Origin of the sequence: Humibacter albus DSM 18994, assembly GCF_000421825.1 — a bacterium.
In the GTDB taxonomy this organism is placed as follows: domain Bacteria; phylum Actinomycetota; class Actinomycetes; order Actinomycetales; family Microbacteriaceae; genus Humibacter; species Humibacter albus.
Genome location: NZ_ATXT01000017.1, coordinates 1 through 57,671 on the forward strand (window position 1 = coordinate 1; position 57,671 = coordinate 57,671).

At 67.9% G+C, this 57,671-nt stretch carries 45 protein-coding genes, 2 tRNA genes and 1 riboswitch; of the genes, 24 read left to right on the forward strand and 23 right to left on the reverse strand.

Going from position 1 to position 57,671, the window contains the following annotated elements; translation table 11 throughout:
- Positions 1-136 precede the first annotated feature (136 nt).
- From H623_RS0113500 to H623_RS19990, 5 genes are all read right to left on the reverse strand, one after another.
- Positions 137-210, reverse strand: a tRNA-Pro gene (locus tag H623_RS0113500).
- Between the two features lie 195 nt (positions 211-405).
- On the reverse strand, positions 406-2,748 hold the full coding sequence (locus H623_RS0113505; protein ID WP_026940334.1) for a transglycosylase domain-containing protein: 2,343 nt from the start codon (positions 2,746-2,748) through the stop codon (positions 406-408).
- Between the two features lie 119 nt (positions 2,749-2,867).
- Entirely contained in the window at positions 2,868-5,336 is a 2,469-nt protein-coding gene (locus tag H623_RS19985) for a transglycosylase domain-containing protein (RefSeq protein WP_022901469.1), read from the reverse strand.
- A gap of 162 nt (positions 5,337-5,498) precedes the next feature.
- Positions 5,499-6,494 (reverse strand): metallophosphoesterase, encoded by a 996-nt coding sequence (locus tag H623_RS0113515; RefSeq protein WP_022901470.1) that lies wholly within the window; start codon positions 6,492-6,494, stop codon positions 5,499-5,501.
- On the reverse strand, positions 6,491-9,151 hold the full coding sequence (locus H623_RS19990; protein ID WP_245558995.1) for a transglycosylase domain-containing protein: 2,661 nt from the start codon (positions 9,149-9,151) through the stop codon (positions 6,491-6,493). Before H623_RS19990 ends, H623_RS0113515 begins: the two co-directional genes overlap by 4 nt.
- A 288-nt stretch (positions 9,152-9,439) precedes the next feature.
- Here H623_RS19990 and sp36 point away from each other — a divergent pair, with 288 nt between their 5' ends.
- Both sp36 and H623_RS0113530 read left to right on the forward strand, forming a co-directional pair.
- Complete coding sequence (sp36, locus tag H623_RS21970; protein ID WP_022901472.1) at positions 9,440-9,598, forward strand: Sp36 family protein; 159 nt, start codon at positions 9,440-9,442, stop codon at positions 9,596-9,598.
- Complete coding sequence (locus H623_RS0113530) at positions 9,598-10,068, forward strand: RidA family protein (RefSeq protein WP_022901473.1); 471 nt, start codon at positions 9,598-9,600, stop codon at positions 10,066-10,068. Before sp36 ends, H623_RS0113530 begins: the two co-directional genes overlap by 1 nt.
- A gap of 104 nt (positions 10,069-10,172) precedes the next feature.
- Here the strand turns inward: H623_RS0113530 and acs are convergent, their stop codons facing one another.
- The gene (acs, locus tag H623_RS0113535; protein ID WP_022901474.1) at positions 10,173-12,146 is read right to left on the reverse strand and encodes an acetate--CoA ligase; all 1,974 of its coding nucleotides are present in this window, start codon (positions 12,144-12,146) and stop codon (positions 10,173-10,175) included.
- 567 nt (positions 12,147-12,713) lie between these two features.
- Here acs and H623_RS20000 point away from each other — a divergent pair.
- The 5 genes from H623_RS20000 (at position 12,714) to H623_RS0113560 (ending at position 16,041) form a co-directional block, all read left to right on the forward strand.
- Positions 12,714-13,850, forward strand: coding sequence for a TadA family conjugal transfer-associated ATPase (locus tag H623_RS20000; RefSeq protein ID WP_051143251.1), 1,137 nt, complete (start codon positions 12,714-12,716; stop codon positions 13,848-13,850).
- The gene (locus H623_RS0113545) at positions 13,847-14,935 is read left to right on the forward strand and encodes a type II secretion system F family protein (protein ID WP_022901477.1); all 1,089 of its coding nucleotides are present in this window, start codon (positions 13,847-13,849) and stop codon (positions 14,933-14,935) included. Before H623_RS20000 ends, H623_RS0113545 begins: the two co-directional genes overlap by 4 nt.
- Positions 14,936-15,153: 218 nt before the next feature.
- Positions 15,154-15,312: a DUF4244 domain-containing protein gene (locus H623_RS21535; RefSeq protein WP_084486056.1), complete on the forward strand. Its 159-nt coding sequence runs from the start codon at positions 15,154-15,156 to the stop codon at positions 15,310-15,312.
- 37 nt (positions 15,313-15,349) lie between these two features.
- Entirely contained in the window at positions 15,350-15,682 is a 333-nt protein-coding gene (locus H623_RS20010; RefSeq protein ID WP_169514926.1) for a TadE family type IV pilus minor pilin, read from the forward strand.
- A complete protein-coding gene (locus H623_RS0113560) occupies positions 15,679-16,041 on the forward strand; it encodes an Rv3654c family TadE-like protein (RefSeq protein ID WP_022901480.1) in 363 nt (120 codons plus the stop codon). Before H623_RS20010 ends, H623_RS0113560 begins: the two co-directional genes overlap by 4 nt.
- Here the strand turns inward: H623_RS0113560 and H623_RS0113565 are convergent.
- A complete protein-coding gene (locus tag H623_RS0113565) occupies positions 16,011-16,256 on the reverse strand; it encodes a hypothetical protein (protein ID WP_022901481.1) in 246 nt (81 codons plus the stop codon). The two genes, H623_RS0113560 and H623_RS0113565, sit on opposite strands and share 31 nt — an antisense overlap.
- Before the next feature lie 404 nt (positions 16,257-16,660).
- Between H623_RS0113565 and topA the strand changes: the two genes are divergently transcribed.
- The 10 genes from topA to H623_RS0113615 all read left to right on the forward strand — a co-directional run bounded on the left by topA (position 16,661) and on the right by H623_RS0113615 (position 30,656).
- The gene (gene topA / locus H623_RS20015; protein WP_022901482.1) at positions 16,661-19,633 is read left to right on the forward strand and encodes a type I DNA topoisomerase; all 2,973 of its coding nucleotides are present in this window, start codon (positions 16,661-16,663) and stop codon (positions 19,631-19,633) included.
- A complete protein-coding gene (gene tmk, locus H623_RS0113575; RefSeq protein ID WP_022901483.1) occupies positions 19,630-20,289 on the forward strand; it encodes a dTMP kinase in 660 nt (219 codons plus the stop codon). The genes topA and tmk overlap by 4 nt, the downstream gene beginning before the upstream one ends.
- 25 nt (positions 20,290-20,314) lie before the next feature.
- On the forward strand, positions 20,315-21,502 hold the full coding sequence (locus tag H623_RS20020) for a DNA polymerase III subunit delta' (RefSeq protein ID WP_022901484.1): 1,188 nt from the start codon (positions 20,315-20,317) through the stop codon (positions 21,500-21,502).
- The gene (locus H623_RS0113585; protein WP_022901485.1) at positions 21,499-23,028 is read left to right on the forward strand and encodes an alpha/beta hydrolase; all 1,530 of its coding nucleotides are present in this window, start codon (positions 21,499-21,501) and stop codon (positions 23,026-23,028) included. Before H623_RS20020 ends, H623_RS0113585 begins: the two co-directional genes overlap by 4 nt.
- Positions 23,029-23,078: 50 nt before the next feature.
- A complete protein-coding gene (locus H623_RS0113590) occupies positions 23,079-23,738 on the forward strand; it encodes a TetR family transcriptional regulator (protein ID WP_022901486.1) in 660 nt (219 codons plus the stop codon).
- 85 nt (positions 23,739-23,823) lie between these two features.
- Positions 23,824-23,896: transfer RNA gene (locus H623_RS0113595), tRNA-Thr, on the forward strand.
- Positions 23,897-24,179: 283 nt separating this feature from the next.
- Complete coding sequence (locus H623_RS0113600; protein WP_022901487.1) at positions 24,180-25,163, forward strand: Gfo/Idh/MocA family protein; 984 nt, start codon at positions 24,180-24,182, stop codon at positions 25,161-25,163.
- Between the two features lie 187 nt (positions 25,164-25,350).
- A complete protein-coding gene (locus tag H623_RS22290) occupies positions 25,351-28,512 on the forward strand; it encodes a D-alanyl-D-alanine carboxypeptidase (protein ID WP_022901488.1) in 3,162 nt (1,053 codons plus the stop codon).
- A gap of 122 nt (positions 28,513-28,634) precedes the next feature.
- Positions 28,635-29,837 carry a thiolase family protein gene (locus H623_RS0113610; protein ID WP_022901489.1) on the forward strand — a complete coding sequence of 401 codons (1,203 nt, stop codon included), beginning with the start codon at positions 28,635-28,637 and terminating at the stop codon, positions 29,835-29,837.
- A 33-nt stretch (positions 29,838-29,870) separates the two neighbouring features.
- Positions 29,871-30,656, forward strand: coding sequence for a 3-hydroxyacyl-CoA dehydrogenase (locus tag H623_RS0113615; protein ID WP_022901490.1), 786 nt, complete (start codon positions 29,871-29,873; stop codon positions 30,654-30,656).
- Positions 30,657-30,879: 223 nt separating this feature from the next.
- Here H623_RS0113615 and H623_RS0113620 read toward each other — a convergent pair whose 3' ends face one another.
- Positions 30,880-32,331, reverse strand: coding sequence for a helix-turn-helix domain-containing protein (locus H623_RS0113620; protein ID WP_022901491.1), 1,452 nt, complete (start codon positions 32,329-32,331; stop codon positions 30,880-30,882).
- Positions 32,332-32,511: 180 nt separating this feature from the next.
- Here H623_RS0113620 and H623_RS0113625 point away from each other — a divergent pair, with 180 nt between their 5' ends.
- Entirely contained in the window at positions 32,512-34,503 is a 1,992-nt protein-coding gene (locus tag H623_RS0113625; RefSeq protein ID WP_425402097.1) for a phosphoenolpyruvate carboxykinase (GTP), read from the forward strand.
- Between the two features lie 140 nt (positions 34,504-34,643).
- Here the strand turns inward: H623_RS0113625 and H623_RS0113630 are convergent, their stop codons facing one another.
- A complete protein-coding gene (locus H623_RS0113630) occupies positions 34,644-36,707 on the reverse strand; it encodes an ABC transporter ATP-binding protein (RefSeq protein WP_022901493.1) in 2,064 nt (687 codons plus the stop codon).
- 235 nt (positions 36,708-36,942) lie between these two features.
- On the opposite strand from H623_RS0113630, the gene H623_RS0113635 reads away from it, so the two are divergent.
- From H623_RS0113635 to H623_RS0113650, 4 genes are all read left to right on the forward strand, one after another.
- Entirely contained in the window at positions 36,943-37,899 is a 957-nt protein-coding gene (locus H623_RS0113635; RefSeq protein WP_022901494.1) for an ABC transporter ATP-binding protein, read from the forward strand.
- Positions 37,896-38,720, forward strand: a complete 825-nt coding sequence (locus tag H623_RS0113640; protein ID WP_026940341.1) for an ABC transporter permease — start codon at positions 37,896-37,898, stop codon at positions 38,718-38,720. The genes H623_RS0113635 and H623_RS0113640 overlap by 4 nt, the downstream gene beginning before the upstream one ends.
- Complete coding sequence (locus tag H623_RS0113645) at positions 38,717-39,550, forward strand: ABC transporter permease (RefSeq protein WP_026940342.1); 834 nt, start codon at positions 38,717-38,719, stop codon at positions 39,548-39,550. Before H623_RS0113640 ends, H623_RS0113645 begins: the two co-directional genes overlap by 4 nt.
- 314 nt (positions 39,551-39,864) lie before the next feature.
- Positions 39,865-40,347: a DUF2269 family protein gene (locus tag H623_RS0113650; RefSeq protein ID WP_022901495.1), complete on the forward strand. Its 483-nt coding sequence runs from the start codon at positions 39,865-39,867 to the stop codon at positions 40,345-40,347.
- A 6-nt stretch (positions 40,348-40,353) separates the two neighbouring features.
- Here the strand turns inward: H623_RS0113650 and ribH are convergent, their stop codons facing one another.
- The 9 genes from ribH to H623_RS20045 all read right to left on the reverse strand — a co-directional run bounded on the left by ribH (position 40,354) and on the right by H623_RS20045 (position 49,158).
- The gene (ribH, locus tag H623_RS0113655) at positions 40,354-40,827 is read right to left on the reverse strand and encodes a 6,7-dimethyl-8-ribityllumazine synthase (RefSeq protein ID WP_022901496.1); all 474 of its coding nucleotides are present in this window, start codon (positions 40,825-40,827) and stop codon (positions 40,354-40,356) included.
- Positions 40,824-42,236 (reverse strand): bifunctional 3,4-dihydroxy-2-butanone-4-phosphate synthase/GTP cyclohydrolase II, encoded by a 1,413-nt coding sequence (locus tag H623_RS20030; RefSeq protein ID WP_022901497.1) that lies wholly within the window; start codon positions 42,234-42,236, stop codon positions 40,824-40,826. Before H623_RS20030 ends, ribH begins: the two co-directional genes overlap by 4 nt.
- A complete protein-coding gene (locus tag H623_RS0113665; protein ID WP_026940344.1) occupies positions 42,233-42,898 on the reverse strand; it encodes a riboflavin synthase in 666 nt (221 codons plus the stop codon). Before H623_RS0113665 ends, H623_RS20030 begins: the two co-directional genes overlap by 4 nt.
- A 2-nt stretch (positions 42,899-42,900) precedes the next feature.
- Positions 42,901-44,046, reverse strand: coding sequence for a bifunctional diaminohydroxyphosphoribosylaminopyrimidine deaminase/5-amino-6-(5-phosphoribosylamino)uracil reductase RibD (ribD, locus tag H623_RS20035; RefSeq protein ID WP_022901499.1), 1,146 nt, complete (start codon positions 44,044-44,046; stop codon positions 42,901-42,903).
- Positions 44,047-44,146: 100 nt separating this feature from the next.
- Positions 44,147-44,327, reverse strand: a riboswitch (FMN riboswitch).
- 41 nt (positions 44,328-44,368) lie between these two features.
- A complete protein-coding gene (locus tag H623_RS0113675; RefSeq protein ID WP_022901500.1) occupies positions 44,369-45,103 on the reverse strand; it encodes an HAD family hydrolase in 735 nt (244 codons plus the stop codon).
- Between the two features lie 79 nt (positions 45,104-45,182).
- Entirely contained in the window at positions 45,183-45,767 is a 585-nt protein-coding gene (locus H623_RS20040; protein WP_022901501.1) for a GNAT family N-acetyltransferase, read from the reverse strand.
- Between the two features lie 7 nt (positions 45,768-45,774).
- Positions 45,775-46,785 carry a tryptophan--tRNA ligase gene (gene trpS, locus H623_RS0113685; RefSeq protein WP_022901502.1) on the reverse strand — a complete coding sequence of 337 codons (1,011 nt, stop codon included), beginning with the start codon at positions 46,783-46,785 and terminating at the stop codon, positions 45,775-45,777.
- Positions 46,786-46,878: 93 nt separating this feature from the next.
- Positions 46,879-47,718: an exodeoxyribonuclease III gene (locus tag H623_RS0113690; RefSeq protein WP_022901503.1), complete on the reverse strand. Its 840-nt coding sequence runs from the start codon at positions 47,716-47,718 to the stop codon at positions 46,879-46,881.
- 9 nt (positions 47,719-47,727) lie between these two features.
- Positions 47,728-49,158 (reverse strand): YihY/virulence factor BrkB family protein, encoded by a 1,431-nt coding sequence (locus H623_RS20045; protein WP_051143253.1) that lies wholly within the window; start codon positions 49,156-49,158, stop codon positions 47,728-47,730.
- A gap of 115 nt (positions 49,159-49,273) precedes the next feature.
- Between H623_RS20045 and ptsP the strand changes: the two genes are divergently transcribed.
- The gene (gene ptsP, locus H623_RS0113700) at positions 49,274-50,926 is read left to right on the forward strand and encodes a phosphoenolpyruvate--protein phosphotransferase (protein ID WP_026940346.1); all 1,653 of its coding nucleotides are present in this window, start codon (positions 49,274-49,276) and stop codon (positions 50,924-50,926) included.
- Positions 50,927-51,150: 224 nt separating this feature from the next.
- The gene (locus H623_RS0113705; RefSeq protein WP_022901505.1) at positions 51,151-52,452 is read left to right on the forward strand and encodes a GNAT family N-acetyltransferase; all 1,302 of its coding nucleotides are present in this window, start codon (positions 51,151-51,153) and stop codon (positions 52,450-52,452) included.
- A 144-nt stretch (positions 52,453-52,596) separates the two neighbouring features.
- Here H623_RS0113705 and H623_RS0113710 read toward each other — a convergent pair whose 3' ends face one another.
- The 5 genes from H623_RS0113710 to corA all read right to left on the reverse strand — a co-directional run bounded on the left by H623_RS0113710 (position 52,597) and on the right by corA (position 57,643).
- Positions 52,597-53,373 carry a succinate dehydrogenase iron-sulfur subunit gene (locus tag H623_RS0113710; RefSeq protein ID WP_022901506.1) on the reverse strand — a complete coding sequence of 259 codons (777 nt, stop codon included), beginning with the start codon at positions 53,371-53,373 and terminating at the stop codon, positions 52,597-52,599.
- Positions 53,373-55,190 carry a succinate dehydrogenase flavoprotein subunit gene (sdhA, locus tag H623_RS0113715; RefSeq protein WP_022901507.1) on the reverse strand — a complete coding sequence of 606 codons (1,818 nt, stop codon included), beginning with the start codon at positions 55,188-55,190 and terminating at the stop codon, positions 53,373-53,375. The genes H623_RS0113710 and sdhA overlap by 1 nt, the downstream gene beginning before the upstream one ends.
- A 45-nt stretch (positions 55,191-55,235) precedes the next feature.
- On the reverse strand, positions 55,236-55,688 hold the full coding sequence (locus H623_RS0113720; RefSeq protein ID WP_022901508.1) for a succinate dehydrogenase hydrophobic membrane anchor subunit: 453 nt from the start codon (positions 55,686-55,688) through the stop codon (positions 55,236-55,238).
- The gene (gene sdhC, locus H623_RS0113725; RefSeq protein ID WP_022901509.1) at positions 55,685-56,113 is read right to left on the reverse strand and encodes a succinate dehydrogenase, cytochrome b556 subunit; all 429 of its coding nucleotides are present in this window, start codon (positions 56,111-56,113) and stop codon (positions 55,685-55,687) included. The genes H623_RS0113720 and sdhC overlap by 4 nt, the downstream gene beginning before the upstream one ends.
- 405 nt (positions 56,114-56,518) lie before the next feature.
- Positions 56,519-57,643: a magnesium/cobalt transporter CorA gene (gene corA / locus H623_RS0113730; protein ID WP_022901510.1), complete on the reverse strand. Its 1,125-nt coding sequence runs from the start codon at positions 57,641-57,643 to the stop codon at positions 56,519-56,521.
- Between the last annotated feature and the right edge of the window lie 28 nt (positions 57,644-57,671).

The window sequence follows — 57,671 nt, forward strand, 5'->3', positions numbered from 1 at the left end:
TCAACGCCACCACCGGAGAACTCCTACGCGAACTGACCATCAACCTCGAACGCGACTACCAACCCCGCACAAAGCAATAGCCCGAACCCACACAACGTGGGTTCGGGCTATTCCGATGTCCTGAGACATCACAACGTCGGGGTGACAGGATTTGAACCTGCGGCCTCTTCGTCCCGAACGAAGCGCGCTACCAAGCTGCGCCACACCCCGATGGCCTCGAAAGGCCTCCATCAGAATACACGGTGCCAAGGGGTCCGGATGACCACGCGGGATGCCGGCCCAGAGCATCCGAAAGCCGTTCGCTCGGCCGCTGCTGCGGAGACTTGGCCTCAGCCGCCGGTCCCGTCTCCCGCTCCGCCACCGCCGCTACCCCCGGTGTCACCGGGCGTCTGAGCACCGCCGTCGTCATCGTCCGCCGGGGTTGCCGCCGTTGCCCGGCGCGCCGCCGTTGCCCGGGGCGCCGCCGTTGCCCGGGGCGCCGCCATTGCCCGGCGCGTTGTTCGCGGGAGGACTCGAGTTGCCCGTGCCCGGCGCGGGGCCGCCTGTGGAGGGAGTTGTCGTCGAGGGACGACTGCCGTACACCAGTTTGTTGTCCGGATCCGGCAGCGGGCCGGCGGGATACACCTGATCCAACGCGGTCTGGATCTGTTTCACGATCGAGAACTTGACGTTGTTGCCCTGCTGACCCTGGAAGTACACGTAGTGCATGTCGGTCGCACCGGAGATGAGCCCGACCCAAGTCGCCTGCGCTACCCGGGACGTGGACGTGACGAGCCAATTCTCGTGCGCGTAGTCGGTGGTGCCCGTCTTGCCCATGATCTGGGTGCCGTCACCCGGGTTCGCACCCGTGGCGGTGCCTGCCGTCATCACGTGCTGCAGCGCCCACGCGACAGTATCGGCCACGTTCTTCGGGATCGCCTGCTTGCACTGGGTCTTCGGCACCGGCAGCGACTTGCCCTCCGAGTTCACCACCTTGTCGATGGCGACCGGCGTGCACATGACGCCGCCGTTGGCGATGCCGGCGTACGCCTGCGCCATCGAGAGTGGTGCGATGTAGTTCGTGCCGATCACCATCGGCGGATTGATGACCCAGGGGTTCACCGACGGCGACGCGGAATGGATGCCCAGCGCCTCTGCTGCATTAGAGATGTCGCACAGGTTCAGCTTCGTCGCCATCATCGCGAACGCCGTGTTGACGGATGCCTCGGTCGCCTCGAGCACGGACATGTACCCGCCCTCCGACGACTCGTCATTCGCGACCGGCCAGACCACGTTGCCGAACCCGTCGCCGCACGTGGCGAAGTCCGACTCCGGGAACGAGTGCACGTTCGCGTTCACCGTCTCGTACAGCGTGTGACCCGCCTCGAGCCAGGCGATCAGATCGAACGCCTTGAACGACGAACCGGTCTGGAATCCGTTCGAGCCGCCATGAGCGTAGTCGGCAGCGTAGTTGATCGCCGTCGTGCCATCCGGTGCGGTCGCCCCGTCGTTGTACTGCTTGTTCTCGGTCATCGTCACGACGCGGCCGGTTCCCACCTCCATCGACACGTTCGCCGCGCCGAGGTCGAGGCCGGGATAGGACGGCGGAATGTACCCTCCGATCGCCGCCCGCGAGACGCCCTGCAGATCGAGGTTCAACGTGGTGTACACGTTCAGACCGCCCTGCTGGAACAGCTGCTGCCTCTTCTCCGCGGTCTTGCCGAAGGCCGTGTCCTGCTGCATGATGCGCTCGACGTAGTCGCAGAAGAAGCCAGCCTGGTACTTGACGGCGCTGGTGCACCCGGATTCCTTCGGGGTGATGTGCGGCTCGATCTTCGTGGCGACCGCGTCTTCGTACTGGTCCTGCGTGATCGTGTGTGCCTTGAGCATCCGTCTCAGCACATAGTCGCGGCGCTCCTTCGCTGCCGCGTAACCGCTCTTCGCCGTGTTGTCGAGGGAGTGTTTGTCGGGCTTGATCGACTCGTCGTCGATGCGCAGGTAGTTCGGGTTGTTCAGGATCGCGATCAGCGTGGCCGACTGCGCCAGCGTGAGGTTCTTCGCATCGACGCCGAAGTAGTACTGGGCCGCCGCCTGGATGCCGTACACCCGACCGCCGAACCCGACGATGTTCAGGTAGCTGAGCAAGATCTCGTTCTTGCTGTAGCGCTTGTCCAGCCCGATCGCGTACCGGATCTCCTGCAGCTTGCGCTGCACGGTGACCCCCGTCGCGTCTTCATAGCACTGCTCGAACTTCTCCTGCTGCTTCTCCTGCACGTCGGCGGCGGCGCTCGGATCGACGGCCTCGTCCTGCTCGCATCGTTGCACCAGGATGTTCTTCACATACTGCTGCGTGATGGATGACCCGCCCTGCACATCCTTGCCGGTTGCGGTGGACAGCGCTCCGCGCATGGTGCCGAAGACGTCGATCCCGCCCTCGGAGTAGAAGCGCGGATCCTCCGTCGAGACGGCCGCGTCCTTGACGGACTGGGCGATGGCATCCCACGCGACGTCTTCTCGGTTCTGAGCGTAGAACGTCGCGATCGGCACCTCCTTGCCACCCTGAGACGCGTAGAAGGTGGTCGTCTGGTCCAGGGGCTGGGGCTGCAGATAGTCCGGCAGGCCGTCGAAGACACCGGTCGCGTCGCTCACCGCGAGCGACGTCACCGCCGCCGCCGGCGTGATCGCCGCGACCACGAGAACTCCGGCCACCGCACTCGTCGCGATGAAGCCGGCTAAGGCCCCCCAGGCCTGTGCACGCGAAGCAGTCACGCGTTTCAGGCTACGCGCGCACGTCGATTTCGTGAGGGACTCGCCAGCGGATGTCCAGGCATCCGCCACGAGATCATCCGCGTCGTGCCTCGTCCCCGTCGGGCTTCACTCGCCCCGCGTCAGCCGCCGGTCGACGTTCCCGAGCCGCTGCCGCTTCCAGTGCCCGAGCCGCCGCCATCGCCGGAACCCGACCCGGTGCCCGAACCGCCGTCACCGGTCCCGGAGCCGCCGCCGGAGCCACCGTCACCGGATCCGCCGGTGCTGCCGCCTCCGTTCCCGTCGCCGGCGCCTTCGGTCGGTGCCGGGGTGCTGGTGCTGGACGGGTTGCCGCTGCCGGAGGAACCGGAAGTGGCGCCCGACGAGCCGTTCGTCGCCGACGAGGAGTCGGAGTCCGATGATGCCGACGATCCGTACAGCAGGGAGTTCGGCGGTGTCGTGAATTCCGTGCCGCCGTACTTGCCATCCAGCGACTGCAGGATGGCGCGCGCGGCATAGAACTTCGCGTACGCGAGTTCCGTGCCGTTGTAGTCGTAGTACTGCAGATTCTCCGAACCGGAGATCTGGCCGACCCAGATGGCGTTCGCAACCTTCGAGCTGGAAGTGACGAGCCAGTTCTGCTCGTAGTTGTCGGTGGTTCCCGTCTTGGCGAGGATCGGCGTCTCGTCCTCGGGGGCGGGGTTCGCGGCGGTGGCCGTGCCCGCAGTGATCACGTGCTCGAGCGTCCAGGCCAGGGCGGCCGCGACATCCTTCGAGATCGCCTGCTTGCACGTCGACTTCGGCACGGCCACCTTCTTGCCGTCGGTGGTGACGATCTTGTCGATGGCCACGTTGGTGCAGAAAACACCGTTGTTCGCGATGCCGGCATACGCGGTCGCCATCGTCAGCGGGGAGATGTAGTTGGTGCCGATGACCATCGACGGGACGATCTGGAACGGGTTGGTCGAGGGCGAGGCGGAGTGCACCCCGAGCGCTTCGGCGGTGTTCGCGATGTCGCACAGGTCGAGTTCGGTCGCCATCTGCATGTACGCCGTGTTGACGGACTCCTCGGTCGCCTGGAGCACCGACATGCTCCCGCCTTCGCTCGACGAGTCGTTGTAGACCTGGTAGGGGTTGCCGCTCAGCTGTCCGCCTTGGCACGATGCGCTGAAGTCGGACATCGGGAACGAGTACCCGGAGTAGTGACCGTTCACGGTCTCAGTGGCGGTGTGGCCCGCGGCGAGCCAGGCGGCGAGGTCGAACGCCTTGAACGACGAACCGGTCTGGAAGCCGTTCGAACCGCCGTAATCGTGATCGGTGTTGTAGTTGACCGCGGTGGTTCCGGCTCCGCCGTTGCCCGTCGCGTCGTACTTCTTGTTCTCCACCATCGTGACGACGCGACCGGTGCCGACTTCGACGGAGACGTTCGCACCGCCCACGTCCACGTCGGGATCGGTCGGCGGCACGTACTGGCTGAGCGCGCCCTGCGCGGTCGACTGAAGGTCGAGGTCGAGCGTCGTGTAGACGTTCATACCGCCACGCTGGAAACGCAGCTCACGAGCATCCGCCGTCTTGCCGAAGGTCTTGTCCTGCAGCATGACGTGCTCGACGTAGTCGCAGAAGAATCCGGCGTTGTAGGCGTCGGCTGCTTGACAGCCGGATGCCGTCGGCGTGATCTTCGGCGTGATCGGGGAGGCGACCGCCTGGGTGTACTGCGCTTTCGTGATCGAGTGGTGCACGAGCATCCGCTTGAGCACGTAGTTGCGACGTTCCAACGTCAGTTTGTAGCCGTTGTCGGCGTTGTTGTCGGGGTTGGATGCCTTGTCCTGGTCGATCCGCAGGTTGTTCGGGTTGTTCAAGATGGCGACGAGCGTCGCCGACTGGGTGAGGCTGAGGTCGTTGGCGTCAACGCCGTAGTAGTACTTCGCGGCCGCCTGCACGCCGTAGACCTGCCCGCCGAAGCCGACGATGTTCAGATAGGACTGCAGGATGTCGTCTTTGCTGTACTTCTTGTTGATGCCGACCGCGTAGCGAATCTCCTGCAGCTTGCGGGCGATGGTGACGCCGGCGGCATCCTTGTAGCACTGCTCGAACTTCTTCTGCTGCTTCTTCTGCTGTTTGGCGGAAGCGTCGGAATCCACCTGGTCCTGCTGGTCGCAGCGCTGCACGAGCACGTTCTTCACGTACTGCTGCGTGATCGACGAGCCGCCCTGCACTTCGCTGCCCGAGGTGGTGGCGATGGCGCCGCGAATGGTGCCGTAGACGTCGATCCCGCCCTCGGAGTAGAACCGCGGGTCCTCGGTGTCGACTGCGGCATCTTTCACCGTCTGCGCCATGGCGTTGAGCTCGACGTCTTGCCGGTTCTGCGCGTAGAACGTCGCGATGGCGACCTCCTGGCCGTCCTTCTTCGCGTAGAAGGTGGTCGTCTGGTCGAGGGGCTGGAGCGCGAGGTAGCTGGGCAGTCCGTTGAACGCGTCGGTCGCGTCGCTGATGGCGAGCGAGGAGACCGCGGCGGCCGGGGTGACGGCGGCGGCGACGAGTACGCCGGCCAGCGCACTGAACGCCACGAACGCGCCGAGGGCGCCGAGGACTCGCGAGCGTGGTGAAGTCACCCGGCGACGCTACGCGACCACTCTGGCCGCGTCGTGCACGCCGCCTTAGCCTCAGTTCAGAAAAGCTCGAGAGTCTTCACAGAAAGGAACGCGTGCCGCAGAGAACTCCTGGCTCAAGACATGCTCGACGCGATCTCCTGGCTCACGACATGCTCGACTGAGTCAAGACAGACTCGGTGTGAGCGTCATGAGCGTGGCCTCCGGGCGGCACGCGAAGCGCACCGGCGAGTAGATGGACGTGCCCAGCCCGGCGGAGACGTTGAGGTACGCGACGCGCAACGCGTGCGTCCAGGTACTGAGACCCTTCGCCTGGTGCCGGGGAAGGTCGCAGTTCGTCACGAGCGCTCCGAATCCGGGCACGCACACCTGGCCGCCGTGCGTGTGTCCGGCGAAGATCACGCTCGCGCCGTTCGTGACGAACGAGTCGAGGATGCGGCGGTACGGTGCGTGCGCCACGCCGACGGAGACGGTGGCCGGTTCCTCTGCGATGTCGGACGTGTCCGGCCAGGTGCCGTCGCTCACACCGGATGCCCGCAGCTCGTCGAGCTCGCCGATCATGCGGTCGATGCGGTCGAAGTGACGGTGCGGATCGTCCACGCCGAACAGTTCGAGCCTGGTCCCGTTGATCATCAGCTCATCGGCACGGTTGTCGAGATCGAGCCAGCCGAGTTCATCCGTGAAGAATCCGGTCAGCTCGGCGGTGTCGAGGTTCGCCGGTTTCGCCTGGAGCTTCGACGGACCGGTGAAATACCGCATCGGGTTCTTCGGGATCGGTCCGTAGTAGTCGTTCGACCCGTTGACGAAGACCCCCGGGGTGCCCCGGAACGGCTCGAGCGCGTATCGCACGCCCTCGAATCCGCGTTCGTGACCCAGGTTGTCGCCGGTGTCCACGATGAGGTCGGGGGCGAAGGCGGCGAGCGAGCGGATCCACTCCTGCTTGTCGCGTTGCCACGGTGCCATGTGCAGATCGCTCAGGTGCAGCACGCGGATCGGCTTCGCGCCCGCCGGAAGCACGGGAGCAGTGACCTGGCGCAGCGCATACCAACGCCGCTCGATCAGGGTGCCCCAGATCAGCGCACCGGCGGATGCAGCGCCGAGCGCGAGCGCGAGGGTTCCGATTGCGCTCGCGCTCGTGCTACGGCTGTGGCTTCGCGTCACCCGTCGCCTCCGTCTTGATCGTTGTGGCCGCCGCCGGTTGTTTTCGCTTGCACCTTCAGCGTGATGGTGGTGCCGGACTTCTCCTCCGAGCCCGCGGGAGGATCGGTCGCGGTCACCGTCGCATCCGAATCGCCGTTGTACTTCACGTTGAACCCGGCGGAGGTCAGCGTCGATATCGCATCGGACGCCTTCTTGCCGTGCACATCGGGCACCTGGGAAAGGTTGCCCTTCGACGTGTAGACGGTCACCGCCTCGCCGATTCCCGCCGTGGATCCGGCAGCGGGGTTGGTGCTGGCCACGGTCCCTGCCGGCTGCGAGGAGTCCACCTGACCGCCGTCGGCGTACTCGAGTCCGAGCCCCTCGAGCGTGCTCTTCGCGTCGTCCGGAGACTTTCCGCTCAAGTCAGGCACGGAGATCTGTTTCGACTTCAGCACGGAACCGGTCGGCTCGGGGAAGTTGTCGCCGCCATAGAGCCCGTTGATCGCGGCGATGATCGGCTTCGCGACATAGAGCTTGGCATCGCGACCGTAGTACCCGTTCAAGTACAGGCCACCGAAGTTGATCCACGAGCCGTTCGTCTGCTTCGTCTGGCCCACCCAGGTCGCCGTGGCGACCTTCGTCGTCGATGATACGAACCAGTTCTGCGCCGCCTCATCGGTGGTGCCCGTCTTGCCCATGATCGGGACGCCGTCGTTCGGGTTCGCGAGGTATCCCGTGCCGTGCAAGACGGCTTCGAGAGCCTTCGTCGCGCCCGCCGCGACGTTCGGATCCACGCCCTGCGTGCAGGTGGTCTTCGTCACCGGCAGCTCCTTGCCCGACGCGTCGAGAATCTTGTCGATCCCGATCGGCGTGCACCACTTGCCACCGTTCGCGATGCCGGCGTAGGCGGTGGCCAGCGTGAGCGGCGAGAGATCGTTGGTACCGAGGATGGTCGCCGGGCTGCCCTGCAGTTCGTTCGGCACCTCCTTGCCGGTGTCGTAGTCCCACGTGTACGGGCTCGCGGGGTGGATGCCCATGTCGAGGGCGGTCTGGCGGATGCCGCACAGGTCGAGCTTCGTCCCCATCACGGCGAAGGCCGTGTTCACCGACGCGGCCGTCGCTGACGTCACACTCATCGTGCCGCCCTCGCCCGGTCCGTCGTTGCCCACGGTCCATGTGGCCGTCGGCGCCTTGTCGGGACACGTGGTGTGCCAGCGGCTTGCCGGGAGCGTCGTGGCCGCCGACGGCGCGGTGACGTAGTCGTTGATCGAGCGGCCCTCCTTGAGCCACTCGAGAAGCGTGAACGCCTTGTACGTCGAGCCGGTCTGGAAGCCGCCAGAGCCGCCTTGGTCGTAATCGGTGTTGTAGTTGATTCCGGTGTAGTTGGGATCATCCGATGCCGACGCGGTGTATTTCGTGTTCTGCACCATGGTGATGACCCTGCCGGTGTTGAGCTCGACGGCCACATTGGTGCCGCCGAGCGCGACACCCGGCATCGCCGAGGGAACAACCGTGCTCAGGGAGGATTGCGCCACCGCCTGCAGGTCGAGGTTGAGCGGCGTGTAGATCTTGAGGCCGCCCGCCCTCAACAGAGCGTCTCGGTCATCGGCGGTCTTGGCGAGGCCGGTGTCCTCGGCGATAAGGTGCTGCACCCAGTCGCAGTAGTAGGCGGCCTGATATTGGGCGGCCGTCTCGCATCCGTTCGGCTGCGGCGTGATCTTCGGCTCGATCTTCGTCTTCACGGCCTCGTCGTACTGCTGTTGCGTGATCTTGCCGTTCGTCAGCATGCGCTTGAGCACATAGTTGCGCCGCTCGAGCGTGCGTGCGAAGCCGTTGTCGGCGTTGTTCGCCTTGTTCACGGACTTGTCCTGGTCGATGCGCAGGTTCGCCGGGTTGTTCAGAATGGCCACGAGCGTCGCCGCCTGCGTGAGCGTCAAGGTCTTCGCCGTCGCCCCGAAGTAGTAGCGTGCCGCCGATTCGACGCCGTAGACGGAACCGCCGAAGCCGGCGATGTTGAGATAGCCGTTGAGGATCTCGTTCTTGGAGTACTTCTTCTCCAAGCCGATCGCCTGCTTGATCTCCTCCATCTTGCGCGAGATCGTCGTCTCGGTGGCGTCCTTGTAGCAGCTTCGGTACTTCTTGTCCTGAGCCGCCTGGAGCTTCTTCTGCTTCTCCGCATCGGCGTTCGTGACGACCTTGTTCAGCTTCTCGCACTTCTGCACCTTGACGTTCTTCACGTACTGCTGCGTGATCGAGGAGCCGCCCGAGGTGGACTTGTGCAGGAGCTGGGTGAGGATCACCGCGCGGGCCGTGCCTTCGACGTCGATGCCGCCGTGCTGGTAGAACCGGGGATCCTCAGTCGCGATCGTGGCGTCTTTCATCACCTGCGCGATGTCGTCGGAACTGACCTCGACCCGGTTCTGCGAATAGAAGGTGGCGATGGGGACGTCTTTGCCGCCCTGCTTGGCATAGATCGTCGAGACCTGGGGGAGACTTTCGATCTGGAGATACTCGGGAAGTCCGTCGAACGCGTTGATGCCGCTGTTCGCGGCCATGCCGGTGACGGCGATCGCCGGGGTCACCGCAGCTGTCACAAGAAGACCGGCGACGACACTCATGCCGATGAATGCGCCGAGGGCGCCGAGCACACCTCTAGCCGTGGGTTTATGGGCAGACATGAGCGACAGAGTATCGGGAGAACCTGTCAAATCACGCACGGACGGCGGTCGGCGGTGGAGCAGAACGCCAGGTGCTCGCCTGGGGACGAGAGGATGTCTTCCCTCCCTGCGCGCAGGAACGGCGCCTCGGTCCTTCCCCGTGGCCGGGCCCGAGGCAGTGAGGGGCGTGCGCGAGTTGCGCGGAGCATCCGTGATGGGGTTGCCTGGGAAACGCGGCCACGAACCGTCGTGATCGCGTGATGACGCGCTGCGAGCATGAACACTCCGGCGTCGAGAAAGAAGGAACGGATGCGTCGCTGGGAGTACATGACCACGCCGCTCATCGTGCACAACACGACGGCGATTCTGAACAACTGGGGCTCTGAGGGCTGGGAGCTCGTGCAGATCGTCAGCGGCCCGGAGGGCGGGCTCGTCGCCTACCTCAAGCGCCCGGCGGAGGAGAGCTGATGGGCGCGTACGAAGCGCGTCTGGCCGAACTGGGTATCCGGCTTCCGGAGGTCGTTCCGCCGGTCGCCGCTTACGTGCCTGCGCTGGTGAACGGGTCTCTCGTGTACACGGCGGGGCAGCTGCCCATGGTGTCGGGTGCGCTGCCCATCACGGGCAAGGTCGGTGACGGACACGGCCTGGTACCGGTCGCCGACGCTCAGGACCTGGCCCGCACCGCGACCCTGAACGCGCTCGCCGCGGTGAAGTCGGTGATCGGCTCGTTGGACCGTGTCACGCAGGTCGTCAAGGTGACGGGGTTCGTGGCATCCGACCCGGCATTCACTGGTCAGCCCGGCGTCGTCAACGGCGCATCGCTGCTTCTCGGAGAGATCTTCGGGGATGCGGGCCGTCATGCCCGCTCGGCCGTCGGCGTTCCAGTGCTGCCGCTGGACTCCCCGGTGGAGATCGAGCTCACGGTCGCGTTCGAGTAACCCGGGTGGCGCGGACAGCAGCCGATTCACAAAGAAGGGCGGCCGGCATCGAAAGCCGACCGCCCTTCTTCTACGTCGACCCTTCTTCTGCGTCGACCGCGCGCTCAGTCTTCGGAAGGAGCTCCGCCGGCGAGCTTGTCCGTGATGATCGACATCACCGTGGTGTCTGCGAGCGTGGTGGTGTCGCCGACCGGACGTCCTTCAGCGACGTCGCGAAGCAAGCGGCGCATGATCTTGCCACTGCGCGTCTTCGGCAGCTCCTCGACGATGTAGATGTCCCGCGGGCGCGCAATCGCACCGATCTGCTTCGCGACGTGCGCGCGCAACTCCGTGTTGACATCCGTCGCCGCTGCGGCGTCGTAATGGCTGCGCTTGATGATGACGAACGCCACCACCGCTTGGCCCGTCGTGTCATCGGATGCTCCGACGACAGCGGACTCCGCCACGAACGGGTGTGCGACCAGGGCGGATTCGATCTCGGCCGTCGACAGGCGGTGGCCGGAGACGTTCATCACGTCGTCGACGCGTCCCATCAGCCAGATCTCGCCGTCTTTGTCCTTACGGGCGCCATCGCCAGCGAAGTACTTGTCGCCGAACTTGGCCCAGTAGGTCTCTTTGTAACGCTCCGGGTCTCCCCAGATGCCGCGGAGCATCCCGGGCCATGGCTCGGTGATGACCAGAAGGCCGCCCTCGTCGGCGCCGACGGACTTGCCGGCGTCAGTGACGACATCCACCGAGATGCCCGGAAGCGGCACCTGCGCCGCACCGGGCTTGGTGACGGTGACACCAGGGAGGGCAGACACCATGATGCCGCCGGTCTCGGTCTGCCACCACGTGTCGACGACGGGTGTGCGATCTCCGCCGATGACCTCGCGGTACCAGACCCAGGCCTCGGGGTTGATCGGCTCGCCGACCGACCCGAGCACGCGCAGCGAGGAGAGGTCGTACTTCTGCGGAATCTGCCGACCCTGCTTCATGAACGATCGGATGGCGGTGGGAGCCGTGTAGAACGTGCTCACCTTGTACTTCTCGATGAGCTGCCACCAGCGCCCGGGCTCCGGATACTCCGGAGTGCCCTCGTAAAGCAGCTGGGTCGCCCCGTTCGCCAGCGGGCCGTAGACCACGTAGGTGTGCCCCGTGATCCAGCCGACGTCCGCGGAGCACCAGTAGACATCCGATTCCGGGTGCAGGTCGAAGACGTACTTGTGCGTGTACGCCGCGTGCGTGAGGTATCCGCCGGAGGTGTGCACGATGCCCTTCGGCTTACCCGTGGTGCCGCTCGTGTACAGGATGAACAGCGGATGCTCGGAGGCGAACGGCTTGGCCTCATGGTCTGCGTCGACGAGCGGCATCTCCTCGTGCCACCAGAGGTCGCGCCCCTCGACCCAGTCCACGTCGTTGCCGCCGCGTTGCACGACCAGCACCTTCTCCACGTTGGTGCCACCGTCGGCGAGTGCAGCGTCGACGGCGGACTTCAACGGGAACACCGTTCCCTTGCGGTACCCGCCGTCGGCCGTGATGACGAGCTTGGCGTTGGCGTCGTCGATGCGCGAGCGCAGACTGTCGGCGCTGAAGCCGCCGAACACGACGGAGTGCACCGCGCCGATGCGCGCGACCGCGAGCATGGCCACTACGGCCTCGGGGATCATCGGCATGTAGACGGCGACCCGGTCGCCCTCGCGCACGCCGAGGCTGGTGAGCAGGTTCGCGGCGCGCTTCACGTCGGCCGTGAGCTCGGCGTACGTGATCTCGCGGGTGTCACCGGGCTCGCCCTCCCAGTACAGGGCCACCCGATCGCCGTTGCCGGCCAGTACGTGACGGTCGAGGCAGTTGTAGGTGACGTTGAGCTCGCCGTCGTCGAACCACTTGGCGAACGGTGGATTCGACCAGTCGAGCGTGCGGGTGAACGGCTTGTGCCAGTGCAGCAGCTCGTTCGACTGCTTCGCCCAGAAGCCCAGTCTGTCGGCGACAGCCTCCTCATAGAGCTCGGCGCCGGCGACGGCATTCGCCGCGAACTCCGGGCTCGGCGCGAATCGTCGGGATTCGTGCAAGAGATTGTCGATGGTTTCTGCAGACATCGGAATCGCTCCTTCGCGAGGTGTGTCAAGGGGCGGCTGGCACAACGCTGAAGACGATACCGGTTCTCGCCGACGCTCTGCGAACGCGCAGCACCTGTGAACACAAAACTGAACGCTGTGGAGAACGGCGGATGCCGTGCGGGTCGGCCCCTTCGGGTTGAGCAGCAGGCGGCGTCGTATCGCGTGGGACCGTGACCAGGGTCATTTCGAGCGCGCAGAAAACGAGCTGAAAATCCTTCTTGCGCAACCGTCGTGATGGCGTACACTATCGATCGGCCGAATGATAATTCTGGCGTGCGGCGAGCGAGATTCCCCCCAATCCCTCGTCGCTGAGGCGGCACCTGTTCCCCCCAATAGGTGCCGCCCCTTGCATTTAACGAATGCGTTCGCGGGCTGATCGGCGGCGGCTTATCGGCGGAGGAGCCGTGGCGGCCCAAAGCCGTGGGCGCCCGAATTCTGGACCCTATCGGCCTTCCACTTTCCGTCCCCAGAGCGCGCCGTGATCGAGTTGACCACTTCTGCTGGCCGGCTCGGTGCTCGGCCGCTCAGGCGTCTTAGCGTCGTGCCATGTCGCTTTCCCCGCGCTCCACAGTCCCTTTTGTGGCACGTCCGCGCTCGCGGGCGGCGGGGACTGCGACGGCGAGGCGGACCGGATACGTCGCCGACGGCATCGGGGGCGACACACTCGCCGATGCGGCGCCCGCGCTCGAGCCGCGGATCGATGTGCGGAGTGGGCCGGGAGTCGCCGACGAGACGTCGGGTTCGGAAGAGAGCACTGTCCTCGACTGGTCGGTGTTCGGTCCGCTCGCGCCGTACGTCGCCGGCGAGGGTGTCACCGACGTCTTCGTGAACGGTGAGGCGGGCCTCTGGGTCGATGCGGGTTCCGGCGCAGTTCGAGAGGATGCCTGGCACTGCGATGAGCGGACGTTGCGCGTACTCGCCGTGCGGCTCGTGGCGCTCGGCGGCAGGCACGTCGATGAAGCCAGCCCCTGCGTCGACGTGCGGCTCGCCGAAGGCATCCGGGTTCACGTCGTGCTGCCGCCCATCTCCACAGGCGGCACGCTGATCTCCATCCGCGTGCCGCGCCGGGTGAGGTTCTCGCTCGACGAACTGGCCGCCGTGAACATGCTCGGCGAGTTCCGCGGCCGGCTTGAAGCGGCCATCCGTGACCGCGCGAATCTCCTTGTAACGGGCGCTGCGGGCAGCGGCAAGACCACACTTCTGTCCGCATTGCTTGCGACCGCGCCCGCTCAGGAGCGAATCGTGTGCGTGGAGGATGTCGCCGAGCTGCAGGTCACGCATCCTCATGTGGTCGCGCTCGAGGCGCGGCAGGCCAACCTCGAGGGCGCCGGCGCGGTGGGACTCGACCGTCTCGTGCGTGAGGCGCTCAGGATGCGTCCGGATCGACTCGTCGTCGGCGAGTGCCGCGGTGCGGAGGTGCGCGATCTCATGGCCGCGCTCAACACTGGTCACGACGGGGGAGCCGGGACGTTGCACGCCAACTCGATGGACGATGTGCCCGCGCGTCTCGAAGCGCTCGGAGCGCTTGCCGGGATGGATGCCTCCGCCGTGGCGCGTCAGGCCGTGAGCGCCTTCGACCTCGTCGTTCACCTGGAACGCGTCGGAAGTCGACGCGTCGTCGCCTGTTGCGCTGAACTCGTCGTGGATGCTGCCGGTCGGCTCCTCGCGAGGGAGGCAGCATGACTTCCGAACAGGTGAAGCCACAGGCACAGGAAGCAGGCGATGACGCGCGAAGCCGGAAGGACGGCGCCGCGCCGCCGCGGCCAGCCGATCGCCCGAGCTCGAACCCGCCGAAGACGCCGCGACGTCCCGCGGTCGAGGAAGTGGCGGACGTCGCCGGCCGGTTGGCGGTGCTCCTGTCGGCAGGCGTGCCGCCAGCCGCCGCGTGGGAGTACCTCGCGGAGCCCACGCCGCAGCGCAGCGCCGATGCGGTGACCGAACGCGTCATCCGAACCGCAGCGCGTGCAGCCCGTCGTGGAGGTGATGTGCCTTCGGCCATCGCGTCAGCGGCCGATGGCCTGACACGCATAAGAAGAGGAGCGCGCCGCGCCGCGACGACCGAGGTCCGGCAGGCATGGCGCGGTCTTGCGGCGGCCATCCAGGTGGCGACCGGCTCGGGCGCGCCACTTGCCGAGGCTCTGCGGCAGCTGGCTGGTGCGCTCCGCGACCTCGGCCAGGCGGAACGCGACCGTTCGACCGCGCTGGCGGGGCCGCGCGCCACGGCTCGCACGGTGCTTGCGTTGCCCGTGGTCGGCATCCTCTTCGGGGCGGGACTCGGCTTCGATACATTGCACGTGCTTTTCGGCACACCCGCAGGCCTTGGATGCCTGGCTGTCGGTGCCGCGTTGATGCTCGCCGCACGCGCGTGGAACGGGTCTCTTCTCCGTCGAGCGAGCTCGGCACGACCGTTGGCCGGCCTCTCGGTCGATCTGATCGCCATGGCGATGGCCGGTGGCGGATCGATCGTGGGCGCCCGAGCGAGAGTCGCGGATGCCTGCGCGCGTTTCGGTCTGGAGCCACCGCTCGAAGAGACGATCGCGCCCGTTCTCTCGCTGGCTGAACGCGCTGGTGTGGGCACCGCAGACCTGCTCAGCGCAGAGGCGGAACAACAGCGGCGCGACGCGCGAGCGATCGCCCAGGCGGCGTCTGCCGCGCTCGCCGTGCGACTGATGGCGCCGCTTGCGGTCTGTGTGCTGCCCGCGTTCATGGTGCTGTCCGTCGTGCCGCTGGTCATGTCGATCCTGTCGTCCACCATTCGGGGAATCTGAGCCGTGTCCACCGAACGGGCCTGCTCTTCGATGGTCGGGTCGTCGATGCGGCACTCTCGAAGGAGCGGATTCGGTAGATGAAGTCGGGTGGACGAAACAAGGAAAGGAAGACAGAGATGACTTCGAACGAGGGCCGACCGCATCCGGAATTCTGGTCTCACACAAGCGGCGTTCGCAGCGCGAGCGGCCGGACGCCGTGGATCACGAGGCTGGGCCGCATGGTCCGCGACGACACCGGGTCGGCGACCGCGGAGTATGCGGTGGCCACGATGGCCGCGGTGGGCTTCGCCGGGCTGCTGGTGGTGATCCTTCGCGGTGACGAGGTGCGCGGCATTCTGACGGACCTGGTGCGCAAGGCGCTGACGGTGGCGAACTGACGTGATGCGCAGGGCGCTGGCATCGGAGCATGGAAGCGTGACCGCCGAGTTCGCGGCGCTGGTGCCCGCCGTGCTCCTGGTGCTCGCCTTCGGCATGGGCGGGCTCGAAGTCGTGGTGCAGCAGGTGCGAGTGACCGATGCTGCGGCCGACGCTGCTCGGTCCCTGGCCCGGGGCGATGCTGCGGGCGCGGCTCAGTCGCGAGTGGAGACATCCGCGGGGGCGTCTGGGGTGTCCGTGGATGACGTCAGTGGCTTCGTCTGCGTCACCGTGAGCCAGCGGGCCTCGGGACCGCTCTCGCTGGCAGGCCTCACCGTGGAGGGCAAGGGATGCGCCCTGCAAGAAGCCTCGGTCGGGAAGGTCGGATCATGACGTCGTGGAGTGAGCGCGGCTCGGCGAGCGTCGCGGTGGTCGGCCTGTTGGCGGCGTTGATCCTCACGACGGCGGCCGCATTGGGGGCGTGCGCCCTGCTCGCGGCCAAACAGGGTGTGGTGGCCGCGGCCGACGCGGCAGCGCTCGCCGCGGCCGACACGGTGAGCGGTCGCGTTGCCGGCAGCCCGTGTGGGCGGGCAGGCGAAGCCGCCCGACTCAACGGCGCCTCACTGGGAGCATGCGAACTGAGCGGACTGAACGCCCTCGTCAGCGCTCGGCGCGTGATCGCGGGGGTACCGATCGAGGTCTGGGCGCGGGCCGGGCCGCCTCAGTCGAAGACTGCCTCGATGAATCGGTAGTCGACAGCGGTGGGACGGTCAGAGTCGCCCGAATCGGAAGCGAACTCGACTCCGCCGGAGCGCGAGTACACGTATCGCTTGGCTCCGCTTCCGGCGGGAATCTCCAAACGAGGGCGCGGTTCGCCGGTCTCGGCGAAGTCCGTGCGGATGGTCTTGCCCTCGAGGGGGCCGTCGGTCAGTTTCGCGGTGTAGGCACCGTTCGATGAAGTACCCATATGGCCATTGTGCCTTGGCTGTGCCGGGGGTCAACCCCATGACGGGGCCGCGACTGCCGCGAAACGATCGGCGCACGCGAATGAGGCGGTCGGACGGAGAACGTGTGTATCGTGTGCCTGATGAGCGGCGCGGCTCGGACAACGCGGGCCGTCGTCGGCGGGGGAGACGAACGGGGGCGATCGTCGCCGCGTGTTGTCGGGTCCGAATGGTCGTGGTGAGTTCTGCACGTGCCGAGCGAAACCGCGAGATCGAGAGATTGCCTGCGGACCCCGCAGCAGCGCAGCGAAGCGAGAAGGCTCTGAACCCGAGACGGTGGATCCTGTAAGAAACAGGAGACGCGTCAGCGTGGTGAGGACCAGGTGACCCGGTGCGGGTCGCCGACGAAGTGGACATAAGGAGACAGGTGCCCGGGAACAAGCTGGTCATCGTCGAGTCGCCGACCAAGGTCAAGTCGATCGAGAAGTATCTCGGCGAGGGCTACACGGTGGAGGCATCCGTCGGTCACATCCGTGACCTCATCGAGCCGAAGGACATCCCGGCCGAGAAGAAGCGTGGCGCGTTCGGGCAGTTCGGCGTCGACGTGGAGAACGACTTCGAGCCGTTATACGTCGTGTCCGATCGGGCGCGCACGGTGGTCGCCAAACTCAAGCGGCTGTTGAAAGACGCGGACGAGCTCCTGCTCGCGACGGATGAGGACCGCGAGGGCGAGGCCATCGCGTGGCACCTGCTCGAAGAGTTGAAGCCCAAGGTTCCCGTGAAGCGCATGGTCTTCCACGAGATCACGAAGGATGCCATCGAGAAGGCCAAGGACAACACCCGCGACCTCGACATGGCGCTGGTCGACGCGCAGGAGACGCGTCGCATTCTCGACCGCCTCTATGGCTACGAGGTGTCGCCCGTGCTCTGGCGGAAAGTTCGCCAGGGCCTCTCCGCGGGACGAGTGCAGTCTCCGGCGACGCGACTGATCGTGGACCGCGAGCGGGAGCGCATGGCGTTCGTGGCGGCATCCTATTGGGACCTCACCGCGCAGCTCTCCGCCAGCGAGGAAGGCCAGAAGTTCACCGCGCGGCTCAACCGGGTGGACGGGCAACGGGTGGCCACAGGGCGCGACTTCGATGATCGCGGGCAGCTGAAGGGTGACGCGCGCGTCTTCGATGAGGGGTCCGCCGGGCAACTCGTCGACGCGTTGCGTCAGGAATCGACGACGGTGTCGGTCACGAAGCTCGAGACGAAGCCGTTCACGCGGCGTCCTGCGGCGCCGTTCACGACATCGACGCTGCAGCAGGAAGCCGCGCGAAAGCTCCGCTTCAGCGCGAGGCAGACGATGAGCGTTGCCCAGTCGCTGTATGAGAACGGGCACATCACCTACATGCGCACCGACTCGACGGCCCTGTCGGCGCAGGCCGTCAACGCGGCACGCACACAGGCCAAGGCGCTCTATGGCGACGGCTCGGTTCCGACATCGCCGCGCACCTACGCCAACAAGAGCAAGAACGCCCAGGAAGCCCACGAGGCGATCCGTCCCGCGGGCGATGCATGGCGCACGCCGTCGCAGATGGCATCCGTTCTGCGCGGCAACGACCTGCGCCTCTTCGAGCTCATCTGGAAGCGCACGGTCGCCTCTCAGATGGCCGATGCGAAGGGCCAGACCGCGACGGTGTCGATCTCCGCCCACGTGCATTCGGGAGCCCTCGACGGAACGGTCGCCGACCTGAGCGCGAGCGGAACCGTGATCACCTTCCGCGGGTTCCAGCTCGCCTATGAAGAGGGCCGCGACGAGGAGCGCAACTCCGACGCGGCATCCGCCGAGACCAAGCTGCCGTCGCTCACCGAAGGCCAGGAGCTTCTCGTCGGCGATGTCGAGGCGAAGGGGCACGAGACCGCCCCACCGCCGCGTTACACCGAGGCGAGCCTGGTGAAGGAACTCGAGCGGCTCGGCGTCGGCCGCCCTTCCACGTATGCGGCGATCATCTCGACCATCATCGATCGCGGCTACGTTTCCGCCCAGGGCCAAGCGCTCGTGCCGAACTGGATCGCGTTCGCCGTCGTCCGGCTTCTCGAAGACCACTTCGGCGACCTCGTGGAGTACGACTTCACGGCCGAACTCGAGAACGACCTCGACCGCATCGCCGACGGTGAAGAGACCAGAGCCGACTGGCTGAAGGGGTTCTACTTCGGGGCGGACGAGCATCGCGGCCTACGCCAGGTCGTCGACAATCTGGGTGAGATCGACGCCCGTGAAGTGAACTCTCTGCGCGTCGACGACGACATCACCCTGCGCATCGGCCGGTACGGCCCCTACCTCGAAGTGGCGGATGCCTCGAGCCCGGACGCCACGCCCCGTCGCGTCAACATCCCACCGGATCTTGCACCCGACGAACTGACCGCGGCCAAGGCGCGCGAGTTGATCGAAGCGCCCGTGCAGTCGGATCGCGAGCTCGGAACGAACCCCGCGAACGGCAAGCTCGTCGTGGTGAAGGACGGACGTTTCGGCCCGTACGTGACCGAGGCGGACCCGGCACTCGAGTCCACGTCCGACTCCGCGGACGAGACCGCCGTCGACGAGGTCGTCGACCTCGAAACCGGCGAAGTGGGCAGGGCGAAAAAGAAGAAGGCGACGAAGAGCAAGGCGAAGACCGCGGAGAAGCCGCGAACGGCATCCCTCTTCAAGTCGATGGATCCGTCGAGCGTCGACCTCGAGACGGCGCTCAAGCTGCTCGATCTGCCGCGGACTGTCGGCGAAGACCCGGAGAGCGGCGAAGCGATTCTCGCCCAGAACGGGCGCTACGGCGCGTACCTCAAGAAGGGTGCCGACACGCGATCCCTGCCTGGCGAGGATGCCATCTTCGACATCGATCTCGCCGGAGCGCTCGAGTTGTTCGCGCAGCCCAAGTACGGTGCGCGACGTGCCTCCAGCGCCCTCAAGGAATTCGACGCCGACCCGGTTAGCGGCAAGCCGGTGCGGGTGAAAGACGGACGGTTCGGCCCGTACGTCACCGACGGCGAGACGAACGCCACGATTCCTCGTGGCGAGTCGGTCGACGACGTCGACTTCGACCGCGCCGTGCAGCTCCTGGCGGACAAGCGCGCGAAGGGCCCTGTCAAGCGCACCGCGAAGCGGGCGACCAAGACCGCGGCGTCGAAGGCGAAGACGACCACTCGATCGGCAGCGGCGAAGACCGGGAGCGCAGCGACAGGGAAGGCCAAAGCCGGGGCCGCGAAGAAGGCGGGCACGGCGAAGGGCAGCACCGCCAAGGCCAGCGCCGCCAAGGGCAGCGCTGCGAAAACGAGTAAGACGACGACGGGCAAGGCGGGCGTGGCGGGAAGCGCCCGATCCGGCGCGTCGAAGAGCCCGGCGAAGAACGAGGACGCGTGAGCGGCCAGGGACCCCAGTCACCCCGCGGTCTCTTCATCACGTTCGAGGGCGGAGACGGATCCGGCAAATCGACCCAGGCGTCTGCGCTCGCAGAACGGCTGCGCGCCGCCGGCCGAGAGGTGTTGCTGACCCGAGAACCCGGCGGCACCGAGGTGGGGCTCGAGATTCGCGAACTGGTGCTGCATCACACGGGCGACATCGCGTCGCGGGCCGAGGCGCTGCTCTACGCGGCGGACCGCGCGCACCACATCGCCACCGTCGTGCGGCCCGCACTGGATGCCGGCACCATCGTCGTGCAAGACCGCTACCTCGACTCGTCCGTCGCCTATCAGGGCGTCGGCCGCGCTCTCGGGGCCGCGGAGATCCGTGAGCTGTCGCTCTGGGCATCCGAGAATCTGCTGCCCGATCTGACCGTTTTGCTCGACATCGACGAGACGGAGGCGCGGCAGAGGATCGACGCCGCGCACAAGCGGTTCGATCGGCTCGAGGCGCAAGGATCCGAGTTCCACGCTACAGTGCGCACGGCGTTCCTCGCATTGGCCGAAGTGGAGCGCGACAGGTTCCTGGTCGTGGACGCCGCAGCGTCTGCCGATCAGCTCGCCGTCGAGATCGGCGACCGCGTCGACGAGCTCATCAGGGCACGCCAAGCTCGGTGACACCGGCACGCGATAGCGTCGAACCATGCCCGTAGCCGAGACCTCCGTGTGGGAAGACCTCACCGGGCAGCCCGCCGCGATCGCGACGTTGCGAGCCGCTGCCGCAGCGACGTCGTCAGCCTCGATGACGCATGCCTGGCTCATCACCGGCCCGCCGGGGTCTGGCCGCTCCAACCTCGCCTACGCCTTCGCGGCGGCACTGCTCAGCCGCAGCGGGCCGGACGGAGACGCGGCGACGACGCGAGAGGTGCGGGCGCGCACGCATCCGGATCTCAGTGTGCTCAGCACCGAACGCGTGATCATCTCGATCGATGAGGTGCGCGCGCTCGTGACGAGCTCGCAGTTCTCGCCGTCCGTCAGCCGTTACCGGGTGATGGTCATCGAGGATGCCGACCGCATGTCCGAGCGCACCTCGAACGTGCTGCTCAAAGCGCTCGAGGAGCCGCCGGAGCGCACGGTGTGGATTCTGTGCGCGCCCAGCGATGCCGACCTGCTGCCCACGATCCGTTCGCGCGTTCGCACGGTGCGGCTGCGGGTCCCCGCTGTTGCGGATGTCGCCGAGTTGATCGCGCGGCGCGACGGCGTCGGAATGGACGTCGCCGAACGAGCCGCCCGGCACGCGCAGAGCCACATCGGCATGGCACACCGGCTTGCAACGAACGATGAGGCGCGGGCGCGACGCGAGGAGACGCTGGAACTCGCTCTCGGCATCCGCACGGTGGCGGACGTCGTCGGCTGCGCTGCACGGATGCTCGAGATCGCGGGTGCCGACGCGAAGGCCATCACGGACGAGCGCGACGCCGAGGAGCGCGCCGACGCGCTGCAGTCGCTGGGCGTGAGCGAGGGAGCCGCCGTGCCCGCACAACTCCGAAGCCAGCTGCGGCAGCTCGAGGAAGACCAGAAGCGTCGCGCGACGCGCAGTCTGCGCGACGGGATCGATCGCATCCTCACCGACCTGCTCTCGCTCTACCGTGATGTGCTGCTGCTGCAGCTGGACGCGGGAGCCCCGCTCGTGAATGCGGAGCTCGAAGAGAAGATGCGCCGGGTGGCGAGGGCGTCGACGCCTGCACAGACGCTGGCCACCATGGACGCCGTGCAGGCGGCGCGCGAACGAATCGCCGGCAACGTGATGCCGGCGCTCGCGCTGGAGGCGATGCTGGTGTCGGCACGCCGCCCGAGGAACCCCGACGGGGCGGGAAGGGACTTCCGATGACGACAGCGAGGCGATGGTGGCGCGCCACCGCCGCGGTCGCGATAGCCGCCGTGCTGTCCCTCGGGCTGAGCGGTTGCTTTCCCACGGCGAAAGCTCCGTCGACCTCGACGCCCCGGCCGGAGAAGGTATCGTCGGCGCTCGCTCCGTTCTACGGCCAGCACGTGCAGTGGAGTACGTGCGGCAAGTTCCAGTGCGCGCACATCACGGCGCCACTGAACTGGTCGCAACCGGGTTCCGGAAGCATCAAACTGGCGTTGATCAGGCACTACGCCACCGGCAAGCGCCTCGGATCCCTCTTGGTCAACCCCGGCGGCCCCGGCGGTTCCGGAGTCGATTTCGTGCGCGACTCGCTCGACTACGCGGTCGACTCGGATCTGCAGGAGCACTACGACATCGTCGGCTTCGACCCTCGCGGAGTCGGACAGTCGACGGCGGTCAAGTGCTACGACGCGTCGAAGATGGACGACTATCTCTTCGGCATCACGCCGGGCGCCCGAGGATCCGCGCGGTGGATCCAGGAGACCACGACCGAGGCGCGCGGATTCGCCGACGCCTGCAAGCAGAACACCGGCGATCTGCTCGCACAGGTCGGCACGACGAGCGCCGCGCGCGATCTCGACCTCATGCGTGCGGTGCTGGGGGACGCCAAGCTCAACTACCTCGGGTACTCCTACGGCACGCTGCTCGGCGCGACGTACGCCGGCCTCTACCCGAAGAAGGTGGGGCGCATGGTGCTCGACGGCGCTCTCGACCCGGCCTCCAGCAACTTCGACGTCAACCTCGGACAGTCCGTCGGCTTCGAGAACGAGCTGAAGTCCTATCTCAAGCAGTGCCTGGGGGAGAGGGACTGTCCGTTCTCGGGAACGCTGAACGACGCGCTGAACACGGTGGCAGACATCCTCAAGTCCTTGGATGCCAGTCCCATCCGCAACTCCGACGGTCGCGAACTCGGGGCGGACACCATGGTGACGGCCATCATCTACCCGCTCTACGATTCCAGTGCGTGGGACACCTTGAACACCCTCTTCAAGGACGTCATGTCGGGCAGCGCGAGGGTGGCGTTCATTCTGGCGGATGCCTACTACGACCGGTCATCGAACGGCACGTACTCCGACAACTCGACGGAGGCGTTCACCGCGATCAACTGCCTCGACTATTCGGTGAACGCGGACCCCGCCAGCATGCGTGAACAGGCGGCCGAGCTGGCCAAGGCGGCGCCCGTGATCGGGCCCTACATGTCGTACGGCGACATCGGATGCGCCGCGTGGCCGTACAAACCGACGCGCACGCCCGCTCCCATCCACGCCGCTGGCGCGGGCCCCATCCTGGTGGTCGGCACGACGGGCGATCCGGCCACGCCCTACAAGTGGGCGGTGAGCCTGGCGAAGCAGCTCGACAGCGGTCAGTTGATCACGTACCACGGGCACGGGCACACGGCCTACAACAAGTCGAACTCCTGCGTGAACGACGCCGTCGACGACTACTTCGTGAACGGGACCGTGCCGACAAGCGACCCGGAGTGCTGAGGCGCCAGCCCTGGGAACCTCCTCTGCGCACTCGCTGGGATACTGGAGACGTGACCTTCGCGACCTCCGCCACGCAGGCGACCGGGGGCGTGCGCGAACGCAAACGGCTGGCGACGCGCAACGCCATCCAGCACGCCGTGCTCACGCTGGCACTGGAGCGCGGATTCGACGGAGTCACCGTCGAGGAGATCAGTCACGAGGCCGGCGTTTCGCCGCGCACCTTCTTCAACTACTTCTCGACCAAAGAGGCCGCGGTGCTGGGCGACGTGCCCGAGATGCCGAGCGAGGCCGTGGTCGACCGATTCATCCAGGCGGGACCCGAGCAACCGATTCTCACGGGCATGCGCAACTTGCTGATCGAGACGGTCGACGAGGGCGCGCCCTCACCGAACGGCGCGGAGACCGAGATGCTGCGTCGACAACTGATGCGAGAGCATCCGTCGCTCTTCACGCTGCGCATGGCGAGCATGAAGCAGCTCGAGCAGGACCTGTGCTCCGTGGTGGAACGACGCCTCGTGCGCGACGACCCCACGCTGAACGAACGCCAGGAAGACCTGCGAAGTCGCGCCCGTCTGGTCACTTTCGTGGCGTTCGCCGGCATCAGGCACGCCTGGTCGTGCTGGGCCGAGCGCGGCGGCAACGGCACGCTGAGCTCACGGATCATCGAGTCGTTCGATGAGATGACGACGCTCGCTCGCGAGTACCTCTGAGCCGGATCCGTGGTGGTCGAGGTGGTCGGAACCTCCTTTCGGATCCGCTAAGCTTGTCTGCTGTGCGCACGGGCAACCGTGCCCCGCCGCCTTAGCTCAGTCGGTAGAGCGATTCACTCGTAATGAATAGGTCGTCGGTTCGATTCCGACAGGCGGCTCGAAATGAGGAAGAGGGTCCCGAGAGGGGCCCTCTTCCTCATTTCGGCCTGAGTGCAGTAGTCGAGCCGGGGCTTAGGCTTATCGGCCAGGCAGGGTGGCCCCGGTCAGGCACTGCGCCCACTTGACAGGACATCGGCCCGAGTACATGCCGGATCGGCATGTACTCGGCGGGAGAGCGCGAACCGTCATGTCGAGAGGAGCCGTCTCGGCCGCTCGGGCGGCGCCCCGCCCCGGTACGCTGGCGGCATCTGTTCGAGGCGGCAGACCGATGACGGGGGAGCGATGAGCGATATCAGGTGGGGCATCCTGGCCACGGGCGGCATCGCCCACACGTTCGCCAAAGACCTCATCGACGACGGTCACGAGATCGCTGCCGTCGGGTCGCGGGCTCAGGAACGCGCGGATGCCTTCGCTGACGAGTTCGGCATCCCCACCGCCCGCGGTTCCTATGAAGACCTGGTGGCCGACGACGACGTCGACGTCGTCTACGTGGCCACGCCACATCCGGAACATGCAGCGAACGCGCAGCTCGCGCTGAGCGCCGGCAAGCACGTGATCATCGAGAAGCCGTTCACGCTCAACGCCGCGGAGGCGAGACGTGTCGTCGACCTCGCGGCCGAGCGCAACCTGCTCGTCATGGAGGCGATGTGGACGCGGTTCCTGCCGCACGTCGAGCGCATCCGGTCTCTGGTGAGCCGAGGCATCCTGGGCGACGTGAGGGAGTTCGCCGCCGATCACCAGCAACTGCTGCCGAGCGATCCGCACCACCGCATCAACGCGCTCGAGCTCGGCGGAGGAGCGCTGCTCGACCTCGGCATCTACCCGATCTCGTTCGCTTCCCTGCTCTTCGGGGAGCCGCAGACCGTGCACGCGGCCGCACGATTCCGATCGACCGGGGCCGACGCTGCCACGCACGCGCTCTTCGGCTACGGAGACCGGGCACTGGCGACCGTGCGATGTGCGAGCGATCTGCGGGGGGCGAACACCGCGACCATCACCGGGACGCGCGCCCGCATCGAACTCGACGCCGTCTGGTACACGCCGACGAACTTCCGCCTGATCGACCCGCACGGCGAAGTGATGGAGGAGTATAAAACCCGCATCACCGGCCGGGGCATGCAGTTCCAGGCGCGCGAGGCCGAGCGGCTGATCGAGGCGGGGCGCACCTCCAGCGACCTGATGCCTGCGGAGGAATCGGTGGCGATCATGCGCACGATGGACGCGGTGCGGGAGCGCATCGGGCTCGTGTATCCGCAGGAGCGCTGAGTCGCAATGCTGGGCAGCGACGCTGAGCGCCAGCGCTGAGCAGAAGTGCTGGGTAGGAGCGCTGAGCAGCAAGGCCGAGAAGCAAGGCCGAGCAGCAACGCTGTGAAGCAACGCTGTGCAGCAACGCTGAGAAGGGCATCCGTCGCGGCAGCGGCCGCTCCCAGGTGTGCTGGCTACACTCGGCGGAATGCACGACGAGTCTCCCCGGTCGCGCCGTGGCGGTCATCCCGATGATGCCGCCGACTCGGGCTTCGACGCGCTCGGTCTGAGCGATCTCTTCGGCGACCCCACGCGCGAGATCCCCGTCGTGGATGCCCGCCCCGCCGACCCAACGCGCCCCATCGTTCCGCCGGTGCGGCAGCAGGGGGCACGGCCGCAGCAGCCGGTGGCCCCACCGCCGCAGCCGACCACTCCTCGGTCGCCGCAACAGCCTCTGCAGCAGGCTCCCGAAGCCTGGACCCGGCCGCGCTGGGACGAGGCCACTCCCGCGCACGGTGTCGAGGCATCCTCGTTCACGCCAGCGCCTGTGGAATTCGAACCCGTGGATGCCCCGGCTTCCGGTTCGCTCGCCGGTCTCGCTCGTCCGTCATGGTTGTCTGAACCGCCGGAGGACGTGCCCGATGGTGATGAGGCGCGATCGGATCGCGACTCCCGAGAGGCTGCCCCCGTCTCACCGCCGCTGGGATGGTTGTCGACCGATACCGCGGCGACCGCCATCGCCGCGTCCGCAGAGGCGTCGGCGTTCTCGTGGTTCGCGCCGGAAGCGGCAGCATCGACGCCCGGCGTCATTCCTTCGCCTGAAACGACGCCGAGGGAACCTTCGGCGACCCCACGGGCTGTGACGGACGAGCCGGCAGCGACCGAGCCGGGAGCGCCCGAGCTCGCAGCGACGGAGCCGGCGGCGATGGAGGCTCCGACAGCTGATCCTCTGACAACGGCATCGATCGCGGCCATGTCCCCAAGCGACGCCGCACCAGAGCCCGCCTGGCCGTTCGGCGACCGAGAGCCCGTCAAGCCGGACACCGACGTGTTCGCCGTGCTCGGACTCGGCGCCGACTCACAGGACGAGACCGGCCAGCAAGCCGAGACCGGCCAGCGGGCCGAGACCGGCCAGGAAACCAAGACCAGCCGGACGCACGATGTTGCCTTCGCGCCCGCGACCGCCACTGAGGACGACACCACGGCGTACGAGGCCGGTCCGCCGTCGAGCGCAACCTTGGCGTACGAGGCCGGCCCGCCGTTGAGCGCAATGTCGGCGTACGAGGCTGGCTCCCCATTCGGGGCAGCCTCTACGGCCGACCCCCCATTCGGCGCAACCTCTACGTATGAAACCGTTTCCGCGGCGGATGCGGCGTCGACGTACGACGCGAGTTCCCGCTCTGACGGGCACGCCCACGACACGGTGCCACTTCGGGCGCGCGACCTTCCTCCGGAAGTGGAGAGGCTCGATGGCGCGGGTGCGGGGACGGCCTCTGTGGGCGATTCGACACGAGTCGACGCGGGCGCCTCCGGCATCGGTGTACGGCTCGCGTCGGCATTCGATCGCGGACGCGGTCGCTCTGCGATGGACGGATCGGGTAGCTCAGACGGATCGGGTAGCTCAGACGGATCGGGTAGCTCAGACGGATCGGGTAGCTCAGACGGCTCGGGCAGCTCAGATGGCTCGGGCGGTTCAGCCGCCTCCCTGAGCGCCGCTACCGCGGGCACGGCATCCGGTCTCGGCGCCGCCCGCATGAGCGGCGCAGGTCACGGTGGTGCCGGTGGCTCTGGCCGAGGCGGCTCTGGTCGAGGTGGCTCAGGTCGAGGTGGCTCAGGTCGAGGTGGCTCAGGTCACGGCGGCGCGGGCAGCGGCGGTTCGGGCCGCGGCGGCCCGGGCGGCGGAGGACGTTCGGGCGGATGGGGCAAGCCATTCGCAGGCATCCTGGCGTGGATTCGCAACAACCCTCGCACTTCTCTGATCGCGGCTGTCACGGTAGGTGTTCTGGTGCTCGGTGCCGTGTCGTTCGGTGTCGGCGCCGCGACTGCGCCGGCGCACGCGCTCGCCGGCATGACGACAACGGCGACGCCGAGTTCGACGCCCTCGGCCAAGCCGACCGTGCGCCCGACGCCCAGCCCTATCGCGTCGGCGAGCAAGATCCGCACGTGCTCCGTGGCCGACTATGCCTCGGCCTCGGGCTTCGGCACGCTCGAAGCGCAGGTGCGCAACGCCTCCACGGGTGAGGTGCTGTACGACCGCAACGGTTCGAATCCCGCTCCCACCGCGAGTGTCTTGAAGATCCTGACGGCGGCCGCCGCGTTCAGCGTGCTCGGCTCCGACTATCGCGTGTCGACGACGGTCGTGAAGGGTTCCCAGCCCGGTCAGATCGTGCTGATCGGCGGCGGCGACGTCACGCTGTCGCGACTGTCGTCCGGCGAGCAGTCGTTCTATACGGATGCTCCGCATCTCGACACGCTCGCAGCCCAGGTGAAGCAGGCCTGGGACGCCGACCCGTCGAACGCGGGCCAGCCGATCACGTCGCTCGTCGTCGACACTTCGCTGTTCGGCGGTCCTGAGTGGCAGCCGAGCTGGGATGAGAACGAGGAGCGCGTCGTCGAAGGCTCGACCCCGTACATGACGGCGCTGATGGTGGACGGTGACCGGGACGACCCGACGGCGGTCGAGTCGCCCCGCAGCACCGATCCGGTCGGCAGGGCAGCGAACGCGTTCGTCGACGACCTGGGCGGCGGAATCAGCATCTCCTCCGGCACGGCACCCTCCGGTACGACCCAGCTCGGCCAGGTGCAGTCGCAGCCCGTCTCGGCGCTCGTGGAGGAGGCGCTGACCTACTCGGACAACACGATCATGGAGGAACTCGCTCGCCTCGTGGCGATCAAGACCGGGGCGGGCAACACGTTCTCGGCCATCAATGCGGGTACGCGCAAGGGTCTGGAGACCTACGGCATCCCGGAGACCGGGCTGTACTTCGCCGACGGTTCCGGCCTGAGCGCCGACAACAAAGTCCCCGCCTCGTATCTGACCCAGTTCATGATCAAGGTGCTGAACCGCGAGGGATCGCTCGGCGCGATCTACGACGGTCTGCCCATCGCCGGGCAGACCGGAACCCTCGGCCCTGGTTACGGCAGGTTCGACGACTCGTTCTCATCGATCGCCGTCGGCCACGTGAACGCGAAGACGGGGTGGATCAACACCTCGCGCACGCTCTCCGGCGTGATCCACGCGCAGGACGGGACGAACCTCACGTTCGCTATCTATGCGCTCAACTACTCCAGCGACTACTACGCCCTGTCCGCCATCGACGACCTCACGGCTGCGTTCTACAAGTGCGGCAACAACCTCTCGAACAACTGAGGGGGTCCTCGCCGCGTGAGGGACCCGCGCGCCGTGAGCGGCGCGTGGAGAGCGGTGGGGAGAGGTGAGAGTCCGACTGCGGTGCTGCCCGGGGCATCCATCGCCGGCCGTAGGCTGGAGCAATGAGCGTCGAAGAAGCCGTGATCATCGATGTCGTGCGCACCCCGAGCGGCCGCGGCAAGCCAGGTGGGGCGCTGAGCGGCATCCATCCCGTTGATCTTCTCGGCGATCTGCTCGCCGAACTCGTGCGCCGCAACGACCTCGACCCGGGCGCGATCGACGATGTGATCGCCGGATGCGTGGGCCAGGCCGGTCCGCAGTCGTTCAACATCGCGCGCAACGCGGTGCTCGCCGCCGGGTTCCCGGAACACGTGCCCGCCACCACGATCGACCGGCAGTGCGGGTCGAGCCAGCAGGCGGCGCACTTCGCCGCGCAGGCGATCATGGCCGGCGTGCAGGATGTCGTGATCGCGTGCGGTGTGGAATCGATGAGCAACGTGCCGCTCGGCTCCTCGACGATGGGTCGCGACCCGTACGGCGAACGGATCGCGCAGCGCTACCCCGACGGTCTGGTCAGTCAAGGCGTCTCGGCCGAGCTCATCGCGCAGAAGTACGGGTTCACGCGCGACGATCTCGACGAGTTCAGCGCGCGCTCGCATCGCTTGGCGGCGGAGGCGACCGAATCGGGTGACTTCGGTCGGGAACTGGTGCCGGTCGAGGCCCCGGATGCCTCCGGCGGCACTCGCATCGTGGACGTCGACGAGACGGTGCGGCCCTCGACCACCGTGGACGGGCTGGCCGGGCTGAGCCCGTCGTTCCGCACGGATGCCCTCGCCACGCGCTTCCCGGAGCTCGACTGGAAGATCACGCCCGGCAACTCCTCTCCGCTGACCGATGGCGCATCCGCGGCGCTGATCATGAGCGCCTCGCGCGCCGAGCAACTCGGGCTGACGCCGCGCGCGCGGTTCCACGCGTTCGCCGTGACCGGAAGCGACCCGCTCTACATGCTGACCGGCGTGATGCCGGCGACCGAGCGCATCCTCAAGCAGACCCGACTGAACCTCGACGAGATCGATGCGTACGAGGTGAATGAAGCGTTCGCGCCGGTGCCGATGGCGTGGCTGCGCGAGTTCGGCGCCGATCCGGAACGACTGAACGCGGATGGCGGAGCGATAGCACTCGGGCATCCGCTCGGGGCCACGGGAGCACGCCTGCTGGGAACGTTGCTCGCACGACTCGAGCGCACCGGGGGCCGCTACGGGCTGCAGACCATGTGCGAGGGCGGCGGCATGGCGAACGCGACGGTCATCGAGCGCCTGGGCTGACCAGCGCACGCGAAACCACATCAGGAGGGATATATGCAGATTCAGGAATGCAGTGCGATCGTGACCGGCGGTGCGTCGGGGCTGGGCAACGGCACCGCTCGTGTGCTGGCCGATGCAGGCGCGAAGGTGGTCATCGTCGATCTGCCGTCGTCGCGTGGCGACGAGGCCGCGGCGGAGTTCGGCGGCACGTTCGTGCCCGCCGACGTGACGAACGCCGAACAGGTGCAGGTCGCGGTAGACACTGCGCAGTCGCTGGCACCGCTGCGCATCACGGTCAACTGCGCGGGGATCGCCACCGCGGGACGCACGGTCGGCCGCGAAGGGCCGCTCGGACTGGAGGGGTTCGAGCGCACCATTCGCATCAACCTCATCGGCACGTTCAACGTGACGCGCCTGGCCGCGGCGGCGATGGCATCCAACGACCCCGTCGAGAGTCAGTCGCTGCCCGGCGTTCCGGCGACGAAGGAGCGCGGCGTCATCGTGAACACCGCGTCGGTGGCGGCGTTCGACGGCCAGATCGGGCAGGCCGCGTATTCCGCGTCGAAGGGCGGCGTGGCATCCATGACGCTGCCGATCGCCCGCGATCTCTCGAAGCTGCTCATCCGCGTAATGACCATCGCGCCGGGAATCATGAAGACGCCGATGATGGCCGGCATGCCTGACGACGTGCAGCGGTCGCTGGAGGAGCAGATCCCGCATCCGTCGCGCATGGGGACCCCCGGCGAGTACGCGGCCCTGGTGAGGCACATCGTGGAGAACCCGCTGCTGAACGGCGAGGTGATCCGGCTCGACGGCGCGATCCGCATGCAGCCGAAGTAGGCCGCGCCGCGCGTGCGTCCGGCGTGCGCTACCAGCGCGTGCCGGTTTGTTGTCGGGCCACCCGTTTGTTGTGGGGCCACCCGGTTATTCGCGCAAACAGAGGGGTGGCCCGAAAACAACCGGGTGGCTCGACAACAACCGGGCGGCTCGATGCGGCCTGCTTGAGGTGAGTGCCTCGCCGGAGTGGGGGCACGTCAGAGCGGGGCCGCGCCGCGGCGGGCGGCTACTCGCCGAGCGGGCCGGAGTGGGCGTCGAGGAACGCGTACAGCTCCGCGTCGTCCACGCCGGGGAACGCGCCGGCCGGCAGCGGCGACAGGATGTGCGCGTGCAGTCGAGCGCTCGGCCACGCCTTGTCGGCCCACGGCGACTCGAGACCGTTGCCGGGCACCCGGCAGCAGGATGGATCCGGGCAGGTGGAAACGGCGCGCGTCGTCGTCTCCCGCCCCCGGAACCACTTGGCGTCGGCGAACGGCACGCCGATCGTGATGGTGAAGCTGCCGTCGTCGCCGCGCCCGGTCTGCGTCGCGCACCAGTACGTTCCGGCGGGAGTGTCGGTGTACTGATACAGCTCCGTGGTGCGGTTGGTCTGCGCGAAGGCGTTGCGCGCGCTCCACTTCTTGCACACGAGCTGGCCCTCGATCGCACCCGTGACATCTGTGGGCAACGGCAGACCGTCGTTCTCGTAGCCCTTGTAGAGTGCGCCATCCTCACCGACCCGAAGGAAGTGCATCCGCATTCCGAGGTGTTCGGTGATGAGGTTGGTGAGGCGCAAGGATGCCGCCTCGTGCGTGACGCCGAAAGCGTCGCGGAAGTCCTCGACCGCGAGGTCGCGTTCCTTCTTCGCCTCCTGCAAGAACGCCACGGCCGCCGTCTGCGGCATGAGGCAGCAGGCGGCGAAGTAGTTGATCTCGAGCCGCTGGCGCAGGAACTCCGCATAACTGGTCGGGCGCTCGTGCCCGAGCACGCGGTGCGCCAGGGCCTGCAACGCCATCGATCGCAGGCCGTGTCCGCCGGGAATGGATGCCGGCGGCAGGTAGATGCGTCCGTTCTCCAGGTCCGTGATCGACCTGGTCGACGACGGGAGGTCGTCCACGTAGATGAGCTGGAAGCCGAGCCGCTTCGCCATGACGCTCACCTCACGGTGCGTAAGCGCGCCGGAGACGTGGCCGGATGCCTTCACCTGCTCCTCCGCGACCCTCTCGATCTCGGGCAGGTAGTTGTCGCGCCCGCGCATCTCGCCGCGCAGCTCCGTGTTGGCACGGCGAGCCTCCTCGGGCGTCGCGATCGCCTTGCTGGCCTGGCGTTGGAGCTCGCGGTGCAGACCGACGAGGGCGGCGAGCGTGGCGGTCGGCGTCCCCTTCGTCGGCCGCACGGCGGGCAGTCCCAGCGCGGTGTAGAGCGGCGACCTCTGCGCCTTGCCGAGCTCGATCTCGTAGGCGGTGCGCTCGTCCGGCGGCTCCGCGACGAGCAAGGTGGCGAGGTCGACGCCGATTGCGCCCGCGATCGACTGCAGAACGGTGAGCTTCGGCTCGCGCTTGCCGTTCTCGATCATGGACAGCTGGCTCTGCGAGAGCCCGACCAGTCCGCTCACCTGCTCCAGCGTGAGACCGCCCCGCGTGCGGAAGTGCCGGATTCGGTGACCGATGGTGGCGAGATCGGCGGCGTCGGCATCCATTCGTTCACCGTAGCAAAAGATCGTCGATTCTTTACGGCTGCAGCGGGCGGTCGTGCATCGGATATGGCGTCAGAGTGAAATCACCGCAGCGAAGAAGTCACCGCAGTGAAACAGCACGCAACCGATGCGGTGACAGTACGCAGTGAACCGCAGACCACAGCGACGCGAGAGCAGGCGACCATGACGATGACGCAGAAGCGGCCGACGGGAACCCCCGACCTCCTCGACGGCGAGCGGCCACTGAGCAGACTGCGTACGGGCGCCCAGGCGCCCACCACGACCAGCCGGGCGGACGGCGAGGGCACCGACGCCCGCCCGGCTTCATCCTCCGACGCCGATCGGCTCGAGCAGGTCGAGCCCCGGCCGGGCTGGCGGCTCGACACGACGAACCGGGAGCTGGCCGCCTGGGTTCTCGAGATCGCGCAGCTGACGCAGCCGGACGAGATCGTCTGGTGCGACGGCTCGCAGGGCGAGGCAGACCGTCTGTTCAAGCTGCAGGTGCAGAAGGGTCAGCTGATCAAGCTGAACCCCGAGTGGCGGCCGGGCAGCTACCTCGCGCGTACCGATCCGGCCGACGTCGCCCGCGTCGAGGCGCGCACCTTCATCTGCTCCGAACAGGAGAGCGACGCCGGCCCAACCAACAACTGGCGCGAGCCGGCGCAGATGCGGCGGGAGCTCGCCGACGTCTTCGACGGCAGCATGCGCGGTCGCACCATGTACGTCGTCCCGTTCTCGATGGGCCCGCTGGGCGGCGACATCTCGCAGCTCGGCGTCGAGATCACCGACTCCCCGTACGTGGTCGTCTCCATGGGCATCATGACCCGCATGGGCGCCGCCGCACTCGAGCTGATCGAGTCGGGAGCGCCGTGGGTGCGTACCGTGCACAGCGTGGGATTCCCGCTGATGGATGCCACGGGCATCCGTCGTGAGGACGTCGCGTGGCCCTGCAACGAGACGAAGTACATCGTGCAGTTCCCGCAGGATCGTGAGGTGTTCTCGTACGGCTCCGGCTACGGCGGCAACGCGCTTCTCGGCAAGAAGTGCTTCGCCCTGCGTATCGCCTCGCAGATGGCGCGCGAGGAGGGCTGGCTCGCCGAGCACATGCTTCTCATCAAGGTGACCTCGCCGACCGGGAGCACTCATCACCTCGCGGCGGCGTTCCCGTCGGCGTGCGGCAAGACGAACATGGCGATGCTGCGCTCGCAGCTGCCCGGGTGGCGGGTGGAGACGATCGGCGACGACATCGCATGGCTGAAGCCGGATGCCTCGGGCCGGCTGCGCGCGATCAACCCGGAGCGCGGCTTCTTCGGGGTGGCGCCCGGCACGGGCGAGTCGACGAACCGTTCCGCCGTGGAGACGCTGTGGGGCAACACCATCTTCACGAACGTGGCGCTGCGCGATGACGGCGACGTCTGGTGGGAGGGACTGACGGACACGCCGCCGGCTCACCTCATCGACTGGCGCGGCGAGGACTGGACTCCGGAGTCGGGACGTCCCGCGGCGCATCCGAACTCACGATTCTGCGTCGCCGCCGAGCAGTGCCCGACGATCGCGGACGAGTGGGACGACCCCGACGGCGTGCCGATCGACGCCATCGTCTTCGGCGGCCGCCGCGCCACGAACGTGCCGCTCGTGCTGCAGGCCCGCGACTGGAGCCATGGGGTGTTCCTCGGCGCGACGATCGCGTCGGAACGCACGGCCGCCGCGGAGGGCGCGGTCGGCGAGTTGCGCCGCGACCCGTTCGCGATGCTGCCGTTCTGCGGCTACAACATGGCCGACCACTGGGCGCACTGGCTGGGCATGGGGGAGTCGCTGGGGTCGAACGCGCCGGCGGTGTTCCAGGTGAACTGGTTCCGCAAGGCTGCCGACGGCTCGTTCCTGTGGCCGGGCTTCGCCGAGAACATGCGCGTGATCGCGTGGATCGTTCAGCGACTGGAGGGAACGGCGGACGCCGTCGACGCGGGCATCGGACGGGTGCCGTCGCGGGCATCCTTCGACCTCGACGGCCTCGAGCTGAGTGAGGATGCCTTCGAGAGCCTCTTCGAGGTCGACCGCGAGGCGTGGCTGGCCGAGTGCGACCTCACCGAGGACTTCTTCTCGCGCTTCGGCCGCCGAGTGCCGCCGGCGCTGAACGCGGAGCTGGCGTCGCTGCGCTATCGCCTGCGCGCGTGAGCGCGGCGAACGCCTCTGCTCCCGCTTGTGCTCACGATCGTGCTCCCTGAGCGAGCGCTGCGCTCGCTCGGCGGGCACGGGGCTGCGCGCTTCGACTCGCTTTGCTCGCTCAGTGGGCACCGGGGCGGTGGGCGCTGGGCTCAGACGAGCAGCTGGTGCTTGGCCAGGTCGCGGTAAAGGGGTGTCGACTCCACGAGTTCCGAGTGCGTGCCGACACCGACGACGCGACCCTTGTCGACGACCACGATCTGGTCGGAGTCGACCACCGTCGAGAGCCGGTGGGCGATGACGATCAGGGTGCGGTTCTCCGCTACCGCGTCGATCGCGTCGCGCATGAGTTGCTCGTTGCGCCCGTCGAGGCTCGAGGTGGATTCGTCGAGCAGCAGTAGGGGCGGAGCCGCCAGCAGGGCGCGACCGATCGCGAGGCGCTGGCGCTCGCCGCCGGAGAGCATGACGCCGTCTTCGCCGACGGGGGCGTTCAACCCGAGTGGGCTGCGCTCGAGCACGTCGGTGAGGTTGACGGCGTGCAGCACGTCGACGCACTGCTCGTCGGTAGCGTCGGCGGCGGCCAGTGTCAGGTTGTCGCGGATCGTGCCGGCGAGCACGGGGGCATCCTGCTCGACGTACCCGATCTGGGCGCGGAGGGCGCCGCGATCGACGGTGCGGATGTCGAGCCCGCCCATCGAGATGACGCCGCTGTTCGGGTCGTAGAAGCGCTCGATCAGTGCGAGGATGGTGCTCTTTCCCGCACCGGACGGCCCGACCAGCGCGGTGCGCTTGCCGCGTGGCGCGGCGAAGCTCACGCCGTGCAGCACGCCCTCGTCGACAGAGGCCGTATCGGATGCCGTGAGCCCGGTCACCGAGATGGCCGGCGTCGCCCGCGTGGTCGCCTCCGCTTCGGCCACCACGTCGCGGCCCTCGAATGCTTCCAGGGTCTCGTCGGCAAGCGACGGCCCCGTCGAATCGCTCTGCATGGATGGCCCGGTCGTCTCGCCGGTGCCCATTGCGCCGCGCGTCGCTTCGTCATCGTTCGCGGACGCCGCCGAGCGTGATGCCCGCGCTCTGATGACAGCGTCGGGATACGCGAACCGCACGTTCTCGAAGGCGATGGCCGGGGCATCCGGATTCACCGACGCGTTGGCCGGGCCCACGATGAGTGCTCGTTGTTCGGCCGGCAGATCGGCGGCGTCCTCGCTCGGGATCTCGACGATCTCCTGGATGCGCCCGAGCGCGCCGAGCGCCGAGTTCACCGAGGTCAGCGCCCCGAACGCCTGGCCCAGCGGCAGGATCATCATGAAGAGGAACAGGATGAACGCCACCAGGCTCGCCACCGTGATGGCGCCGCTCGCGACGCGGTAGCCGCCGACGCCGAGCACGACGAGGAACGACACCTGCATGGCGATGCCGGCCACCGGCACGACCAGGGCCGAGATCTTCGCGACCTTGACGCCCATGTCGTACGCGCCGGTGGCATCGTTCTCGATCGACGCGACTTCCCGCTTCGTCGCCCCGGCAGCGCGGATCGTGCGCACCGAGCTGATGGCCCGCTCGACCGAGGCGGCGAGATCGCCCACCCGCTCCTGAGCCTTGCGGCTCGCGACGCGGATGCGGCTCGACAGCAGCACGACGACCACTATCGAGACCGCGATCACGAGCACGGTCAGTCCGAGCAGCACCGGGTCGATGACGAGCATGGCGATCAGAGCGCCGATGAACGTGAGCGCACCGCCGATCGCTTCGACGAGGCCCTGCGTGAGCACGGCACGCAGCAGCGTGGTGTCGCTGCTGACCCGCGAGACGAGGTCGCCGGTGCGGCGGGCGTCGAACTCGCTGATGGGGAGGCCGAGCATCCTACCCACGAGCCGCGTGCGCGAGGAGAGCACGACGGACTCGCCCGTGCGCTGCAAGAGATAGTGCTGGTAGCCGGAGATGAGACCCGAGATCACGACGAGCGCGACGAGCGCCCAGACGAGGCCGCCCATGGAGGCGCCCTTCTCGACGATGCCGATCACCTGGCTGACGAGCAGCGGCTGAGCCAGGCTCGCGGCGGCACCGAGCACGCTGAGCACCACGACGAACGTCATCGTGAGCCGGTGCTCCAGAAGATAGGGCAGGAGCTGCCCGAACGTGGCGCGCGGCCCGTCGTCCTTCTTCGGCCGCCCGAACGGACTGCGCGAGGGTCGGTTGGGCGCGGAAGTGCTCATGGGAACTCCAGTCGAGACCGGTGGGGAGGCGTTCGGCAGAGTATCAATGTGGGCTGACAGCGGTACGGGACCGACGAGAAGGGCGAGGATGCTGGTCCGAGAGTCTCACCCTTCGTGCTCCGGTGCCTGCGGAGCGAGCGCAGCGAGTCGAAACGCGCGCGACGAGACCCTTCGACTCGCTCGCTCAGGGAGCCGTACGTTTCCGCCCAGCGGGTCTTGGGAACAATCCGCCCCGATGTCGCCCGTGGGGGTTACGTTGATCATCGTGTCTTCGCCGGTGATCGTCGCATCCGAGCTCGTCAAGAGGTACGGCGGGGTGACCGCGGTCGGCGGCATCTCGTTCGAGGTCGCGCCCGGCGAGTCGTTCGGACTTCTGGGCCCCAACGGCGCGGGCAAGTCGACCACGATGCGCATGGTCGGCGCCGTCTCCACGCGCACCAGCGGACGGCTGACGATCCTCGGCCTCGACCCCGATCACGATGGCCCCGAGATCCGCGCCCAACTCGGTGTCGTGCCGCAGGCCGACAATCTCGACGAAGAGCTCCGCGTGCGGGAGAACCTGATGGTCTACGGCCGCTACTTCGGATTGCCGATGTCGTACGTGCGCCGCAAGGCCGACGATCTCCTCGCGTTCGCGCAGCTGCAGGACAAGGCCAAATCCAAGGTCACCGACCTCTCCGGCGGCATGAAGCGGCGGCTCACGATCGCGCGGGGCCTGATGAACGATCCGCGCATCCTGCTGCTCGACGAGCCGACAACGGGGCTCGATCCACAGGCGCGGCACATTCTCTGGGATCGCCTGTTCCGGCTGAAGGAGCAGGGCACGACCCTCGTGCTCACCACTCACTACATGGACGAGGCCGAGCAGCTCTGCGATCGGCTGATCGTCGTCGACAAGGGCGTGATCATGGCGGAGGGCACTCCTGCCTCGCTGATCCGCGAGTACTCGACGCGTGAAGTGCTCGAACTCCGGTTCGGCGCTGACCGCAACGCCGAGATGGCCGAGAGCCTGAGCGGCAGCGGCGACCGCGTCGAAGCGCTGCCCGACCGCGTGCTCGTGTACACGGCCGACGGCGAAGGCGAGCTGGCCCGCCTGACCGAGGCAGGCATCCGACCGCTGACCTCGCTCGTGCGCCGCTCCAGCCTCGAGGACGTGTTCCTGCGGCTCACCGGACGGAGCCTGATCGAATGACCGCGATCCAGACCCGGGTGCTGGATGCCTCGCCCAGCGCCGCGAAGGCCCGTCGCTTCGGCGCGTGGTACGTCGCCGAGCACCGACTGCGGGTGATGCGGTCGTATGTGTCGACCGTCGTGATCGGCGCCATCGGCACCCCGCTGCTCTACCTCATCGCGATGGGCGTCGGACTCGGGCATCTCGTCGGATCCACTCCGATCGACGGAGTCAGCTACCTGCAGTTCGTCGCACCCGCGCTGATGTGCTCGGCGGCCGTCACCGTGGCCTCCGAGGAGTTCACCTACCCTGTGCTCTCGGGCTTCAAGTGGAACCCGACCTTCATCGGCATCAGCTCGTCGCCCATCACGCCCGGTCAGATCATCGACGGCATGGTCATCTCGGTGATCGTGCGCGCGTTCGTCACCAGTGTCATCTACTGGGTGATCATCCTCTTCTTCGGTGCGATGACCGTCGGCGTCTCCGCACTGAGCGTGATCGTGGCCACGCTGGTCGGGCTGGCCTTCGGCATTCCGATCATGACCTACATCGCCACGCTCGAGCGCGATACCGGCCAGATCGCCATGGTGATGCGGCTCGTGCTGCTGCCGCTCACGTTGTTCTCCGGCACGTTCTTCCCGCTGACGAGCATGCCCGTCTACTTGCAATGGATCGGCTGGATCTCGCCCATCTGGCACGGCACCCAGCTCGCCCGCGTGCTCGCGTACGGCGCGCAGGTTCCCGGTTGGCTCATCGTCGTTCACGTGCTGTTCCTGCTCGCGCTGATCGTGCCGTTCTGGTGGCTCTCGCGCCGCATCGCGAAGCGGAGGCTCACCGCATGAGCGTCGACGAGGTGCGGATGTCCGCGCCGGCCCGCCGCCGCCCCGGCCCGTTGGGCGCGCTCTACGCCGGCAACGCCAGGGCCGTTCTCTACCGTGCGTTCACGGCCACCAAGTCGACGAACTGGGCCGTCGTGCTCAGCGGTGCATTCGAGCCGGTGTTCTATCTGCTTTCGCTCGGCATCGGGCTGGGACCGCTGGTCGGCACCGTCGAGGCGGGCGACGGGCGAGCCATCCCGTATGCGGCGTTCATCGCGCCGGCGCTGCTGGCCACCGAGGCGATGAACGGAGCGGTGTACGACTCCACGTGGAACGTGTTCTTCAAGATCCGCTACGCGAAGCTCTATGAAGGCATGCTCGCGACGTCGCTCGGGCCGCTCGATGTGGCGATCGGCGAGATCTCGTTCGCGCTCCTGCGCGGAGGCATGTACGCCGTGGCGTTCATGGTCGTGATGCAACTGATCGGCCTGAACCTGTCGTGGTGGGCGCTGCTCGCGCTGCCGGCCGTGCTGCTCGTGGCGCTCGCCTTCGCCAGCTTCGGCATGGGCATCACGAGCTACATGAAGTCGTTCCAGCAGATGGACATCATCAACTTCATCATGCTGCCGATGTTCCTGCTCTCCGGCACGTTCTACCCGCTATCGGTGTACCCGCAGGGCGTGCAGCTCGTCATCCAGGCGCTTCCGCTGTGGCAGAGCGTGGACCTCGTGAGATCACTGACGACCGGGGCGGTGAGCGCAGGCATCCTCTGGCATGTGCTCTACCTCGCCGTGATGGCGGCCCTCGGAATGATGCTCACCACAAGACGCTTGCGCGCGCTCTTCCTCGACTGAGGGCCTAGCGAACCCCTGTGCTCCTTGTGTCGCCGCGCTCGCCGAGCGACAGCCCCTTCGTCCTGTGCTCGCCGAGCGACCGAAGGGAGTCGAAGCATGCGCGTCGAGGCGTTCATCCCCTTCGACTCGCCTTCGACTCGCCTTCGGCTCGCTCAGGGAGCACGGCTCGCCTTCGACTCGCCTTCGGCTCGCTCAGGGAGCACGGCTCGCCTTCGACTCGCTCAGGGAGCACGGCTCGCTTGCGGCTCGCTCAGGAACACGGCGTGCCCGTCGGCGGCACGGGCGCCCTGAATGGCGACGATAGGCTGGGCCGTATGAGCGTGGCGAGTGTAATCTTCAACATCCTGCACGTGGTGGCGGCCGTCTTCATCGTCGGGCCGATGGCCATTCTGCCGATGACGGCGATGCGGGCCATCCGATCCGGATCCGTGTCGCAGGTGCGCACCCTGGCCACCTCGACGAACATCTTCAGCCTTCTCTCGCTGCTGGTCGTCATCCTCGGCTTCGGCGCCATGGGCTTCTCCCGGTACGACACGACGTTCGCGTCGACCTGGATCTGGCTGTCCCTCGTGCTCTACGTGATCGCCCTCGGGCTCACGCTGTTCGTGGTCGTGCCCGCGATGCGCCGGGCAGCCGACAACCTCGAGGGCGGCAAGGCCGTCGATGCCGAGGCTCCGGCCACACCCGGTGAGAGCACCGCTGCCGCCACGGGCGGCTACGGCATGATCGCCGGAACGAGCGGCATCGCCACTCTGCTGCTCCTGGCCGTCGTGGTCCTGATGGTCTGGAAGCCGTAGCCCGACTCAGGCGCGCAGTTCGCGCAGGGTCAGCGCCGTCGCGATGGCGGCGTGCGCGGCCTCGGCGCCCTTGTCTTCCTTGGACCCCGGCAGACCCGCGCGGTCAAGACCCTGCTGCTCGTCGTCGAGGGTGAGCACGCCGAATCCCACCGGCTTGCCGGTGTCGAGCGCGACCCTCGTCAGGCCGTCCGTGGCCGCCGACGACACGAAGTCGAAGTGCGGTGTTCCTCCGCGGATGATCACGCCGAGGGCGACGACGGCATCGGCGCCCGCATCCAGCGCCGCCTTGCTCACGACGGGCAGCTCGAAGCTGCCGGGAACGCGCACCAGGGACCAGGCGGCTCCGGATGCCTGCAGCTCACGTCGCGCCCCGGCGACGAGCCCCTCGGCGATCGTCTCGTGCCACGTGCCCGCCACCACCACCACTTTCAGGTCTGCGGCATTCAGGGTCTGGTGCTCGGGCGCGCCGTCTGAGCTCATCGGGGCTGTCCTTCCATGGGGTGCTGCTGGTCGGGGGTGTCATCGAAGTCGAGCCGTGCGGCGTCGCGGGTGTCGTCGACGGGCGTCGACACGTGGTGGGCGATCAGCTCGTCGTCGGAGGTGGCGGCGGCATCCTGCTCGAACGTGCTGTCGAGCTCGGGGAGCTCAGAGTCGGCCACGGGCAGCAGGTGCCCGAGCCGATCGCGCTTGGTCGCGAGGTACTGCTCGTTGAGGGCGCCGAGGCCGACGACGAGCGGCACCCGCTCCTCGATGGTGATGCCGTGCTCACCGAGTTGGTTGACCTTGTCGGGGTTGTTCGTGAGCAGCCGCACCGAGGTGATGCCGAGATCGTTCAGAATGGCGGCCGCCGCCCCGTAGTCGCGCGCGTCGATCGGCAGCCCGAGCGCGAGATTGGCATCCAGCGTGTCGAGGCCGTCCTCCTGCAGACGGTAGGCGCGCAGCTTGTTGATCAGGCCGATGCCCCGGCCCTCGTGACCGCGCAGGTAGATGACGACGCCGCCGTCGTTCTGGATGGTGTCGAGCGCGGCATCCAGTTGGGGACCGCACTCGCACTTCAGCGAACCGAAGGCCTCACCGGTCAGGCATTCGGAGTGCACGCGCACGAGGGAGCCTGGTCCAGGATCGCCCGCGATGACGGCCACATGGTCGGCGCCGGTCATGCGATCGCGGTACGCGCGCATGCGGAACGGACCGTGGGTGGTCGGCACCGTGGTCTCCACCTCGAAGATCACGCGCGACGTCTCGGACGTCGATGCCACCGGCTCGAGCGGCGTGTCGCAGTGATATTCCTGCAGGTAGGCGATGAGCGCCTCGATCGTGATCACCGGCACGCCTTCACGTGCGCCGAACTCGATCAGCTCGGGCAGCCGCATCATCTCGCCGTCGTCGGCGACCACCTCGCCGATCGCCCCGACCGGCGTCATGCCCGCGAGCTTGAGGAGGTCGACCGTGGCCTCGGTGTGCCCGTCCCGTTCGCGCACACCGCCGTCCACCGCCCGGAGCGGAACGACGTGGCCCGGCCGGTGCAGGCTTCGCGGGGTCGACGACGGGTCGGCGAGCACCCGGAGTGTGTGCGCACGGTCGGCGGCGCTGATGCCGGTGGAGAGACGGTCGGCCGCATCCACCGTGATCGTGTAGTTCGTGCCGCGGTCGTCCTCGTTGTCGACGACCATCACGGGCAGCTCGAGCTTGTCGGCCAGCTCGTTCGTCAGCGGGGCGCAGAGGAACCCGGAAGTATGGCGCACCAGCCACGCGACCCACTCCTGCGAGGCGGTCTCGGCCGCCAGCACCACGTCGCCCTCGTTCTCGCGGCTCTCGTTGTCGGCCACGAGCACGGGTCGTCCGGCCCGCAGCGATTCGAGCGCCTCGGGGATCGTCGCCAGCGTCATGCGTTGCTCCTCTGTTCGGAGTGGTGATCGTGCGTGGACGCCGACAGCGCGAGCATCCGCTCGACGTGCCGCGCCACAATGTCCGTCTCCACGTTGACCCGGTCGCCCACCTCACGCAGGCCCAGCGTCGTAGCGGCGAGCGTCTCGGGAATCAGAGAGACCTCGAACCACTGCGCCGCGGCATCCGCATCGCTCACGGCGGAGACAGTGAGGGAGACGCCGTCGACCGCGATGGATCCCTTGCGCGTCACGAGCCGCGCGAGGTCGGGGGAGAGGCTGAACCGCAGCACGCGCCACGCTTCGCCCGGGGTCACGGCGAGCACGACGGCGGTGCCGTCGACGTGGCCCTGCACGATGTGGCCGCCGAGGCGGTCTCCGACGAGCGCCGCGCGCTCGAGGTTCACCGGCCGCCCGGTCGCGTCCACCAGCTCGCCCAGCAGATCGCCGAGCGTGCTCACCTCGAGCGTCTCGGCCATCACATCGGCTGTGAACCAGTCGTGGCCCTGATCCACCACGGTGAGGCAGACCCCGCTGACGGCGATGGAATCGCCGTGCTTGGTACCCTGCACGGCGAGCGGGCCGCGCACGGTGATGCGCGCGGCATCCGGCGTGCGCTCCACGGCGGTGATCTCGCCGAGCTCCTCGATGATTCCGGTGAACATGCTCATGCTCCTTGGCTTGCGGTCTGCGGGGTGGAGGGGGTGGTGGGGCCGGGCGCCGGAGGAATCCGCCTCGCGGCGTCGCCCGTCGCCGGTGCAGCGCGCTCTGTCGTCCAGCGATTGAGGCTGCGGGGGTGCGGGTCGTGAGCGATGATGAGCACGTCGTCTCCGATCCGCTCGACGCGGTCGAGTTCGAGCCGGCGCTGCTCCGCTATGGTGCCCACGCCGATGTCGGCGAGTGCGCTGCGTGACCCGCCGAGCAGCGTCGGCGCCAGGTAGACCTGAAGCTCGTCGACCAGCCCCTCGCGCAGCAGAGCGCTGGCGAGCGTGGGGCCGGCCTCGACGAACGCGGTGCGCACGCCGCGTTCGCGCAGATCGATGAGGTCGGCCGCGAGGTCGTGGCCGGAGAGAAATACGGGGGAGTTCGGGTGCTGCCGCACCGCCGCATGCTCGGGCACGGCGCGATCGCCGAGCACCACCGGCACGGGTTGTTCCGGCAGCAGCGTGCCATCATCGGACCGAGCGGTGAGGCTCGAGTCATCGGCGAGCACGGTGCCGGTTCCGACGATGACCGCGTCGCTCGACGCACGCTGCTCGTGCACCCGGCGACGTGCGGCCGGGCCCGTGATCCATCGGCTCGTGCCGTCGGCGGCGGCGGTCCGGCCGTCGAGGCTGCTCGCCCACTTCAGCGTCACGTGGGGGCGCCCGAGGCGCGCGGCGGTCAGCCAGTCCTGCAGGAACCGGCCGACGGCATCCGATTGCACGCCCGCCACGACGTCGACCCCCGCGTGGCGCAGTCGCTCCGCACCACCGTGCGAGGCCTGGCCGGGATCGTCGACCGCATACACGACCCGGGTGACGCCGGCCGCGATGAGCGCCTCGCTGCACGGACCTGTGCGCCCGGTGTGGTTGCAGGGCTCCAGGGTGACGACCGCGGTGGAGCCGGATGCCCGCCCCGGCTCGAGCTTCGACAGCGCGTCGACTTCGGCGTGGGCTGTGCCGGCGCCGCGGTGCCAGCCTTCGGCGAGTACGTTGCCGACGGGGGAGAGGATGACGCAGCCGACACGGGGGTTCACGCCGTGTTCGGGACCCCGGGCCGCGAGGTCGAGGGCGTGACGCATGACAGCGTCGAATTCGCCCGTCTCGGTCATCCGCGTCTCTTCCGTGTCCCTGGTCTGCTGCGGTTCGTCGAACCGGTGACTCCGGGAACGTCGGCGGACGCCGACCGTGCGGATGCTCGCGCATCCACACCCGTGCTGCCTCCCATCCGGACTCTGCCGCGTCAGAACAACTGAACGCGCCATCACCGTCGGTGCCGGAATTCCACCGGCTCAACCTCGGCCACTCATCCCCTGCTTCTCAGCAGTGGAGCACAGCCTCGGCTCGCGGACTTTCACCGCCGGTTCGGACTCTCACCGACCCCGGAGCACTACGTACACCCTACCCAACGCGCCGGGTCGTGTCGTATTCCCGTCAGCCGACGAGCACGTCGCGCAGCTCGGCGAGCGTTGTGATCCGCACGACGCCGGCTTCGGCCGCGTCCGCGCGCTCCTGATCGGTCAGTGGCGTGGCGAAGCGGTCGATCCACACGCCGGTGAGCCCGGCACCGGCCGCACCGATGGCATCCGTTCCCAGCCGGTCGCCGACGTACGCGGCCTCGCGCGGCTCCACACCGAGACGCGCACAAGCGAGCCGGAAGATTCGCGCGTCCGGTTTCGTCACTCCGACGTCACCGGACGCCACGATCACGTCGAACCGCTCCCCGAACCCCATCGCGTCGATCTTGCGCAGCTGGCGGTCGAGCTCGCCGTTCGTGATGATGCCGAGCTTCACGTTCGGGATGCCCCGCCTCAGCTCCGTCAGGCAAGCGAGGGTGTCGTCGTGCAGCTTCCATGCCGCCTCGTACCGGGTGAAATAGCCGGCGAACCAGCCGTCGAGCTCGTCGTCGGCGAGCGTCACGCCGTGGCGGGCCGCGTAGTCCCTGGCGCGATCCCGTCGCTGCTGCTCGTACCCGATCTCGCCACCGAGATAGCGGTGGTAGTGGTGCTCTTCGAGCGCGCGCCACGCGGCCACCTCGCCGGCAGCATCCGAGGCATCGTACGGATGCCCGAGCTCACCCAGGTAGGCCACCAACCCGTCCGCGACGGCTGCTCGGTGCGCCAGCAGAGTGTCGTCGAGGTCGAACAGCACGGCCCGGATGGCGGTCATCCGATCGCCGCCCAATCCTCCTCGCTCTGCGCCCGGCTCGCCTTGCCCCGGGCTCGCCTCAGCTCGCTCCTCGCTCGCCTCATGCCCGGTGCTCCAGCACCTCGGCAGGCCACGGCGGTGCGTCGGGCCCAGCACCGCGGCGTCGTGCGCCGTGCCAGGCATCCGGATGTCCGCCGCTGCTCACCTCCACCTTCAGCGGCGCCGCACCGGTGTACGAGAATCCTGCAGCGCGGGCGACGCCCACCGAGGCCAGGTTGCCCACGACGCACTCCCACAACACCGTCTCGACCTCGAGCGAATCGAACGCCCACGCGACGGCAGCGCGCGCTGCCTCCGCCATGTAGCCGTGGCCGCGGTGCGGCGCGCCGAGCCAGTACCCGATGTCGAGCGTGCGCGGCTCGGGCTGCACGCGCATGCCGACCACGCCGAGCAGCGGACCGTCGGATGCTTCGCGCAACGCCCAGGTGAACTCTCGTTCCGTGCGCCATCCGTCCGGCACGAGCGACTCGAGGAAGAACACCGCGTCGTCGGAGGTGTAGGGCCACGGCAGCGTCATATAGCCGGGGAACACCGGGTCCTGACAGTATTCGGTGACCCGGGCGCGGTCCTCGGGAAGGGGCGTGTCGAGCACCAACCGCTCGGTGCGCAGCTCTACCGGTTCCATGGCGGGATCACGACCGGAGGCGACGCAGGAAGCCGACGCGGTCGTACGCGCGGGACAGGGTCGCCTCGGCGATCTCGGAGGCCTTGTCGGCGTTGGCCGCGAGCATCCTGTCGAGTTCGGCCGGATCGTCCAGCAGCTCGAGAGCACGGGCGCGCACCGGCTCGAACTCGCCGATCACGACCTCGGCGAGCCCCTTCTTCAGGTCGCCGTACCCCTTGCCGTCGTACTCGGACGCAACGTCCTCGACCTCACGCTCGGTGAGCGCCGCGTAGATCGCGAGAAGGTTGGAGACGCCGGGCTTCTCTCCGCGGTCGAACCGGATGACGGCATCCGTGTCGGTCACCGCGCGCATGATCTTCTTGCGCGTCACGCCCGGCTCATCGAGCAGCAGGATGAGCCCCGCCGGCGACTCGGCCGACTTCGACATCTTCGAGGTCGGGTTCTGCAGATCGTAGATGCGCGCGGTGTCCTTCTGGATCATCGCCTTCGGCACCACGAACGTCTCGCCGAAGCGCGAGTTGAAGCGCTCGGCGAGGTCGCGCGTGAGCTCCACGTGCTGCTTCTGGTCGTCACCGACGGGCACGACCTCGGCGTCGTACAGCAGGATGTCGGCCGCCATCAGAATCGGGTACGCGAACAACCCGACGTTGGTCGCGTCGGCCCCGTACCTTGCCGACTTGTCCTTGAACTGGGTCATGCGGGAGGCTTCGCCGAACCCGGTGATGGTGTTCAGCACCCAGGCCAGCTCCGCGTGCGCGGGAACGTGCGACTGCACATAGAGCGTCGAGGCGGTCGGGTCGATGCCGGCCGCGATGTACTGCGCCGCGGTGCGCCGCGTCTTCTCGGCGAGCGTCGCCGGATCCTGCGGCACCGTGACGGCGTGCAGGTCGACCACGGAGAAGAACGCGTCGTGGTCCTGCTGCAGCCGTCTCCACTGCAACAGGGCGCCGATGTAGTTGCCGAGGTGGAGCGAGTCGCTCGACGGCTGGATGCCCGAGTACAGGCGGGGCTTGGTCATGAGAGTGGTCTTTCCGGTGAAAAGTGCGAAGCGAAGAAGGGGGAGGCGGTGGTCAGGCGTCGGCTCGACGTCGGTCGAAGCCGCGAGCCGCCCTTAGAGCGCGTAGTCGACGACGACGGGCGTGTGGTCCGACCATCGCTCGGCGTACGACGGCGCCTTGTCCACGTGGTAGTCGGCGACCTTGCCCGCCAGCGCCGGTGTGGCGAGCTGATAGTCGATGCGCCACCCGGTGTCGTTGTCGAACGCCTGGCCGCGCCACGTCCACCAGGTGTAGGGCCCATCGACCTCGCCGGCATGTTTGCGGCCGATGTCGACCCAGCCGTAGCCGGCGCCGTCGTTGTAGCGATCGTCGTGCTCGGCGCCGAGGAACCTGTCGAGGTAGGCGCGTTCCTCCGGCAGGAACCCCGCCCGCTTCACGTTGCCCTTCCAATTCTTGATGTCGAGCGTGCGGTGCCCGATGTTCATGTCGCCCATCACCACCGCGAGCTCGTTGTGCTCGGGGAGCGAGCGCATGCGGGCATCCATCGCCTCGAGGAAGCGGTACTTATACTCCTGCTTCGCGGTGCCGGCCTCCCCGGAGGGCACGTATGTGCTCACCACGGTCACCAGCGAACCGTCGACCTCGTAGTCCGCCTCGAGCCACCGGCCCGCGGTGTCGAAGTCCTCGTCGCCCAGCTCGACCCGGTGAATGGATGCCTTTCCCCGGCTTGCCAGCGCCACTCCCGCGCGTCCCTTCGCGGTTGCGGCGTCGTGCAGTACGTCCCACTCGTCGCCGAGCAGGCCGGCCAGGTCGTCGGTGGAGGCGCGCACCTCTTGGATGGCGAGGATGTCGACCCCGCGCCCCTTCAGCCAGTCGCCCATGCCGCGGCGGTAGGCGGCCCGGATGCCGTTGACGTTGACGGTGGCGATGCGCAGCGTGCGGCGAGAAGGCATGGCACGAGTTTAGTCGGCGCCTCCGACACGCTTTCGGCGGGAGGACGGGCGACCGACGGAGGCGTCGCGGTCGGAACCACGAGCATCCCGGCCGCCACGGTTCGACCCGTTCGACACCGGGTCGGAACGACCCTCGGATGTCTGCAGCCACCAGCTGCGCTTGCGCGGCGGTTGCGGAAGCGGCTCGCTCTCGATCCGTGCCAGTTCGGCCCTGGCGTCGCGGACTCGGTACCGCGCAAACCACTTGGCGATGCCTCGTGCCGACGCCCGCCGCCGTTCGGCATCCTGGACCGTCGCCCGGGCGACGAGCACCCGTGCCGAGCGTTCCGCCACGGCGTTCTCGTACGCCACCTGCTCGGGCGTGCGCCGACGGGGATCGAGTCCCCGCTCCTTCATCCCGACCGCGATCCATGCGGCGGCGAGCAGAATCATGCGGCAGATCAGGTTGAACCAGATGAGCAGTCCGATGAACACCGCGAAGGTGGCCAGCAGCGGGTTCTTCGTCGCGCCGCCGATGAGCAGGCCGCCCAAGGCGCCGAGCCCGCTGAGGGAGATGGCGCCCAGAAGCGAACCGACCGCGAGGGAGCGCCACGGGATGACGACGCGCGACAGCACCCGGTACATGGCGGCCAGCGTGAAGAAGTTCAGGGCGATCGACACGGCGAAACCGATCACCCGCGCGAGCAGCGTCGGCCAGAACGAGGTCGGACTGATGCCGAACAGGTCGAGGAGAACCGAGATCGCTTCCGTCGTCAGCACCGAGACCGCAGCAGAGAAAATGAGGATGACGCCGAACACGAGGGCCAGACCGAAGTCGGAGATCTTCTGCAGCGCATAGTTGCGCTCGTCGCGGCCCAGGTCGAACATCGCGCGTACGGCCTGGCGCGTGTAGTACAGCCAGGCGACGGCCGTCCACAACAAGCCGACGAAGGCGATGATGCTGGTCCACCCGAAGGTCGTCGCGAGCGAGAGCAGTGCTTCCTTGCTGATGACGCCTTCGTCGACGCTCGTGCCGATGAGCCCGGGCACGGCGTCGTTGATGATGTTCACCAGCGCGTTGAAGAGACCGGGATTGCTCGTCAACCAGTAGCCGGCCACCGAGAACGCCACCCAGAGGGCAGCGAACACGGCGAACAACGACTGGTACGACATGCCCGCCGTGCGCAGGTTGCCGTCGTTGTGGGAGAACTGGATCCAGACCCGGTACGGCTTGAGGGTCGTCACCCAGCGCCACCACCGATTGACCTTGCGCACGGGGCCCTGCAGCCGGTCGCGCAACGGATCGGCCAGCTCCTCGAGGCGCTCGGTCAGCTCCTCGCGCTCGTGAGCGGCCTCGGCCCGCAAGTGATGCAGGCGGCGATCGCGACGACGGGACGACTCGGCGGCATCATTCGCCTGCCCGGGGGAGGCATCCGTCGTCTTCGGATTCTGCCGCGCCACGGGCCCAGCCTATTGGCCTCGGGCGGCGAGCGGCGGCGAAACTCCTGCCGGGTCCGCGGGCCACCACGAGGATTCGGGACCGCGGGGCGGTCGGCATAGGCTGGTGGCCGTGTCGATCCAGATCACGGGCATCGGCGTTGGCCATGGCGTCGCCGTCGGGCCTGCGCTGCGCATGCCCGACCCGATCGGCGAGCCGGAAGACGTGGCATCTCCGGCCGAACCCGACGACGAGTATCACCGTGTCGAGACCGCGCTCACCGCGGTGACCGGCGACCTCGTCGAACTCGGGCACCGCGCCGGCGGCGAGGCCGAGGAGATTCTCGAGGCGCAGTCATTGATGGCACAGGACCCTGCCGTGGTCGATGACATTCGGCAGCGCGTGGGTGACGGCAAGACGGCCGAGCGTGCGGTGTTCGAGGCGTACGAGGAGTACGCGAAGGTGCTGGAGGGTCTCGGCGACAATCCGGCCGCGCGGGGAGCGGACGTGCGCGATGTCGCCCGCCGCGTGATCGCCCGGCTGAAGGGTGTGGCGCTTCCGACGATCCCGCGATCAGACGTCCCGTTCGTGCTCGTCGCCGCCGATCTCGCTCCCGCCGACACGGCGACGCTCGACCTGGGAAAGGTGCTCGCCATCGTGACGCGCGACGGCAGCAGCTCGTCGCACACCGCCATCCTGGCGCGCAACAAGAACCTGGTCGCCGTGGTCGGTGCCCGCGGCAGCGAGAGCATCGTGAACGGCCACACGCTCATCGTCGACGCCGAACGCGGCACCGTCACGCTGGACCCCGACCGTGTTTCCGTTGCGGCGGCCGCCGAGCGCGGCGGCCGCGTGGCCGAGCCGCGTCCGCTCACGCCCGGCGCGCTCGGCGACGGCACGCCGGTGCCGCTGCTCGCCAACGTCGGTTCGCCGGAAGAGGCGGCTCCCGCGGTGGCGCTCGGCGCCGAGGGCGTCGGACTGTTCCGCACGGAATTCCTCTATCTGGATGCCCGCACCGCGCCCTCCGTCGACCTTCAGCGATCCCGCTACCGCGACCTGATGGCCGCGTTCGCCGGCCGCAAGGTCGTCGTGCGCGTGCTCGACGCGGGCGCCGACAAGCAGCTGGCCTTCCTCGGCCACACGCACGAGGAGAATCCCGCGCTCGGCCGGCGCGGCCTGCGCGCGCTGCGCGAGCACGAGGATGTGCTCCGCGACCAGTTGACGGCGCTCGCGGGCGCTCAGCAGGACACCGGAGCCGACCTCTGGGTGATGGCGCCCATGGTCGCCGACGTCGACGAGACCGCCTACTTCGTCTCGCTTGCCCGGTCCCTGGGGCTGCAGACGGTCGGCATCACGGTCGAGGTGCCCTCCGCTGCGGTGCTCGCCGATCAGGTGGTGCCACTGTGCGACTTCGTCAGCCTCGGCACGAACGACCTCACTCAGTACACGCTGGCGGCAGACCGCATGCTCGGATCGGTCGCGCACTATCAGGACCCGTGGCATCCGTCGGTCCTGAGGCTCGTGAAGCTGGTGGGGGATGCCGGCCGCGCGTCGCACACGCCCGTCGCCGTCTGCGGCGAGGCGGCATCCGATCCGCTGATGGCCGTCGCACTCGTCGGGCTCGGAGCCGACGAACTGTCGATGTCGCCGGGCGCTCTCGGCGACGTGCGGGCGGTGCTCGCGCGGGTCACGCTGAAACAGGCGAGAGATCTCGCGACCCGTGCCCTCGCGCAGACGAGCGCGGCAGCGGCGCGTGCGGTCGTCGCCGACGCACTCGGCTCCGTCGGCTGACGCCGTTTCAGAGCCAGCGGTGACACGCTGCCGTTTCGTCCACGGCTCGGGCTCGGCCGCGGCGTCCGACCATGGCGTACTGCTGCGGCGTTCACAATTCAGGCTGCGAGCCGGCCAACACCCACTGGCTCCCGTCGTTCCGGGACCGTGCGGGCATCCGCGTTCGCGGCAGCCTGAGTCGTGAACCAGGAGGCTGGGTGCCGGAGCCCCCGTAGGCTGGTGCGATGGACGCACACGAGCTCGCCCTCGACCCCGCTTCGACTCAGGCACTGGCCGCCCGCGATCTTCGTCTCGGCCTCGTCGACAGCGCCGACCGCGATCAGCTCGCGGCATGGCACGAGGCCGACTCCCGAGGGTTCCACGATCGACGCCCGGAGCAGCAGTCGACCGACGAACTGCGCGAGCACAGCGCGGGCCGCCGCATCACCGGCGTCTGGGACGACGCGATTCCGGAGTCGGAGGTGCCGGTCGCCACGGTCTCCAGCTGGGTGGCCGGCCTCTCGGTGCCCGGCGGATCCCTGGATGCCTGGGCCATCAGCTCCGTCACCGTCGCTCCCACGCACCGTCGCCGCGGCGTCGCCCGCGCGCTGCTCGAGGGCGAGTTGCGCACCGCCGCCGCCGCAGGTGTGCCGGTGGCGGCACTGACCGTCTCGGAAGCGACCATCTATTCCCGCTACGGATTCGGTGCCGCGACCTGGGCCGCTGACTTCACGCTCGATACCAGGCGCGCCGGCTGGGTGTCGACCATCGAACCGTCCGGGCGTCTCGCGTTCGTCTCGTTGCAGACCGCGGAGCAGACCTGCCGAGACGTCTTCACGCGCGCCTGGGCGGCGACGCCCGGCGACATGGTCATCGACGACCTGCACTGGGGCAGCCTCACCGGTGTTTACGGCGACCGCGACAAGCGGAGCGCCTCGTTGCGCGCCGTGCGGTACGACGATGCTGACGGCATCCCTCAGGGTGTGGTCGTGTACCGCCTCAAGGAGAATCACGCCGACTTCACCAAGCACACCGTCGAGGTGGAGTATCTGCGTGCGGCGACCGATGAGGCGTACGCCGCGCTGTGGCGCTACCTGATCGAGCTCGACCTGGTCTCCACGCTGCATCACGGGGTGGCGTCGCCGGATGAGGCCGTGCTGTGGATGATCCGCGACCTGCGCGCCGCGACAGTCACTCCGTACGACCACCACTGGCTGCGCATCCTCGACGTCCCCACCGCGCTACAAGCCCGGCGCTACGCGGCCCCGCTCGACATCACGTTCCGCATCGATGACCCGCTCGGCTTCACCGACGGCACGTTCCGGCTTCTCGTCGGCACCGACGGCTCGGGCCGCGTGGAGCGAACGGATGCCTCGCCCGACCTCTCGATGGCCGCGCCGGCTCTCGCGAGTCTCTACCTCGGCGGGGTGCGTACTGCCACGCTGGCGCGAGCCGGTCGTGTGGTCGAGCTCGTTCCCGGCGCAGTGGCACGGTGGGATGCCGCGTTCGCCTCTGCGCAGACGCCCTGGCTCAGCTACTGGTACTGATCGTTCGCGCTCGTCGCCTCGTTTGCACCCCTCGCAGGCCAAACCTGCGGTGGACATCGGCGGCGAAATCGACGATGCGCCGCACGGGAATGACTCCCATGCGGCGCATCGTGACAGCGTTCGCGCCCTCCAGGCAACGATCTTCTACGCGTGCCCGCGCATGATCGCCTGCTTGACCTCGGCGATCGCCTGGGTGACCTGGATGCCGCGGGGGCAGGCATCCGTGCAGTTGAAGGTCGTGCGGCAGCGCCACACGCCCTCCTTGTCGTTGAGGATGTCGAGGCGCACCTGAGACGCGTCGTCGCGCGAATCGAAGATGAAGCGGTGCGCGTTCACGATGGCGGCCGGACCGAAATACTGGCCGTCGGTCCAGAAGACGGGGCACGAGGAGGTGCACGCCGCGCACAGGATGCACTTGGTCGTGTCGTCGAAGCGGGCCCGCTCGGCCACGGACTGGATGCGCTCCTTGCCCTCCGGCGGCGTCGAGTTGGCCTGCAGGAACGGCTGCACTTCGCGGTACGAGGCGAAGAACGGCTCCATGTCGACGACGAGGTCCTTCTCCAGCGGAAGCCCCTTGATGGCTTCCACGTAGATGGGCTTCTGCACGTCGAGATCCTTGATGAGGGTCTTGCAGGCGAGTCGGTTGCGGCCGTTGATGCGCATGGCATCCGAACCGCAGACACCGTGTGCGCAGGAACGGCGGAACGTGAGCGACCCGTCCTGATCCCACTTGATCTTGTGCAGCGCGTCGAGCACGCGGTCGGTCGGGTAGACCTCCACGTCGAAGTCCTGCCAGTGCGGCTCCGTGTCCACGTCCGGGTCGAAGCGCCGGATGATCAGCGTCACCACGAACGACTTGATCGCCTCGGGTGCGTCGGATGCCTGCCCCTCGGCAGGCGCGTCAGCGACAGCGGTGGACATCAGTACTTCCTCTCCATCGGCTGGTAGCGCGTGATCACGACGGGTTTCCAGTCGAGCTTGATGTGGTCTGCCGGATTCGACGAGTGCGGGTCGCCCGTGAGGTAGGCCATGGTGTGTTTCATGTAGTTCTCGTCGTCGCGCTTCGGGTAGTCGTCGCGCATGTGTCCGCCCCGGCTCTCCTTGCGGTTGCGTGCGGAGAACACGACGACCTCGGCGAGGTCGAGCAGGAACCCGAGCTCGACGGCCTCGAGCAGATCGGTGTTGAACCGCTTGCCCTTGTCTTGCACCTGCACATTCCGGTAGCGCTCGCGGAGGCCGTGGATGGTCTCGGTCACGGCGGCGAGCGTGTCGTCGGTGCGGAACACCTGCGCGTTGCGGTCCATCTGCTCCTGCAGCTCCTTGCGGATCGCCGCGATGCGCTCGGTTCCGGTGGAGGTGCGCAGGCCCTCGAGCATGTCGCGCACGCCGGCCGCCGGATTGTCGGGAAGCGGCACGAACTCGGCCGTCTTCACGTACTCCACGGCGTTGCGGCCGCTGCGCTTGCCGAACACGTTGATGTCGAGCAGCGAGTTGGTGCCGAGGCGGTTCGAGCCGTGCACGGATACGCAGGCGCACTCGCCGGCCGCGTACAGACCGGGGACGATGGTGGTGTTGTCGCTGAGCACCTCGGCGTTGTTCGTCGTCGGGATGCCGCCCATGGCGTAGTGCGCGGTCGGCATGACCGGGACCGGCTCGACGACCGGGTCGACGCCCAGGTAGGTGCGGGCGAACTCGGTGATGTCTGGCAGTTTGGTCTCGAGCACCTCGGCGCCCAGGTGGGTGCAGTCCAGATACACGTAGTCCTTGTTCGGCCCGGCGCCGCGGCCCTCGAGCACCTCCTGCACCATGCTGCGGGCCACGATGTCGCGCGGTGCGAGGTCCTTGATGGTCGGCGCGTAGCGCTCCATGAACCGTTCACCCGAGGCGTTGCGCAGAATGGCACCCTCACCGCGGGCGCCCTCGGTGAGCAGGATGCCGAGTCCGTAGAGGCCGGTCGGGTGGAACTGGAAGAACTCCATGTCTTCCAGCGGCAGGCGCTTGCGCCAGATGATGCCGACGCCGTCGCCGGTCAGGGTGTGCGCGTTGGATGTCGTCTTGAAGATCTTGCCGAACCCGCCGGTGGCGAAGATGACGGCCTTCGACTGGAAGACGTGCAACTCGCCGGTGGCGAGTTCGTAGGCGACGACGCCCGACGGACGCTTCTGCGTCGTCCCGTCCGGACCGTCGACCTCGCCGATGAGCAGGTCGAGCACGTAGAACTCGTTGAAGAAGTTGATGCCGAGCTTGACGCAGTTCTGGAACAGCGTCTGCAGGATCATGTGGCCGGTGCGGTCGGCGGCGTAGCAGGCGCGGCGCACCGCGGCCTTGCCGTGATCGCGGGTGTGTCCGCCGAACCGGCGCTGGTCGATCTTGCCCTCGGGCGTGCGGTTGAACGGCAAGCCCATGTTCTCGAGGTCGATGACCGCGTCGATGGCCTCTTTCGCGAGGATCTCCGCGGCATCCTGGTCGACCAGGTAGTCACCGCCCTTGACGGTGTCGTAGGTGTGCCACTCCCAGTTGTCTTCCTCCACGTTCGACAGCGCGGCGGCCATGCCGCCCTGCGCCGCCCCGGTGTGCGACCGGGTCGGGTAGAGCTTGGAGATGACGGCCGTCTTGGCGTGCGGGCCGGCCTCGATGGCCGCGCGCATGCCGCCACCGCCGGCGCCGACGATGACGATGTCGAACTGGTGGTAGTGCACGCCGTCGATCACGGCTCCGTCTGCGATCTGTTCACTCACGTGGATGTCCGTAGCTTTCGGTTCGTGTCCGCTGCCGAGGGCGGGTTACTTGGAGATGGTCGAGCAGAAGTCGGGCAGCAGGTGCGCCGGTGCGCCGCTCGGGCACGGGTCGAAGAAGGTGACCGTGTAGGTGCCCAACAGAATGAGCACGACGACCGCCGCGAGGATCAGGATCTTCAGCGTGCGGTTGATCGTGCGGTTGTGCGCGTAGTCGTTCACGATGGTGCGCATGCCGTTGCCGCCGTGGATGAGGGCAAGCCACAGCATGAGGCCGTCCCAGACCCGCCAGAACGGGTCGGCCCACTTGCCGGCGACGAATCCGAAGTCGACGGCCTTGATGCCCTCGCCCAGCACGAGGTTGACGATGAGATGCCCGAAGATGAGCACGACCAGCAGCACGCCCGAGGCGCGCATGTACAGCCAACCCCACTTCTCCCAGTTCACGCCCTTCGAGCGCGGGGGACGGGCAGGGCTGCGGGGTGCCTCGATGGTGGTCACGATGCGCTCCCCTCGCTGAACACGTTCATCAGGTGGATCGGCGCGAAGCCGAGCATCAGCACGACCCAGACCACGATCACGATCCAGAACATGATGCGCTGGTACTTGGCGCCCTTGCTCCAGAAGTCGATCAGGATGATGCGGATGCCGTTCAGCGCGTGGAACGCGATGGCCGCGACGAGCGCGGTCTCACCGAGTCCCATGATCGGGTTCTTGTACGTGCCGATGACCGCGTTGTACGCCTGAGGGCTGATTCCGAGCACGACGGAGTCCAGAATGTGGACGAGGAGGAAGAAGAAGATCGCCACGCCGGTGATGCGGTGGAGCACCCACGACCACATGCCTTCTCGACCCCGGTACAGCGTTCCCCCGGGCCGACTCCTGGTCGACTCGAGAGTGTCTGCCGCTTCTACTGGCACGGACAACCCTCCTTGGTAGGTACCTTGGCGCTTGCGTCATGGCGCGCGACAACGAGCGCGACCGACGCGGCTCCAAGCTTACGTCCCGCCCCGTCCGGCCGCCTCTAAGGCGAACCTAACTGTCTCGACGTCGAGACAGTTCCTTCTTGTGCGCCGTCCCCCGGCCGGCGCACCGCAGTCGGCTGTGCGTGTGGTGCGGTTCGGCGGCGTGCACGCCGCCGCCTTCGGGAGCGTGTTGCGTCGCGTGGTGTGCGCCGTCCCCGGCCGGCGCACCGCAGTCGGCTGTGCGTGTGGTGCGGTTCGGCGGCGTGCACGCCGCCGCCTTCGGGAGCGTGTTGCGTCGCGTGGTGTGCGCGGTCCCCCGGCCGGCGCACCGCAGTTGGCTGTGCGCTGTGGGTTGTGCGCAGCCCGCTACAGCCAGTGGCGGCGCTTGAAGATGACATAGAGGCCGATGCCGAGCACGAGCATCAGCGCGATCGCCATCGGGTAGCCCCATGCCCAGTGCAGCTCGGGCATCACGCTGAAGTTCATGCCGTAGATGCTCGCGATGAGCGTGGGTGTGAACAGGATCGCCGCCCACGACGAGATCTTCTTGACCTCTTCTCCCTGACGGAACGTCGTCTCCGCGAGCGAGGTCATCCGGGAGTTCTGCCGCTCGCTGACCAGGGTGGCGTTCACCGTGAGAATGTCGCGGAGCATCCGCCTGAAGTCGTCGACACGCTCGTTCACCTGGGTGAGGTGGTCGGCCACGTCGCGCAGGTTGCGCTGGAGTTCCTGCGTCACCCCGTACTTCTCGCTGCCGAGTTCGAGTGCCTCCATGACGGCGGTGAGCGGATGCGTCGCCCTCTGGAAGTCGATCACCTCCGTCGACAGCTCGTAGATGCGCCGTGACACCCGCGCGTCGCCGTCGAACACCTGCGTCTCGATCTCGTCGATGTCGTTGGCGAGGCCGGCGACCACGGGAGCGTACCCGTCCACGATCGCGTCGATGATGGCGTACAGGATGCTCTGGGTCCCCAGCGCGAGCAGCTCGGGATCGTGCTCCATGCGGTGTCGCACCTGGGAGAGGTCGGGCGACTCGCTGTGGCGCACCGTGATCACGAAGTTCGGCCCGACGAAGACGTGCACCTCGCCGAACGACACCTCTTCGGGCACGTCCAGATAGTTGGCCGCGCGGAGCACCACGAAGAGCACGTCGTCGTAGCGCTCCAGCTTGGGCCGCTGGTGCGCGCTGATCGCGTCTTCGACGGCGAGCTCGTGCAGGTCGAACTCGCGGGCGAGCGATTGCAGTTCCGACTGGCTCGGTCGGTACAACCCGATCCAGGCCACTCCGCCCGGCGTCTCGTGCAGGGCGCGGTACGTGTCGGCGAGCGTGGTCGGCGACGACAGCCGGCGACCGTCGGCGTAGATCGCCGCGTCGACGATGGTGCGGCGGGATGCCGCCGGCTCGTCCGTCGTCGTCGGCGCCGGTTCCGGTGCGGGGCGTGATCGCTGTCGGAACGGAATCGGGATGACGCGTCGGCGGCGCTCGGCCATGGTTCGCCTCCGTTCAGCGGCAGGGAGT

Bases quoted from the DNA above. Each gene is read 5' to 3' on its own strand.
- ribD (WP_022901499.1), bottom strand. From the start codon at position 44,046: ATGACCGAGACGGGCGAATTCGACGCTGTCATGCGTCACGCCCTCGAC.
- H623_RS0113690 (WP_022901503.1), bottom strand. From the start codon at position 47,718: ATGCCTTCTCGCCGCACGCTGCGCATCGCCACCGTCAACGTCAACGGC.
- H623_RS0113565 (WP_022901481.1), bottom strand. From the start codon at position 16,256: ATGGGTACTTCATCGAACGGTGCCTACACCGCGAAACTGACCGACGGC.
- H623_RS0113675 (WP_022901500.1), bottom strand. From the start codon at position 45,103: ATGACCGCCATCCGGGCCGTGCTGTTCGACCTCGACGACACTCTGCTG.
- H623_RS0113650 (WP_022901495.1), top strand. From the start codon at position 39,865: ATGAGCGTGGCGAGTGTAATCTTCAACATCCTGCACGTGGTGGCGGCC.
- H623_RS0113600 (WP_022901487.1), top strand. From the start codon at position 24,180: ATGAGCGATATCAGGTGGGGCATCCTGGCCACGGGCGGCATCGCCCAC.
- H623_RS0113640 (WP_026940341.1), top strand. From the start codon at position 37,896: ATGACCGCGATCCAGACCCGGGTGCTGGATGCCTCGCCCAGCGCCGCG.
- corA (WP_022901510.1), bottom strand. From the start codon at position 57,643: ATGGCCGAGCGCCGCCGACGCGTCATCCCGATTCCGTTCCGACAGCGA.
- ribH (WP_022901496.1), bottom strand. From the start codon at position 40,827: ATGAGCTCAGACGGCGCGCCCGAGCACCAGACCCTGAATGCCGCAGAC.
- H623_RS21535 (WP_084486056.1), top strand. From the start codon at position 15,154: ATGGTCCGCGACGACACCGGGTCGGCGACCGCGGAGTATGCGGTGGCC.
- H623_RS0113710 (WP_022901506.1), bottom strand. From the start codon at position 53,373: ATGTCCACCGCTGTCGCTGACGCGCCTGCCGAGGGGCAGGCATCCGAC.
- H623_RS19990 (WP_245558995.1), bottom strand. From the start codon at position 9,151: ATGTCTGCCCATAAACCCACGGCTAGAGGTGTGCTCGGCGCCCTCGGC.
- H623_RS0113645 (WP_026940342.1), top strand. From the start codon at position 38,717: ATGAGCGTCGACGAGGTGCGGATGTCCGCGCCGGCCCGCCGCCGCCCC.
- H623_RS0113615 (WP_022901490.1), top strand. From the start codon at position 29,871: ATGCAGATTCAGGAATGCAGTGCGATCGTGACCGGCGGTGCGTCGGGG.
- H623_RS20000 (WP_051143251.1), top strand. From the start codon at position 12,714: ATGTCGCTTTCCCCGCGCTCCACAGTCCCTTTTGTGGCACGTCCGCGC.
- sp36 (WP_022901472.1), top strand. From the start codon at position 9,440: ATGCGTCGCTGGGAGTACATGACCACGCCGCTCATCGTGCACAACACG.
- H623_RS20030 (WP_022901497.1), bottom strand. From the start codon at position 42,236: ATGACGCTGGCGACGATCCCCGAGGCGCTCGAATCGCTGCGGGCCGGA.
- H623_RS0113630 (WP_022901493.1), bottom strand. From the start codon at position 36,707: ATGAGCACTTCCGCGCCCAACCGACCCTCGCGCAGTCCGTTCGGGCGG.
- H623_RS0113585 (WP_022901485.1), top strand. From the start codon at position 21,499: ATGACGACAGCGAGGCGATGGTGGCGCGCCACCGCCGCGGTCGCGATA.
- acs (WP_022901474.1), bottom strand. From the start codon at position 12,146: ATGTCTGCAGAAACCATCGACAATCTCTTGCACGAATCCCGACGATTC.
- H623_RS0113665 (WP_026940344.1), bottom strand. From the start codon at position 42,898: ATGTTCACCGGAATCATCGAGGAGCTCGGCGAGATCACCGCCGTGGAG.
- H623_RS0113635 (WP_022901494.1), top strand. From the start codon at position 36,943: ATGTCGCCCGTGGGGGTTACGTTGATCATCGTGTCTTCGCCGGTGATC.
- H623_RS0113560 (WP_022901480.1), top strand. From the start codon at position 15,679: ATGACGTCGTGGAGTGAGCGCGGCTCGGCGAGCGTCGCGGTGGTCGGC.
- H623_RS22290 (WP_022901488.1), top strand. From the start codon at position 25,351: ATGCACGACGAGTCTCCCCGGTCGCGCCGTGGCGGTCATCCCGATGAT.
- H623_RS0113530 (WP_022901473.1), top strand. From the start codon at position 9,598: ATGGGCGCGTACGAAGCGCGTCTGGCCGAACTGGGTATCCGGCTTCCG.
- H623_RS0113625 (WP_425402097.1), top strand. From the start codon at position 32,512: ATGACGATGACGCAGAAGCGGCCGACGGGAACCCCCGACCTCCTCGAC.
- H623_RS0113610 (WP_022901489.1), top strand. From the start codon at position 28,635: ATGAGCGTCGAAGAAGCCGTGATCATCGATGTCGTGCGCACCCCGAGC.
- H623_RS0113705 (WP_022901505.1), top strand. From the start codon at position 51,151: ATGGACGCACACGAGCTCGCCCTCGACCCCGCTTCGACTCAGGCACTG.
- H623_RS0113545 (WP_022901477.1), top strand. From the start codon at position 13,847: ATGACTTCCGAACAGGTGAAGCCACAGGCACAGGAAGCAGGCGATGAC.
- H623_RS20040 (WP_022901501.1), bottom strand. From the start codon at position 45,767: ATGGAACCGGTAGAGCTGCGCACCGAGCGGTTGGTGCTCGACACGCCC.
- H623_RS0113620 (WP_022901491.1), bottom strand. From the start codon at position 32,331: ATGGATGCCGACGCCGCCGATCTCGCCACCATCGGTCACCGAATCCGG.
- trpS (WP_022901502.1), bottom strand. From the start codon at position 46,785: ATGACCAAGCCCCGCCTGTACTCGGGCATCCAGCCGTCGAGCGACTCG.
- H623_RS20020 (WP_022901484.1), top strand. From the start codon at position 20,315: ATGCCCGTAGCCGAGACCTCCGTGTGGGAAGACCTCACCGGGCAGCCC.